Origin of the sequence: Mesorhizobium qingshengii (genome assembly GCF_027563465.1) — a bacterium.
Taxonomy (GTDB): domain Bacteria; phylum Pseudomonadota; class Alphaproteobacteria; order Rhizobiales; family Rhizobiaceae; genus Mesorhizobium; species Mesorhizobium qingshengii_A.
Window position 1 is genome coordinate 225642 of record NZ_JAPFQA010000004.1, and the last position, 56023, is coordinate 281664.

Annotated in this window: 58 protein-coding genes and 1 pseudogene (2 of these 59 only partly in view); 32 read left to right on the forward strand and 27 right to left on the reverse strand. The window is 61.6% G+C overall.

Annotated elements, in window-relative coordinates; all coding sequences use genetic code 11:
- Together OOJ09_RS12290 and OOJ09_RS12295 are read right to left on the reverse strand one after the other, a co-directional pair.
- Positions 1-560: the 5' portion of a YcjX family protein gene (locus OOJ09_RS12290; RefSeq protein WP_269905469.1), read on the reverse strand. 919 nt of this gene lie to the left of the window's left edge; 560 of the gene's 1479 nt are visible here — the first part of the coding sequence; the start codon lies at positions 558-560; its stop codon lies off the left edge, out of view.
- 76 nt (positions 561-636) lie between these two features.
- Entirely contained in the window at positions 637-1140 is a 504-nt protein-coding gene (locus OOJ09_RS12295) for a SixA phosphatase family protein (RefSeq protein WP_269905470.1), read from the reverse strand.
- 259 nt (positions 1141-1399) lie between these two features.
- Here OOJ09_RS12295 and dksA point away from each other — a divergent pair, with 259 nt between their 5' ends.
- Positions 1400-1816: an RNA polymerase-binding protein DksA gene (dksA, locus tag OOJ09_RS12300; RefSeq protein ID WP_010909647.1), complete on the forward strand. Its 417-nt coding sequence runs from the start codon at positions 1400-1402 to the stop codon at positions 1814-1816.
- Between the two features lie 175 nt (positions 1817-1991).
- Here dksA and OOJ09_RS12305 read toward each other — a convergent pair whose 3' ends face one another.
- Entirely contained in the window at positions 1992-2738 is a 747-nt protein-coding gene (locus OOJ09_RS12305) for a flagellar biosynthetic protein FliO (protein ID WP_269905471.1), read from the reverse strand.
- A gap of 228 nt (positions 2739-2966) precedes the next feature.
- Here OOJ09_RS12305 and cckA point away from each other — a divergent pair, with 228 nt between their 5' ends.
- Both cckA and OOJ09_RS12315 read left to right on the forward strand, forming a co-directional pair.
- Positions 2967-5540, forward strand: a complete 2574-nt coding sequence (gene cckA, locus OOJ09_RS12310; RefSeq protein WP_269905472.1) for a cell cycle histidine kinase CckA — start codon at positions 2967-2969, stop codon at positions 5538-5540.
- 86 nt (positions 5541-5626) lie between these two features.
- Positions 5627-6340, forward strand: coding sequence for a DeoD-type purine-nucleoside phosphorylase (locus OOJ09_RS12315; protein ID WP_269905473.1), 714 nt, complete (start codon positions 5627-5629; stop codon positions 6338-6340).
- A gap of 1 nt (position 6341) precedes the next feature.
- Here the strand turns inward: OOJ09_RS12315 and OOJ09_RS12320 are convergent, their stop codons facing one another.
- Positions 6342-6647 carry a ribbon-helix-helix domain-containing protein gene (locus OOJ09_RS12320; RefSeq protein WP_269905474.1) on the reverse strand — a complete coding sequence of 102 codons (306 nt, stop codon included), beginning with the start codon at positions 6645-6647 and terminating at the stop codon, positions 6342-6344.
- Positions 6648-6871: 224 nt separating this feature from the next.
- Here OOJ09_RS12320 and OOJ09_RS12325 point away from each other — a divergent pair, with 224 nt between their 5' ends.
- The 6 genes from OOJ09_RS12325 (at position 6872) to OOJ09_RS12350 (ending at position 13246) form a co-directional block, all read left to right on the forward strand.
- Positions 6872-7267: a VOC family protein gene (locus OOJ09_RS12325; protein WP_269905475.1), complete on the forward strand. Its 396-nt coding sequence runs from the start codon at positions 6872-6874 to the stop codon at positions 7265-7267.
- An 81-nt stretch (positions 7268-7348) separates the two neighbouring features.
- Positions 7349-7879: a gluconate 2-dehydrogenase subunit 3 family protein gene (locus OOJ09_RS12330; RefSeq protein WP_269905476.1), complete on the forward strand. Its 531-nt coding sequence runs from the start codon at positions 7349-7351 to the stop codon at positions 7877-7879.
- 48 nt (positions 7880-7927) lie between these two features.
- Positions 7928-9499 carry a GMC family oxidoreductase gene (locus OOJ09_RS12335; RefSeq protein WP_269905477.1) on the forward strand — a complete coding sequence of 524 codons (1572 nt, stop codon included), beginning with the start codon at positions 7928-7930 and terminating at the stop codon, positions 9497-9499.
- 384 nt (positions 9500-9883) lie between these two features.
- Positions 9884-11593, forward strand: a complete 1710-nt coding sequence (locus OOJ09_RS12340) for a sensor histidine kinase (RefSeq protein WP_269905478.1) — start codon at positions 9884-9886, stop codon at positions 11591-11593.
- Complete coding sequence (locus OOJ09_RS12345) at positions 11593-12228, forward strand: response regulator (RefSeq protein ID WP_269905479.1); 636 nt, start codon at positions 11593-11595, stop codon at positions 12226-12228. The genes OOJ09_RS12340 and OOJ09_RS12345 overlap by 1 nt, the downstream gene beginning before the upstream one ends.
- Positions 12221-13246 (forward strand): lysylphosphatidylglycerol synthase transmembrane domain-containing protein, encoded by a 1026-nt coding sequence (locus OOJ09_RS12350; RefSeq protein ID WP_269905480.1) that lies wholly within the window; start codon positions 12221-12223, stop codon positions 13244-13246. The genes OOJ09_RS12345 and OOJ09_RS12350 overlap by 8 nt, the downstream gene beginning before the upstream one ends.
- Positions 13247-13304: 58 nt before the next feature.
- Here the strand turns inward: OOJ09_RS12350 and OOJ09_RS12355 are convergent, their stop codons facing one another.
- From OOJ09_RS12355 to OOJ09_RS12385, 7 genes are all read right to left on the reverse strand, one after another.
- Positions 13305-14729 (reverse strand): GMC family oxidoreductase N-terminal domain-containing protein, encoded by a 1425-nt coding sequence (locus OOJ09_RS12355; RefSeq protein ID WP_269905481.1) that lies wholly within the window; start codon positions 14727-14729, stop codon positions 13305-13307.
- Between the two features lie 16 nt (positions 14730-14745).
- Positions 14746-15138, reverse strand: a complete 393-nt coding sequence (locus tag OOJ09_RS12360) for a hypothetical protein (RefSeq protein ID WP_269905482.1) — start codon at positions 15136-15138, stop codon at positions 14746-14748.
- The gene (locus OOJ09_RS12365; protein WP_269905483.1) at positions 15113-15847 is read right to left on the reverse strand and encodes an HAD family hydrolase; all 735 of its coding nucleotides are present in this window, start codon (positions 15845-15847) and stop codon (positions 15113-15115) included. The genes OOJ09_RS12360 and OOJ09_RS12365 overlap by 26 nt, the downstream gene beginning before the upstream one ends.
- Entirely contained in the window at positions 15844-16839 is a 996-nt protein-coding gene (locus tag OOJ09_RS12370) for a UbiA family prenyltransferase (protein ID WP_269905484.1), read from the reverse strand. Before OOJ09_RS12370 ends, OOJ09_RS12365 begins: the two co-directional genes overlap by 4 nt.
- Before the next feature lie 43 nt (positions 16840-16882).
- Positions 16883-18442, reverse strand: a complete 1560-nt coding sequence (locus tag OOJ09_RS12375) for an ArnT family glycosyltransferase (RefSeq protein WP_269905485.1) — start codon at positions 18440-18442, stop codon at positions 16883-16885.
- Between the two features lie 36 nt (positions 18443-18478).
- Positions 18479-19957 carry an aspartate aminotransferase family protein gene (locus tag OOJ09_RS12380; protein WP_269905650.1) on the reverse strand — a complete coding sequence of 493 codons (1479 nt, stop codon included), beginning with the start codon at positions 19955-19957 and terminating at the stop codon, positions 18479-18481.
- 212 nt (positions 19958-20169) lie between these two features.
- On the reverse strand, positions 20170-20568 hold the full coding sequence (locus OOJ09_RS12385) for a hypothetical protein (protein ID WP_269905486.1): 399 nt from the start codon (positions 20566-20568) through the stop codon (positions 20170-20172).
- 313 nt (positions 20569-20881) lie between these two features.
- On the opposite strand from OOJ09_RS12385, the gene urtA reads away from it, so the two are divergent.
- The 6 genes from urtA (at position 20882) to OOJ09_RS12415 (ending at position 27114) form a co-directional block, all read left to right on the forward strand.
- A complete protein-coding gene (urtA, locus tag OOJ09_RS12390; protein ID WP_269905487.1) occupies positions 20882-22192 on the forward strand; it encodes an urea ABC transporter substrate-binding protein in 1311 nt (436 codons plus the stop codon).
- Between the two features lie 125 nt (positions 22193-22317).
- Complete coding sequence (urtB, locus tag OOJ09_RS12395) at positions 22318-23934, forward strand: urea ABC transporter permease subunit UrtB (protein ID WP_269905488.1); 1617 nt, start codon at positions 22318-22320, stop codon at positions 23932-23934.
- Positions 23931-25160, forward strand: coding sequence for an urea ABC transporter permease subunit UrtC (gene urtC / locus OOJ09_RS12400; protein ID WP_269905489.1), 1230 nt, complete (start codon positions 23931-23933; stop codon positions 25158-25160). The genes urtB and urtC overlap by 4 nt, the downstream gene beginning before the upstream one ends.
- Before the next feature lie 5 nt (positions 25161-25165).
- Positions 25166-25912 (forward strand): urea ABC transporter ATP-binding protein UrtD, encoded by a 747-nt coding sequence (gene urtD / locus OOJ09_RS12405; protein WP_269905490.1) that lies wholly within the window; start codon positions 25166-25168, stop codon positions 25910-25912.
- A gap of 69 nt (positions 25913-25981) precedes the next feature.
- On the forward strand, positions 25982-26677 hold the full coding sequence (urtE, locus tag OOJ09_RS12410) for an urea ABC transporter ATP-binding subunit UrtE (RefSeq protein WP_269905491.1): 696 nt from the start codon (positions 25982-25984) through the stop codon (positions 26675-26677).
- A gap of 260 nt (positions 26678-26937) precedes the next feature.
- Entirely contained in the window at positions 26938-27114 is a 177-nt protein-coding gene (locus OOJ09_RS12415) for a hypothetical protein (protein ID WP_269905492.1), read from the forward strand.
- A 76-nt stretch (positions 27115-27190) separates the two neighbouring features.
- On the opposite strand, the gene OOJ09_RS12420 is transcribed toward OOJ09_RS12415, so the two are convergent.
- The 9 genes from OOJ09_RS12420 to OOJ09_RS12460 all read right to left on the reverse strand — a co-directional run bounded on the left by OOJ09_RS12420 (position 27191) and on the right by OOJ09_RS12460 (position 35978).
- On the reverse strand, positions 27191-28342 hold the full coding sequence (locus OOJ09_RS12420) for a GGDEF domain-containing protein (RefSeq protein ID WP_269905493.1): 1152 nt from the start codon (positions 28340-28342) through the stop codon (positions 27191-27193).
- Positions 28343-28542: 200 nt separating this feature from the next.
- Positions 28543-29346, reverse strand: a complete 804-nt coding sequence (locus tag OOJ09_RS12425; protein ID WP_269905494.1) for a DUF72 domain-containing protein — start codon at positions 29344-29346, stop codon at positions 28543-28545.
- Positions 29347-29417: 71 nt separating this feature from the next.
- Complete coding sequence (locus OOJ09_RS12430) at positions 29418-30014, reverse strand: hypothetical protein (RefSeq protein ID WP_269905495.1); 597 nt, start codon at positions 30012-30014, stop codon at positions 29418-29420.
- A 17-nt stretch (positions 30015-30031) separates the two neighbouring features.
- Complete coding sequence (locus OOJ09_RS12435; RefSeq protein WP_269905496.1) at positions 30032-30484, reverse strand: GNAT family N-acetyltransferase; 453 nt, start codon at positions 30482-30484, stop codon at positions 30032-30034.
- 37 nt (positions 30485-30521) lie between these two features.
- Positions 30522-33443 carry an excinuclease ABC subunit UvrA gene (gene uvrA / locus OOJ09_RS12440; RefSeq protein WP_269905497.1) on the reverse strand — a complete coding sequence of 974 codons (2922 nt, stop codon included), beginning with the start codon at positions 33441-33443 and terminating at the stop codon, positions 30522-30524.
- A gap of 695 nt (positions 33444-34138) precedes the next feature.
- Positions 34139-34435, reverse strand: a complete 297-nt coding sequence (locus OOJ09_RS12445; protein ID WP_269905498.1) for a hypothetical protein — start codon at positions 34433-34435, stop codon at positions 34139-34141.
- 100 nt (positions 34436-34535) lie between these two features.
- Complete coding sequence (locus OOJ09_RS12450) at positions 34536-35141, reverse strand: ATP-dependent Clp protease proteolytic subunit (protein WP_269905499.1); 606 nt, start codon at positions 35139-35141, stop codon at positions 34536-34538.
- A gap of 25 nt (positions 35142-35166) precedes the next feature.
- Positions 35167-35667 (reverse strand): SRPBCC family protein, encoded by a 501-nt coding sequence (locus tag OOJ09_RS12455; RefSeq protein ID WP_269905500.1) that lies wholly within the window; start codon positions 35665-35667, stop codon positions 35167-35169.
- A complete protein-coding gene (locus tag OOJ09_RS12460) occupies positions 35664-35978 on the reverse strand; it encodes an ArsR/SmtB family transcription factor (protein ID WP_269905501.1) in 315 nt (104 codons plus the stop codon). Before OOJ09_RS12460 ends, OOJ09_RS12455 begins: the two co-directional genes overlap by 4 nt.
- Positions 35979-36204: 226 nt before the next feature.
- Here OOJ09_RS12460 and OOJ09_RS12465 point away from each other — a divergent pair, with 226 nt between their 5' ends.
- The 3 genes and pseudogenes from OOJ09_RS12465 (at position 36205) to OOJ09_RS12475 (ending at position 37619) form a co-directional block, all read left to right on the forward strand.
- Positions 36205-36720: a single-stranded DNA-binding protein gene (locus tag OOJ09_RS12465; RefSeq protein WP_269905502.1), complete on the forward strand. Its 516-nt coding sequence runs from the start codon at positions 36205-36207 to the stop codon at positions 36718-36720.
- Between the two features lie 43 nt (positions 36721-36763).
- Positions 36764-37162, forward strand: coding sequence for a DUF2306 domain-containing protein (locus OOJ09_RS12470; RefSeq protein WP_269905503.1), 399 nt, complete (start codon positions 36764-36766; stop codon positions 37160-37162).
- 31 nt (positions 37163-37193) lie between these two features.
- Positions 37194-37619: pseudogene (locus OOJ09_RS12475) on the forward strand (OsmC family protein).
- 26 nt (positions 37620-37645) lie between these two features.
- Here the strand turns inward: OOJ09_RS12475 and OOJ09_RS12480 are convergent.
- From OOJ09_RS12480 to OOJ09_RS12490, 3 genes are all read right to left on the reverse strand, one after another.
- Positions 37646-38275, reverse strand: coding sequence for a MarC family protein (locus OOJ09_RS12480; protein WP_269905504.1), 630 nt, complete (start codon positions 38273-38275; stop codon positions 37646-37648).
- 102 nt (positions 38276-38377) lie between these two features.
- On the reverse strand, positions 38378-38755 hold the full coding sequence (locus OOJ09_RS12485; protein ID WP_269905651.1) for a VOC family protein: 378 nt from the start codon (positions 38753-38755) through the stop codon (positions 38378-38380).
- A 31-nt stretch (positions 38756-38786) separates the two neighbouring features.
- Positions 38787-39338 carry a hypothetical protein gene (locus OOJ09_RS12490; protein WP_269905505.1) on the reverse strand — a complete coding sequence of 184 codons (552 nt, stop codon included), beginning with the start codon at positions 39336-39338 and terminating at the stop codon, positions 38787-38789.
- Between the two features lie 85 nt (positions 39339-39423).
- Between OOJ09_RS12490 and OOJ09_RS12495 the strand changes: the two genes are divergently transcribed.
- Positions 39424-40323, forward strand: a complete 900-nt coding sequence (locus OOJ09_RS12495) for a helix-turn-helix transcriptional regulator (RefSeq protein WP_269905506.1) — start codon at positions 39424-39426, stop codon at positions 40321-40323.
- Here the strand turns inward: OOJ09_RS12495 and OOJ09_RS12500 are convergent.
- Both OOJ09_RS12500 and OOJ09_RS12505 read right to left on the reverse strand, forming a co-directional pair.
- Entirely contained in the window at positions 40287-40907 is a 621-nt protein-coding gene (locus OOJ09_RS12500) for a ParB-like protein (protein ID WP_269905507.1), read from the reverse strand. The genes OOJ09_RS12495 and OOJ09_RS12500 overlap by 37 nt on opposite strands.
- Before the next feature lie 23 nt (positions 40908-40930).
- A complete protein-coding gene (locus OOJ09_RS12505; protein WP_269905508.1) occupies positions 40931-42682 on the reverse strand; it encodes a SulP family inorganic anion transporter in 1752 nt (583 codons plus the stop codon).
- Between the two features lie 132 nt (positions 42683-42814).
- Between OOJ09_RS12505 and gyrA the strand changes: the two genes are divergently transcribed.
- On the forward strand, positions 42815-45619 hold the full coding sequence (gyrA, locus tag OOJ09_RS12510; protein WP_269905509.1) for a DNA gyrase subunit A: 2805 nt from the start codon (positions 42815-42817) through the stop codon (positions 45617-45619).
- Between the two features lie 68 nt (positions 45620-45687).
- On the opposite strand, the gene OOJ09_RS12515 is transcribed toward gyrA, so the two are convergent.
- Positions 45688-45840: a hypothetical protein gene (locus OOJ09_RS12515; protein ID WP_082525247.1), complete on the reverse strand. Its 153-nt coding sequence runs from the start codon at positions 45838-45840 to the stop codon at positions 45688-45690.
- Positions 45841-46034: 194 nt separating this feature from the next.
- Here OOJ09_RS12515 and coaD point away from each other — a divergent pair, with 194 nt between their 5' ends.
- From coaD to OOJ09_RS12555, 8 genes are all read left to right on the forward strand, one after another.
- Positions 46035-46535 (forward strand): pantetheine-phosphate adenylyltransferase, encoded by a 501-nt coding sequence (coaD, locus tag OOJ09_RS12520; protein WP_091574972.1) that lies wholly within the window; start codon positions 46035-46037, stop codon positions 46533-46535.
- Positions 46536-46645: 110 nt separating this feature from the next.
- The gene (locus OOJ09_RS12525; RefSeq protein WP_269905652.1) at positions 46646-47140 is read left to right on the forward strand and encodes a peptidylprolyl isomerase; all 495 of its coding nucleotides are present in this window, start codon (positions 46646-46648) and stop codon (positions 47138-47140) included.
- Between the two features lie 27 nt (positions 47141-47167).
- Entirely contained in the window at positions 47168-47680 is a 513-nt protein-coding gene (locus OOJ09_RS12530; RefSeq protein WP_269905510.1) for a peptidylprolyl isomerase, read from the forward strand.
- A gap of 12 nt (positions 47681-47692) precedes the next feature.
- Positions 47693-48142, forward strand: a complete 450-nt coding sequence (locus OOJ09_RS12535; RefSeq protein WP_269905511.1) for a DMT family transporter — start codon at positions 47693-47695, stop codon at positions 48140-48142.
- The gene (gene queA / locus OOJ09_RS12540; RefSeq protein ID WP_269905512.1) at positions 48142-49230 is read left to right on the forward strand and encodes a tRNA preQ1(34) S-adenosylmethionine ribosyltransferase-isomerase QueA; all 1089 of its coding nucleotides are present in this window, start codon (positions 48142-48144) and stop codon (positions 49228-49230) included. The genes OOJ09_RS12535 and queA overlap by 1 nt, the downstream gene beginning before the upstream one ends.
- Positions 49220-49489, forward strand: coding sequence for a hypothetical protein (locus tag OOJ09_RS12545; protein ID WP_269905513.1), 270 nt, complete (start codon positions 49220-49222; stop codon positions 49487-49489). The genes queA and OOJ09_RS12545 overlap by 11 nt, the downstream gene beginning before the upstream one ends.
- On the forward strand, positions 49482-50612 hold the full coding sequence (tgt, locus tag OOJ09_RS12550) for a tRNA guanosine(34) transglycosylase Tgt (RefSeq protein WP_269905514.1): 1131 nt from the start codon (positions 49482-49484) through the stop codon (positions 50610-50612). The genes OOJ09_RS12545 and tgt overlap by 8 nt, the downstream gene beginning before the upstream one ends.
- A 74-nt stretch (positions 50613-50686) precedes the next feature.
- Entirely contained in the window at positions 50687-51412 is a 726-nt protein-coding gene (locus OOJ09_RS12555; RefSeq protein ID WP_269905515.1) for an SDR family NAD(P)-dependent oxidoreductase, read from the forward strand.
- 11 nt (positions 51413-51423) lie between these two features.
- Here the strand turns inward: OOJ09_RS12555 and OOJ09_RS12560 are convergent, their stop codons facing one another.
- Positions 51424-51843 (reverse strand): DUF4864 domain-containing protein, encoded by a 420-nt coding sequence (locus OOJ09_RS12560; protein ID WP_269905516.1) that lies wholly within the window; start codon positions 51841-51843, stop codon positions 51424-51426.
- A 399-nt stretch (positions 51844-52242) separates the two neighbouring features.
- Here OOJ09_RS12560 and OOJ09_RS12565 point away from each other — a divergent pair, with 399 nt between their 5' ends.
- The 4 genes from OOJ09_RS12565 to OOJ09_RS12580 form a co-directional block, all read left to right on the forward strand.
- Positions 52243-52479 carry an Lrp/AsnC ligand binding domain-containing protein gene (locus OOJ09_RS12565; protein ID WP_091574954.1) on the forward strand — a complete coding sequence of 79 codons (237 nt, stop codon included), beginning with the start codon at positions 52243-52245 and terminating at the stop codon, positions 52477-52479.
- Positions 52480-52792: 313 nt separating this feature from the next.
- A complete protein-coding gene (locus tag OOJ09_RS12570) occupies positions 52793-54205 on the forward strand; it encodes a circularly permuted type 2 ATP-grasp protein (RefSeq protein WP_167364903.1) in 1413 nt (470 codons plus the stop codon).
- 21 nt (positions 54206-54226) lie between these two features.
- Complete coding sequence (locus OOJ09_RS12575; RefSeq protein ID WP_269905517.1) at positions 54227-55168, forward strand: alpha-E domain-containing protein; 942 nt, start codon at positions 54227-54229, stop codon at positions 55166-55168.
- An 85-nt stretch (positions 55169-55253) separates the two neighbouring features.
- Positions 55254-56023, forward strand: the 5' portion of a protein-coding gene (locus OOJ09_RS12580; RefSeq protein ID WP_269905518.1) for a transglutaminase family protein. Its footprint extends 25 nt past the window's final position; 770 of the gene's 795 nt are visible here — the first part of the coding sequence; its start codon is at positions 55254-55256; its stop codon lies off the right edge, out of view.

Genomic DNA, 56023 nt, shown 5'->3' on the forward strand with positions numbered 1-56023 from the left:
GGGTCGATTTCGGCTGATATCGCCCGCCAGGCCCGCGACAGGTCCTCGCGCACCGGCAGAGAGGCCAGTTCGAGCGCCTCGCGCGAAAAATCGGCGAAGGATTTGCCCAGCAGCGGCAGGTCGAGCAGCCATTCACCTGGATAGTCGACGATATCGACCGACAGTTTGCCGGAGGAGAACATGCGGCTCCAGCCGGAGGCCGATTCATATTCGATGGTCAGCCGCAGCTCCGAAATGGCGCGTGTGGAATCAGGCCAGGCGCGGTCGTTGACCAAGGCGGCGATATGGTCTTCGTACTGGAAGCGCGGTACGGCATCGTCCGGCTGCTGCTCAAGGAAAGCGCGGGCGATGCGCCCGGATTTCTGCCCCTCGAACAGCGGCAGGCGCCCACCATGGATCAGGTTGTGAACAAAGGCGGATATGAATACCGTCTTGCCGGCGCGTGACAATCCCGTCACGCCAAGGCGCAGCGATGGAGAAAAAAGCCCGGTGGCGCGGCCCGACAGCGTGTCGAGTGCAATTCTCGCCTCGTCGGTGAAGGTGGTCAGCGATGATGCCAAAGTATGATCTTTCGGGCTTCGGTCCGTCCGATATAGGCTCTGGAACCCGGCTTTGAAATGGCGCCGGAGATCGACATCAGAGATCGGCGGGTGTCAGGAACGCCTCGAGATAGCCGGTGCCCTGGGCGGCTTTCGCCAGATCGCCACCGAAGCGGACGACCGCCAGGCCCGAAGTCGGGAAACCGTGGTTCAGCGTCGCCCGGGCCATCTCGTCGCCGTCGCCCGAAACCGCCAAGGCGAGATCTTCCATCATCGGGTTGTGGCCGATGACCAGCAACGAGCTGGGACCGCCATTGCCTCGTATTGTGGACAGGTATCCGGCGGCGTCTTCACTGTAGAGTGTATCGAGGAACAAAACCTTGCCAGTGTCGGTCTGATTGGCCAGCCCCTCCAGCGTCTCGCGCGCTCGTTTGGCATTGGAGCAAAGGGTGAGGTCCGGAATATAACCTCTGGCCCGCATGGCTGCGCCCATTGCCTCGGCATCGGCGCGGCCGGATGCATCGAGCGGACGATCGAAATCGCGAACGCCAGGCAGTGCCCAGCCGGCCTTGGCATGTCTCAACAGATAAAGTCTGCTCACCGAACCCCCGTTGGTGTCGCGTAGCGAAGCCCAGGACGTTGTTGGATTAGCCATGAGAAAGGCCGGGCGCACAATGGCCCTTTCCCATCAAGCATAACGAATCACGTGTGAATTTGCTCGCATCGATCTCGGAAGGGACGCCGCTGATGTCCCGCTGCCTGACATTAACAATTGCGTGAGACGACGGCCGATTGCGCTTGTGCAGGCGTTTGGCGGCGAATATATAGGCCCGAAATTTGGGGCAGTTTGGGTGAGTCGAATGAACGACATCGTTACCGCCGATTACGTACCCTCCGAAGACGAGCCGTTCATGAACGAACGGCAGAAATCCTACTTCCGCCTGAAGCTCGTCACATGGAAGAATGACATATTGCGCGAAGCGCGCGAAACTCTCGAAATCCTGCAGCAGGAAAACGCCAACCACCCTGATCTCGCCGACCGCGCCTCTTCGGAAACCGACCGCGCAATCGAGCTCAGGGCCCGAGACCGTCAACGCAAGCTCATTGCAAAGATCGACTCCGCCTTGCAGCGCATCGACGAAGGCACCTATGGCTATTGCGAGGAGACCGGTGAGCCGATCGCGTTGAAGCGGCTCGATGCGCGTCCAATCGCGACGTTGTCGATCGAAGCGCAGGAGCGGCACGAGCGCCGCGAAAAAGTCTATCGCGACGACTGACGCATCGCCCAAAAAGGGCTGTGTCCAGGACAGTTCGCGGCGATGCCGATGTTGAAATGGCCGGCTTTCCGGCCATTCTCCTTGGCACGCCACGCATCCAGTGCAAAAGACCTAAAGCAAGCCCAAGGTCCCGACCAGTCCAATTCCCCCTGGCTGGCGGCGGCTCAGGATCTGATCATCTCTTCTGGCTGGCGAGTTCGCCCAGAAGCTTGGTCATTTCATCGTCGAGCGACGGCGGTGCCTTTGCCGCGGGTTTGCCCACCGGGCCGCCTGAACGGGGCTGGTCGAGCGACACTTCGAGCTCCCTCATCAACGTATCGTCGATGCTGTCCTGTGGCGGCGAAGGGGGCACGTGCCGAATGACATTGGCGTTCGCCGACCCATAGGCGGGCAACGGCGTGACATTGGTCGGCTGGTAGCTTTGCGTCACCAGTTTCGGGGCTGGCGCTGGGGCCGGCGCGGCCGGACGCGGACGGGCAGGCGCCGCCGTGGTCACCGGCTGCGGAGCGGGGGCCTGTCTTGGAGGCGGTGGAGCGGGTTGAGGCGCACGCGGCCTCGCCGCCGGGGCGGCGGTGGCCTGGACCGGCTGCAAGCCGCCATCTCCGGTCAGCGCTGGACGGCGCGGCGCCGAAAGCCGGATATCGCGTTCGACGACAACGTCGGTCGGGCCGCCAATCAGAATCAGATGTTCGATGTCATCCCGACGCACCAGCACCAGGCGGCGATGACTGTCGACGGCGGTCGCGTCCATGACGGCCAGCCGCGTCTTGCGGTTCCTGCCGCCGGCGACAAAGGTTCCGAAGGTCAGGTTGCGCACGAGCCTAATGATGACGAGAACGATGACCAGCAGAATAAGAGCTGCAAAAGTCCACAGCAGTGCCGCGGCATAACCGGGGCCCGCCACGCTATCCAGCCATTGCATTGGTTTCCCCTGATCGTCTTTGGACTTTGGAAGTGAGGCGACACTAGACCGTAGCGACTGGCCACCGCAAGTTGCCATTCATGCTCGTGAACAGCTTGAAAACTCCGAAGGCAAAAGGACATCATTTTTATCGGACATTTGCCACCCAGGCCTTTTCCCGACCAGGAGAATGTGATTCAACCCGCTAGGGGCGGGTGTCGGACACCGGAATTCACGAGCAGGGGGCACATGGCCAAGGAAGCGCGCGGCGATTTCTATCCGGTACCGATCGTCGACCAGAACACGCGACCGGGCGCGGTCACCCGGCTTATCATTTTCATCGTCGTTCTGACGGGGGCCGCCATCATCTTCGGCCTCTTCCGCGAGCGCCTCGGCGATCCTTTCCTGCTCGGCATGCTCGGCGTGCTGGCGATGATCGGTGTCGGCTTCCTCTTCGCCACGGCGATCGGCTTCGTGCAGGTCACGCCACGCTCGACAGGCGATGAACTGTCGAAGGCATTCGTTGATTCGATGTCGCAGGGCCTTCTGGTGACGGATACCAAGGGCCGTGTCGTCTACGCCAATCGATCCTATGCCGACATGACCGGAGCGTCGTCGGCGGCCGACCTCAAGACGGTCGAGGGCTTGCTCTCGGATGTTCCCGAAGCTTCGGTGACGATTTATCGCTTGGCGTCCGGCCTGCGCGACGGCCAACCGGGTGACGGCGAGTTTCGGCTCGCGCAGTCCATTCGGCCAGGCGCTGAGCCAGGCGCCCGCTGGTACCGGGCCCGCGCCCGCACCTTCAGCGTGCCGGGTCAGCGGCTGCCGATGCTGGCCTGGCAACTTGCCGACATTTCGCAGGAGCGGGCCGAGCAGGAGCGCTTCTTCCTCGACTTGCAGAAGGCGATCGATCACCTCGACCACGCGCCGGCCGGCTTCTTTTCGGCCGACCAGGATGGCCGTGTCACCTACATCAATGCCACGCTTGCCGAATGGCTGGGTATCGACCTTACCAGTTTCACGCCCGGCTCCGTCACCTTGCCAGAGATCGTGGCCGGCGATGGCATGGCACTGGTCCGCTCGGTCAAGGCTGATCCGGGCACCACGCGCAACGCAGTCCTCGATCTCGATCTGACAACAACGAAAGGCGAGGCGCTGCCGGTACGCTTCATGCATCGCGTTTCGGCCAGCCGCGAAGGCGTCAACGGCCCGACGCGCACGATCGTGCTCAATCGGACGCAGGGCGAGGATGCTTCCGCCGATCTTCGCGCCTCAGAGGTCCGCTTCACCCGTTTCTTCAATTCGACGCCAATGGCCATTGCAGCCGTCGACAAGAGCGGGCGCATCCTGCGCACCAACGCGCCGTTCCTGTCGCTGTTTTCCTCCGTCGTCGATGGGGACGCGGTCGATCGCCGCGTGCGGCTGGACACGGTGATCCACGAGCGCGACCGGCCGGCTTTTGCCTCCGCTTTCGAAAAAGCCCGGCAGCGACAGGCCGACATCGAGCCGATCGACACCTTGTTGCCCGGCAACGATGAACGGCACATCCGTTTCTACGTCAACGCGGTCGCCGACGGGACCGGCGGCGAGGGCGCCGAGGAGTCGGCCATCGTCTACGCCGTCGAGACCACTGAGCAGAAGGCACTCGAAGGGCAGATGGCGCAAAGCCAGAAGATGCAGGCGGTCGGCCAACTTGCCGGCGGCATCGCGCACGACTTCAACAATGTGCTGACCGCCATCATCATGGCCTCGGACCTGCTGTTGACCAACCACCGCCCGTCGGACCCATCCTTCCCCGACATCATGAACATCAAGCAGAACGCCAACCGGGCAGCCTCACTGGTGCGGCAACTGCTGGCGTTCTCGCGCAAGCAGACGCTGCGGCCCGAGGTGTTAAACCTGACCGACGTGCTCGCCGACCTCAGGATGTTGCTAGCCCGTCTTGTCGGCAATGACATCAAGCTGAAGGTCGACCATGGCCGCGACCTGTGGCCGGTCAAGGTCGATATCGGGCAGTTTGAACAGGTGGTGGTCAACCTTGCGGTCAACGCCCGCGACGCAATGCCGGCCGGCGGCGATCTTACCGTGCGCACCCGCAATGTGACGGCCGAGGAATGCAAGGCCTTTTCCTACCGCGAACTCACTCCGGCCGACTATGTCGTGGTCGAGGTCGAGGATAGCGGCAGCGGCATCGCGCCCGACGTGCTGAAGAAGATTTTCGAGCCCTTCTTCACCACCAAGGAGGTCGGCAAGGGCACCGGCCTTGGCCTGTCGATGGTCTATGGCATCATCAAGCAGACCGGCGGCTTCATCTTCTGCGATTCCGAGGTCGGCAAAGGGTCAACTTTCCGCATCTTCCTGCCGCGCCACATGGCGGAAGTGAAGAAGGCGGGCGAGCCCGGCGATGCGCCGGCGGTGCCGGCGAAGGTTGTCGATACGGCCAAGGATCTGTCAGGCTCCGCCACGGTGCTGCTCGTGGAGGATGAGGACGCCGTGCGCATGGGCGGCATGCGGGCGCTGGTGTCGCGCGGCTATACCGTGCACGAGGCATCCTCGGGCGTCGAGGCGCTGGAAGTGTTCGAGGCGCTGGGCGGCAAGGTCGACATCGTCGTGTCCGACGTGGTGATGCCGGAGATGGACGGGCCGACGCTGCTTGGTGAACTGCGCAAGCGCCAGCCGGATATCAAGTTCGTCTTCGTGTCAGGCTATGCCGAGGACGCCTTCGCCAGAAACCTGCCGGCAGACGCGCATTTCGGCTTCCTGCCGAAGCCGTTTTCGCTCAAGCAGCTGGCGACGATTGTCAAGGACGTGCTGGAATCCTAGCTGCTTCCGATGCTCTGCCCTTGCGTAATGCCGTGACAACGCCATGATTTCGGGTGAAACGGCAAGCGGGCTTGGGAGAGCAGCGGTTGACGCCACATATCGAGGCAGACAAGGGCGACTATGCCGGTACGGTGTTGCTGCCGGGCGACCCGCAACGCGCCGAGTGGATGGCGGAAACATTCCTGGAAGCGCCGCGCTGCATCAATCGCCGGCGGGGCGCCCTTGGCTTTACCGGATTGTTCCGCGGCAAACCGGTCAGCATTCAGGCGACGGGCATCGGCGTCTCGTCGTTTCTGATCTATGCGCATGAGCTGCTGGATTTTTATGGTGCCCGGACACTGATCCGCACCGGTACCTGCGGCGGCCTGACCGCCAGGACAAAACTGCGCAGCCTTGTCATCTCGCGATCAGCACGCGCGGAAAGCGCCCAGAGCGGCCAGGTTTTCGGCCTTTATGAAGCCGTTGCCGGACCGGATCCGGCGCTGCTTGCCCGCGCCCTGGCCAAGGCAGCCGAACTTGGCATTGACCATCACGCAGGCCTGACGGTTTGCAGCGATGTCTTCCATCATCCGGAAGGCCGCGTCCGCTTTGTCGAAGCGCAGGCGGCCGGCGCTCTGGCCGTGGATATGGAAACCGCCGCGCTTTATCGCATTGCCGCTTATTTCGGCGCCCGGGCGCTGTCGATCCTGACCGTGGTGGACAATATCGTCACCGGCGAACAAACCGACTATTCCGAGCGCCAAGCGCTCTTCACCGAGATGAGCCGGTTGGCGCTCGCTGTCGCCACAGAGGGACGCTAGTCTAGGCGGCTTGCCGCTTCGGCGCCATCTGCTCCTCCATGCCCGGCCGATGGCCGCGCAGATAGAGGGCGCAGGTGGTGCGCAGCATCGACGCGAAGTTTGGAATGGCGCCGTTGATCTCGATGGCTTCGTCATAGAGCTTCGAGATGAATTTCGGCGTCGTCAGACCCTGGCTGTCGGCGATTTCATCAAGCAGCGCCCAGAATGTCGCCTCGAGCTGAATACTGGTCGAATGCCCGTCAATGCGAATCGACCGGTTGATCTGGCGATAGCCTTCGGGGTCCTGGCCCGCAAATACCCTGCACATCCGACAAACCTCCCATGATTGTTGGTTTTGGGTGGACGGGCTGCACTTTGCCGAACAACTCGTCCCCAATGGTACTTTCAGGCAAAAATGCCCGTACGGCAATCGGACTTTCGTCCCTGATGGGCGAGCGGGGCATTTCACGAGTCTGGGCGTGGTAACCGGCTGCCACCATCTTTTGCCCGCGCCGCCCATAATCGCTTCCGTTCACCACGGCGGAGACTGATTTGGCAAAGGCGATCCACAGCATGATACGGGTTCTCGAGGAGGCCCGATCCGTCGACTTCTACAGACATGCCTTCGGGCTCGATGTCGCCGACAGGCTGGACTTCGAGACATTCACGCTCATTTATCTCAGCAACGCCGAGACAGGGTTCGAGGTCGAATTGACCGTGAACAAGGGGCGGCGGGAGCCCTATGTGCTTGGCGACGGCTACGGCCACCTCGCGGTCTCGGTCGTCGACCTCGACAGCGAACATGACCGTCTCGGCGCGCTTGGCCTCAACCCCAAGAAGATCGTCGAGTTCAACCGCGACGGCTCGCTGATCGCCCGCTTCTTCTTCATCGAGGATCCGGATGGCTACAAGATCGAGGTTCTGCAACGCGGAGGCCGCTTCAAATAGGAGACATCGCAGCCGCACCGGGAGATGCGGCGCCAGCAACGGCACCCTCAAGGGGTGCAAATAGCAAGCAGGGAGGAATACATGGTCACGATCTATGACGGGAAGCCTGGACTTTCACGTCGTGAGCTTCTCAAACGCGGTGGCATCGGCGCTTTGCTCGTCATTTCGGGCAGCGCCGTGATCAGCCCCGAACATGCCTGGGGGCTTGAGACATCGGCGCTCAAGCCCGAAACGATGGCGACGCTGATCCAGATGGCGCGCGACATCTATCCGCACGATCAGGTTCCCGACAAATATTACGCCATTGCCGTGAAAGGCCATGACGAGCAGGCCGGCAAGGACGCCGCCCACAAGGCGATGATCGAAGACGGCATCGCCGATCTCGACAAGAAGTCGGGTGAGGGCGGCTACCGGGCTCTTGGCTGGGAAGACCAGCGTGTCGCGGTTCTGAAGCAGATCGAGACGACGCCCTTCTTCCAGGCCATCCGTGGCGGTCTCGTCGTCGGCCTCTACAACCAGAAAGAGGTATGGCCGATCTTCGGCTACGAGGGCGAGTCCTATTCCAAGGGCGGCTATATCGCGCGCGGTTTCAACGACATCGAGTGGCTCTGAGCCCCTTCGTCGTGAGACCCCGCAAACAGGAAATCATGGGAGGAAACCATGGCAGCATCATTTGATCTCAAAAACGACGGTGTGGTCGTCATCATCGGCTCGGGCGCCGGCGGCGGCACGCTCGGCAATGAACTTGCCCAGAAGGGTATCGATGTCGTCATTCTGGAGGCCGGCGCGCGCCACGAATACGAGGACTTCGTCAATGACGAGTGGGATTCATTCACCCAACTCGCCTGGAAGGACAAACGCACCACGTCCGGCGACTGGCGCGTGGCCAAGGATTTCCCGAACCTGCCGGCCTGGATCGTCAAGTCGGTGGGCGGCTCGACCACGCACTGGGCCGGAGCTTCGCTGCGCTTCCAGGAGCATGAGTTCAAGACGCTATCGACCTATGGCAAACTGAAGGGCGCGAACCTGCTCGACTGGCCGATCACGCTGGCCGAGATGGAGCCCTACTACGCCAAGGCCGAGGCAAAGATGGGCGTGACCGGCACCAACGACTGGCCGAGACTGCCGGGCAACAACAACTTCAAGGTGCTGAAGGCGGGCGCCGACAAGCTCGGCTACAAGGAATGCCACACCGGCAACATGGCGATAAACTCGGTCCAGCGCGACGACCGCAATTCCTGCCAGCAGACAGGGTTCTGCTTCCAGGGCTGCAAATGGGGCGCCAAATGGTCGACGCTCTACACCGAGATCCCCAAAGGCGAGGCGACAGGGCACCTCGAGGTCAGGCCGAACGCAATGGTGATCAAGATCAACCATGACGCCTCGGGCAAGGTGACCGGGGTCGTCTATGCCGACAAGGACGGCAAGCTGCAGGAGCAGAAGGCCCGCATCGTCGCTGTCGCCGGCAATTCCATAGAGAGCCCGCGCCTGTTGCTGAATTCCGAATCAGCGAAGTTCCCGCACGGCCTCGCCAATTCGTCGGGTCAGGTGGGCAAGAACTACATGCGCCACACCACCGGCTCGGTCTATGCCATCTTCGAGAAACCCGTGCACATGTATCGCGGCACCACCATGGCTGGCATCATCCGCGACGAGGCGCGCCATGATCCGTCGCGCGGTTTCGTCGGCGGCTACGAGTTCGAGACGCTGTCGCTCGGGCTGCCGTTCATGGCGGCCTTCCTCGATCCGGGCGGCTGGGGCCGGTCGTTCACCACGGCGCTCGACCACTACGACCACATGGCCGGCCTGTGGATCGTCGGTGAGGACATGCCGCGCGCGGAGAACCGCATCACGCTGCATGCCGACATGAAGGACGAACATGGCATGCCGATCGCCGACGTGCATTTCGACGATCATCCCAACGACACCGCGATGCGCAACCACGCCTACAAGCAGGCCTCGGCGCTTTACGCCGCGGTCGGCGCCACGCGCACCTTCCCGACGCCGCCCTATCCGTCGACCCACAATCTCGGCACCAACCGGATGAGCGAGAAAGCGGCCGACGGCGTCGTCAACAAGCATGGCCAGGCGCACGACATCAAGAACCTGTTCGTGTCGGACGGCAGCCAATTCACCACGGGTGCCGCCGAAAACCCGACCCTGACGATCGTGTCGCTGGCGATCCGACAGGCCGACTACATCGCCGCGCAGATGTCGGCCAAGACGATCTGAGCCACCAGAACATCGACCCGCTCATCGGGTCGATGCCGAACCCCAGCGTCCTCCCGGACCGCTAAGCGGAACGCGCAACCCGCGTTCCGCTTTTTTGGTGACAAGGATACGCGCCGACTTGCGGCGGATGGGAATGGCTAAGGCCCCGATGTCACGTCCATTTGGTATCCTTGGCTTAGCCGGACTACCACGTTTTGGTACGGTGCAAGGACACCGTTGATACCTTAATTCTTTCTTGTCCAGCTCCTGCACCGGCGTGTTCATCCTGCTCGCGCCGGCGGCGACGCAATGGCTTGCGCGGCAGTCCCAACTCCGCTCGCACGCTTGTTGAGGGTCGCGTGGCTCCGCCGGCCGCGATGCACGGTGCTTCGACAAGGAGTTTGCATGACAAGCCTTGATTTTGGCCTTGTTACTCGGATGAGACGCGCCGGCTCTGACGCCCGTCCAATGAGGATTGGCAGATCGGTCAGAAACTTCCTGGTGACATCGGATCCCGAAGCGCTGATCAACATCTGCCGCCTGGTCACCGCGCTGTTCGCTGTCCTGGCAATCTATCTTGACCCCACCGACCCAGCGTCCTTTCTGGTTGAATCGCAAGTAATTCTTGGCCTCTACATGGTCCTTTCCTTGCTTCTCGTTGTATTTCCGTTGCGAAAGTCTCTCGATAGCCCGATTCACCTCCTCGTTCATCTCATCGATGCCGTAATACTGGGCTGTCTCGCTTTTTTTTCGGATGAACTCACAAGTCCGTTTTTTTCCTTCCTGCCTTTTATCTTGCTTTCCATGACCCTGCGCTGGGGACTGAGGGGGGCTGTTATGGGCGCTGCCGTTTTGCAAGTCGTTCTGGTCATTATTGGTGTGCCCGATCTGGCGAACGGCGGCCCGCCCGAACTCAACGTATTTATAATGCGTGCGACCTATTTCATGGTTGCGGCCGTTATGCTCGGCTATTTCGGCGCTTATCGTGAACACCACCGCCAGCGTCTGACGCAGCTTGCCCATTGGCCGTTCGATGCAATTACCGGCGATCGGCTGTCATGGCTGCGCGGCCTTTTCAACCACGCGGCCGGCGTGATGGGTGACCCTGGCCTGTTGGTCGTTTGGCGGGATCAGGAGGAAGATATCGGCAGCGTCGCCTATTGGCTGAAGGGCGATTTGCGGCTGACTGACGTTCGGGGAGCGGCTTTCTGGAGTCAACACGATCCAGAACCGCCAACGCCCGATCTCGACCGAGGCGGAATGGTGGCGGTCATCGACGCCGAAGTGGCTGGAATTTTCCGTGACCTGCCGGAACTGGCGGCGGAAGTTCGCACGCCCTTCAAATATATCTGCTCGGCGGCATTTTCCAGCGTGCGGTACCGCGGGCGGGTTTTCGTTATCGATCCGGCCTGTCATCCCGAGGAATGCGGTTCGCTCACTGAAATCATCGCTATGAGATTCAGATCGGAACTAGGACGTCTGGCGCTGATGCAGCAAACAACCGAGACGGCGCGCGCTGAAGAGCGCGTGCGGCTCGCGCGCGACCTGCATGACAGCATTCTGCAGGATCTCACTGCCGCCAGCTTGAAACTCAAGCTCATCGCCAAATCCGTTTCCAAGGAACCCAAGGCGAACGTGGTCGATGTGAATACGCTTGTTTTCAATTTGCAACAACGTATCCGGCGATATGTCGATGAACAGTGCGCCGTCCACCAACAATATGATGAGGCTCCGCTCTACCAGGCGCTGCCCGGTCTAATCGAGCTTCTGAGGCAGCAATGGGATTGCCGGATCGAGGCTACTCTTGATCCGCCGAACCTCGAAGTTCCAAAATCCATGCAGCATGAAATCATGCAGCTTGTCTCCGAGGCTACCGCCAACGCCGTCCGGCACGGAAAGGCGACGCAAGTGCGGATTGAACTTGTTCGTGCCGATCGCGGCGTTGAGCTCGAAATTTCCGACAACGGATCGGGAATGGCAGCTGATGTTGAACCGAAACGGCCGTTGTCGCTGTGCGCGCGGGTTACCGAGCTCAAGGGTAACTTGACGATACGCGCCGCATCGCCGGGACTTAGCCTGCGCATTGCATTGCCCCTGGGCCAGGCAGCGCGGTAATGTTTTCCGTTGTCCTCGCCGACGATCATCCTTTGCTGCTCCGCGGATTGCAGGGTCTGCTGAAAACCGCGTCGGATTTCAACGTGTTGGCGGCAACGGCGAGCGGGGCGCAGGCGTTGTCGCTCATTAGCGATCTCCGACCCGATCTGGCCGTGCTCGATGTTTCCATGCCGGATGTTGGTGGACTGGAGATCCAGCGAACCGTCTTTAAAGGGCGGCTACCGGTGAAGGTAATTTTCCTCACCGCGACTCTGACGGGCCGCCAGATCGCGGACGCAATATCGATGGGGGCGTGGGGCATCCTCTTGAAGGAATATGCCCCCGAAGCTCTCCTGGATTGCATGCGGCAGGTCGCAAGCGGAGAGAAGTGGCTGCCGCAGGAGCTCGTGGACCGGGCAACGAGCGCCGGGCCATCCGATAGCCCTCAAAAACTCGATCTGCTGACCGTGCGCGAAAGGGAGGTCGCGGTACAGATCTGCGGAGGACTGTCCAACCGGGCCATTGCACAGAAGCTGGGAACAACCGAAGGGACCATCGGCATTCATCTAAACAACATCTACCGCAAGCTGGATATCACCAATCGCACGACGCTCGCCGCGCTCCATCTCCAATACATGGCAAGCCCGAATGGCTGATCAAACGGAGTTCAATCAGGGCCGGACAGGCAGAATAATCAGGGTTGGACTTGGCTTGATTGTCGGGGCGACGTTTGTCGTCCTTGCCATGCGCAATGTCCACTTTCCAGAGGTTGGCGCCATACTGCGCCGTGCGACTGTCGCGCCGCTCGTCCTTGCCATCGTGGCCTTTGTCGCTGACTTTCTTCTGAGGGCTGTCCGGTTCTGGATGATGCTGCAATCGGCAACCGGTCGCCGCTTGCCGTTGCGATTGATGATCGGCCCCTTTATCGCCAGCTTTGGCATGAGCGATGTTCTTCCCCTGCGGGTAGGGGATGGTTTTCGTGTTTTATGGTTTAGCCGCCAGTTCGATATCCCGGCAGGAACAGTCATCGGCACGATGATCGTCGAGCGCATTCTCGATCTTGTCACCATCGTCCTGTTGGGCGCGATGTCACTGGCGCTGGTTGACCTCACTGCTCCACCCGCATTGGTGTGGAATTTCCAGCTTTTGCTCGCCATCGCGCTTACCGGCGGATTAGGGATGCTATTTGCCCCAGCGCTTTCTTACCGCTTGCTCGAAAAACTGTTCCGGAAAATAAACTTTGGTCCCATCATTATTCTGATCGCTGCGTTGCGAGCGGCATCGGAGGCTGTCGCGCAAATCAGTTCCTGGCGCCGGCTGAGCATGCTCAGCGTCATGTCATTTGCTTTGTGGCTTTTGGAAAGTGGCGTTTTTCTAGGTGTTTGGGTCAGCCTTGGCGGATCAACCGATGCCTTGTTGAAACCGTCTCTGGCCTTCGCCCTCAGCACGCTCGGCACACTGGTGCCCAGTCTCCCCGGGCATTTTGGTCCGTTTGAATTTTTTGGTCTTCAGGCCTTTACACTTGCGGGGGTGGATACCTCAATGGCAGCGGCCGTCGTGTTGCTGGCGCATCTTATTCTGTGGGCGCCGACAGCGCTCTTTGGAGTCGGCTGGCTGCTATCGGCGGCGACACAGAAACCGGACGCGTCCAGCAAAATCCAGAGCTCGGTCTGATCCGCATCGAGCAGGAACGGGTGTCCCAGTGAAGCCCGGCTCACCACTGCAATATCACTCAGTTAAATCGGCTTTCAACGGCGTGCGTCGCATTGCGATGGGCAATGGCCATGACGGTGCCCTGAGGATTGACGACAGTCGGCCCGCACAAGAGGGACGCGTCAGCGATGTAAAGGCCGTCCGCATCGCGCACGCGGCCGAATGAATCCGTCGCGCAAATGGCCTCGTTTCCTCCCATCGGACATGAGGAGAACACATGCACGGAGGTCACGCTGCCATCGCTTCCGGAAAACGTGGCGGGAAGATTGCGGACATCTTCCATGGAGCGGAGCACCGGATAGCCCTGGACGCTGGGATAGACGGCGACAGCGCCGGCTGAAAACAGTGCCTCGGCCAGTCGTTTCAGGCCATCGGCCAGTTTTCTAAGATCCGCCCCATTTTGCCAGACCCTCACCAACGGATCGCGAAAAAATGGCAGGTTGCGTACCGTCGCCTTTCCGCTTGCCGCCTGAACGTAATATATGCCCATGCGACGCCAATGCCGGTCGATCTCAGCGAAGTGGTTGGCATGATTTACCATTGCCAGGCCGAGCATCGGCCGTTTGCTGATGGAGCATCCCATACCGAAGGAAGGCTCGAATTCCCTGATCTGATGAACCGGATCGAGATCGCCCGGATTGTTCACATCCTCATCAAACTGCGCGACGACTTTCAGCATCGGATGGAAATACAGGGAGTTGCCAATATTTCGGGTCAAACCGGATCGGCGCAGAAGAGCTGGCGTCTGAACCGCGCCGCAGGCAACGAAAATCTGATCGGCGGAAATTTCTATCGGCCGTGGCGGGCCGTTTGCCGGCGTGTGCAGCGCTTTCACGTGCCATTTGCCACCTGAGCGCGTCAGTCGGTTCGCTCGTGTATCCGCGATCAGACGGCCGCCTGCTGCGAGAAATCGGGGAACGAAGGTTTCCGACATGGATTGTTTTCGACCAGATTTTTCCTCGCCGCCGTACCGGTACAAACGTGGCGCCTCGGTCGCTTGCCAGCCGAGACGGGCAGCCCCGTCACGCAGCCGTGTGGAGATGAGCGGTGCGTCACCATGCAGATACTCGATCCTCGCTGTGCTTTCGCAGGCAATGAAGTGGGGTATCAGCCGGTCGAGAGACAAATCATCGACCTTGAAGACGGCCCGCCATTGATCGAGGAGGTATTCCGGCGCGCGGTGATAGAGCCCACGATTGATCTCGCTGCCGCCCCCGACGCACCGACCTTCGACATAGGCAATTTTTGACGGGCCAACGGCTATGCAGATGCCGGCATTCCGATATTTGAGAAGCAGTTCCTCCTTTGAAAAAGGCGGAGCCGACTGAAGCGACAGATTTTGGCCTTCTTCGACCAGAAGTACTGACTTGCCTGCTTCCGCGCACAAGGTCGCGGTCACCGCGCCGCCGGGGCCAGACCCGATGACCACAATGTCGGCCGTCATTTGGCTGGTGACAGGCTCAGTTATGTTCGTGATGTGCCCCACATTCCACGTCCTGTTTGTAGAGGTCAGAATAGAGCCCAAAGAAGGTCAAGGTCCGGTAGAAGGAGATTAGCGCCGGCCGGATCTGCAGACGTGAATGTTGCCAACGCCTCAACTGATCCACGCGTTGGTCAGGGCTCAGTAGATGAAATGGCTTTCCAGCCACCGGATAAGACCAGGCATCGAATATGACGGTGAGGATACGGAAGGCCAGACGCAGGTAATCCGGCATGCTTGCATGCGCCGCCAGTACATAGGCCCCGATGGTTTCAACATCTGCGGGATTTTTTGGCGATGGCAGTTCCTGCCGGATCAAGGTGTCGACTATGGCCTGGACACATTTTTCAAAACTCGGAAGGGGTGAGTACACCGCTTTTCTCCAGCGACTGCACCACTGGCTGGAACAGTGCATCGTGATAAGACTGGAAAGTCCTGCATCGCGGGTCCCCGCGCGCGGATCTTATGATGGCGGGCATGCCGACACGGTTCGCTACCGCCCAATCGCGGTCAAAGCGGTCACCGACCATCAGCGAGCGGCTCGCATCCACACCGGTCGCACCGAGTATCTTGTGCAGCCCGGCGGGGTCGGGTTTCATCCTTCGCACGTCGCCGTCCGAGGCGCTGACCACAAAGTCCGCCTTGAGCGCCAGGGCCTTGAGCTTTTCGACGGCGGGATAGTCGGAATACACCGCAATCGTGCGACCTGAGCGGCGCAGAGCATGAAAAAGTCCTTCAACCCCAGAATAGCGGCAAGCGCCGATATGGGCGAGCGGGCGTCGCTCGATCCATTCCTGGACAACCTCGCGAACATAGACAACGGAACAACCGCATAGCCTCGCCGTGACTTCAAACTGGCGGTCCATGAAATCGGTCAGCATTTGCTCCGCCATCGCTTCCCTGCATTGCCGGAATGTGCGCAGAACATTCAAGGTCTTGAGGCTTCTCGCCCGCATGGCATCGTGCAGCAAATTCAGCGCCATGCGTGTTCTGAGACGCCGCTGGTCATAGAGGGTCCCGTCCAAGTCGAAGACCACGAGGTCGATATTGTTCCATACGATGGACTGGTTGGGTTGTTTCATTGCATGTCGACGGGTTTGAAGTTTGGCGCTGACAGATCGTAAAGCCACGGCAAATCGACGAACGACAAGATGAACAACGCCATCACCGCCAGGATCAGCGACGCCACCAGCCGGCGCGATCGGAACATTCTTTCAGGACGCTGCGCGATGGAGTTCTTCAACAAGGAAAGCCACAGATAGGACGCGAACAGGATCGCGATAAAGGGCAGAGCCAATATGTATTCGAGCCGGTATTTGGTCAGGAAAACGGCAATAAAGAATGCTGACATCATGGCGTAGAGAAAGCAGGAGACCGTCAGGTTCTCTGCCGTGTATGAACGGAACGATCGGCGGTAGCGCTGCAACAAATCCTTGTTCCCGCCGTTGGTGATGTCGCGGTATTCGGAAAGCCGCTTTGCCCCCATAAGGAAGGCGCCGGCAGCCCAATAACCTAAAAGCAGGCTGCTGGGTGGGAGTGCGGCGTGGTCAATCATCGTCCAGCCCAGCGTCAGTCTGATGGGATTGTTCACGGACTCCGAAATCACATCCAGATAAGGCAAGTCCTTCGATCGAATGGGCTTCACATTGTAGATCAGCCCCGAAATCAGAAAGACAACGGAGGCCAAGAAAAACGATGTTCCGACCGTAGCGGCGAGCAGAAGACCGACCGACGCAAGAAGGAGATACTCGAGATAAACCAGATGCGGCGACAGGGACCTCAGCACGGCGCTGCGGGCACGTTTGGTTGGATGAAAGGCGTCGAATTCTCGGTCGAGCCATTCATTCAGGACGTAGTTCGCCGAGGCGATGGCAATTGCGCTCAGGAACCCAATGACGATTGCCACCGCCGCACGATCCATGGGCGGCTCACGCAACGCATAGGCAATGACGATCCCCGGCAGGATGAAGACGTGCTTGGTCGCATGGTCGAAGCGGGCAATTGCCAGATATTCCTTAAGGCTTGCCGGGGGCGGAGAGATCGCGGCAGCCGGTTCACATCCATCCGCATACATGTGGTTGCCTCCGGTTTCCGGTGCCCGCAACACGACCTCGGTGTTACCTGGTCGTTTTGGGCATCGCATAGATACGACCGTCCGCTTCGGTTGCGACCGTAACGAGCGAAAGACGCTGTTTCAGTTCCGCTTCGCTGACGAGATAGAAACGCCAGTCGATGGCGTCGAAGATCGCAACATAGGAATGCTCTTTGGCCAGATCGTCGCGCAGCGTTTGCAGCTGTCTCTCGTACGGATTGGCTGGGTTGTCGCGGCCCGTTCGCAACTGTATGCGTTCCGGAAGGAAATGGGATTCTCGTCCCAGCACATAGGCGACGACGTCGGCACCATTGCTGTAGATCGATGCATCCGCCGGCAGTTGTCGCAGCGCCTGCATCGTCGGGGAGTTCACCCATTCGCGGCTGGCATAGCCTACCCCAAAACGATACGCCTCGGACGATCGCATGGCCGTGCGGACCACGTGGCCGCCTAACACCAGAACGGCGAAGCAGACAAGCCCGTAGTGGACCAGCTTCACAATCCCCCTGGCGTCGCCGATATGGGCTAGAACGATGGTGGTCATCAAAACGGTGGTCACGTACACCGGAAAGGCGTAGCGGCCAGTCAAGGACAGGTTCGCCTCGACCGAGGTCGAAAGAACCATGAAGCCCAGGTAGAAGAAGAAAAACAGCCCGAAAAGGGTGGGCAACAGAGCGTCGGCGACCTTGGCCTGCCGTGCGTGCCGACGCGGTTCACGCGCATGAAGGAAGGTCAGGTAGGCGGCGGCTGCTGCAAAAGCGCCAAGCAGGACAACGCGGGCTGCGAATGGCACCTTGTCAGGCAGCAACCATGCCGTCATCGCTCCAAGGCTTTTCAGCCACTCGCTGGCCCCCATATTGCCGTAGAACCAGAGCGCGCGACCAATGGAGCGGTCGGCGATGACCTCACTCATCACCACCCAGCAGAGGAAGATCGCCGTGCTCACCACCGCGAAAATAGTGGCGTCGACGAAACGGCGGGACAGTGTGTGCCGAGGATCGAGAAGAAGGCATACCGCAATCGCCGCGCCAAGCGGCGGCGCGGTAAAGCGCACCAGTGTCGTAAGACCGAGTAGCACCGCGCTTGCCTTCAGCCATGTCCTGTCTTCGGTCTCGAAATAGCGCAACAGCGCAAGCACGGTGACTAGGAGGAAGAACAGGAACGGCGGTTCCGACATCGCGAGCGAATGAAGCGTCACGAACTGAGGGGCAAGCGTGATGATCGCGGTCCCCGCGGCGGCGTAGACATATTTCCCGCTGGCGCGCACCAGCAGATGCCAGATCAGGATCGTGTTCGCACAGACGAAGAATAGACCGATTGCCTTTGCTCCGACTGGCAGGTCGACCCCGGTCGCGGAAACTCCCATCAGCAGCCATGCATAGAGCGGCGCATCGTAGGGCCGTTCGCTGATCCCCATATAACGCAAGCTATCGGGATAGATTCCGATGCCGTAGCGGGTGTTGATCAGGAACAGAACAAGGGAAGTCAGCGAAAAGAAAGCCACGCCAGCCCAATAGAGCCGGCTCGCCAGACCGACACCCGATGTCCAGCGGCTCTCGGTCGAATTGAGGATGTAACCATCCATGGTCTAGGCCCCCATCGCAGACTCTGCGTGCCGCCTTCAGGCGATGCCTCGAAAGACGCGCCTGATGTTCTTCGCCACGAAGCGAACGGTAGCGTCGCTCAATCCTCGGGAGAGAATGTCGTCCAGCGCCGCGATGAGCTTGTCGATTTGCTCTTCCCGCACCACAAAGGGCGGCATGAAATGCAGGATGTCCCGCGCGCCCGGCTGGAAATGCACCAGTATGTCGTGGCGGTCGTAAAGCTCGCGGACAAGGGCGCCGATCAACACTGTCTGATAGGTCTGGAACAGCGGATTTTTGTCGATGTCGACCAGCTTTTCCGCCAGATCCTGATGAAAGTTCAAACGGATCGCCTGAAACATTCCACGTCCGCGCACATCGAGAACGTGCTTGGGGTGTTTTGCCTTCAGCCGGTGAAGACCCTTGGACAGGTAGTCACCCATCCTCTCTGCGTTTTCGATTAGTCTTTCGTCTTGCAGGATATTCAGCGTCTCGATCGCGACGGCGCAGCTTTCGCCAAGCCCGCTGAAGCTGGAACTGTGAAGGTTGCAGTCCTGTTTGTTGCCGTAAGCCCGATCAAACAACAGTTGAGAGGTGACCATGGCAGCCACTTCCCGCTTGCCGCCGCCCAGGGTCTTGGCAAGCGTCACGATGTCGGGAACGGCTCCTTCATGCTGGAAAGCACAGAACCTGCCGCTTCGTCCCATGCCAACCTTTACTTCGTCGAAGATGGACAGGATATCGTTGTCCCGGCAATGCTGAACGAACTGCGTCAAATAGCCGGCGGGGGGGATTTCGCAGGAGGTACCCCGAATTGTCTCGACGATCGCGGCAATAATGGAATTGCCGCCGCTGCCATCCGTCTCTGACCTGATCGCCTCTCGCAGTGAATCGATGTCGCCATACCTGGCATAGATGACGTTTTCCTTTGGCACGCCCAAAAGGAAGCCGGATTGCACGTCTGTCGCGGTCGTCAGGGATAGCGCGCCATGGGTTTTGCCGTGAAACGCGCCCTGCATGCAGAGGAATTTTCTCTTGCCTTTGGGAGTCTGCACGCGTTCGCTCAGTTTCATCGCCGCCTCGTTCGCTTCGGCGCCCGAGACTGCGAGAAATGAGACGGCTAGTGGCGCGGGCAGGAATCGCGACAGGTTATACGCAAGAGCGCCCTGCAATTTGTGAGGCGCGATTTTGATGCAGTCGACGGTCTTGCGCTCATGACATTTGCGCTCCGCCTCTATAATGCGCGGATGGTTGTGACCGAGCCCAAGGACGCCGAGGCCGGCGGAAAAGTCGAGGAGCGTACGGCCGTCATTCAGCCAGATCTCGACGCCCTGCGCGCCCTTCATGTCCATATCCTTCAAGCCAAGGATATCGAAGAGCTGGAGCATGTATTTGTTCAGATGTTTTGAGTAAAGCTCATTGGCGGTTTTGCTGTCCAGGTCAAAACACTGCTCAAGGGACAGAAGTGACCTTTCATTGGCTTCTGAGCTTTTTAGCGACTCCGCAATGCGCATCATATTCAATTGCTGTACTCCCAAGTCCCAGCGATTGAATTAATTCTTAACACGAACGGCAACGCGCCGCTATTTAACGAATTATATATGTGAGGGCTTATAGGGCCCCCCGGTTCACCCAGTCCAAAATTTGTCGGGTAATCTGAACTTGTTGCTCTCGAGGGGCATGATGGACGGCCTGACAGCCGGGTTCCGCGCAGTTCCGGCCGTCCAGTTCAACGCTTCGTGCAGGTCGAGGCGGTGAAAGCACCGTTGGGTTGCCTCATGATGATGTCGAAGGAGGGCGTGGTCTCGCCGTCAAGCGTCGCCTGCGTCAGCGAGATCGAGTTGCCGCCGGTGGTGTAGCCACCCAACGGTCCCAGCCAGGAGATCACGCCGTTCGCATCCATCTGATAATTGTAAGCCTGCTGGGCGGTCCCAAAGGTGACCGGGCCGCTGTAGACGTTTCCCTTGATGGTGATGTCGCCGAGATCGAGGAACAGGCCGAGCAGGTAGACCTCGCAATGATAGGTGCCATCCGGCATCTTGCCATCGCTGAAGTCGGCTCGTGCGGCGCCGGTCGTTGTCGCCATAAGCAATATGCCGATGAAAATGCGTGAAATTCTGGATGTCATGACGTGCTCGCTCGAGCGGCGAGCTTGCCCTATTTTTGCGCTGTGCCGCAACATTTGTTGTCTGCGGTGCCGCGCTTGACGATCAAAATCTAGGCATCTGGTCAAATTGGGCGAAAATTAGGCAAAAGCCTTGTGCGTTGCGCAAATTTCCCTCAATCAATTTTTAACCGGCTCTCTTTGTTTTCGTAACTCTAATATAGTAAGCGATTGATAATATTGAATTATCATCCCTTTATCGACACCGCCTTGGCGATTGGCATGGGGGTTGCATCGTAGTGTTGCGGTGCAATCAACCAGCTTGGGAGTGTTTGGCATGAGGGGTAACTTCTCGACAATTACAAAAATGTTCTCGGCGAGCGTGGTCGCGGCAGGCCTGTTGATGTCCGTGCCCGCCAGGGCGGCGGACGACACGATCAAGGTCGGCATTCTCCACTCACTGTCGGGGACCATGGCGATTTCGGAGACGACGCTGAAGGACGCCATGCTGATGCTCATCGACGAACAGAACGCGAAGGGCGGCCTGCTCGGCAAGAAGCTCGAAGCCGTCGTCGTCGACCCTGCTTCCAACTGGCCGCTGTTCGCCGAGAAGGCGCGCGAGCTGATCTCCAAGGACAAGGTCGCGGCGGTGTTCGGCTGCTGGACCTCGGTGTCGCGCAAATCGGTGCTGCCGGTGTTCTCCGAGCTCGACAACATCCTGTTCTATCCCGTGCAGTATGAAGGCGAGGAAAGCGAGCGCAACGTGTTCTACACGGGTGCCGCGCCGAACCAGCAGGCAATCCCGGCGGTCGACTATCTGATGAGCGAGGATGGTGGCTCGGTGAAGCGCTGGGTCCTCGAAGGCACCGACTACGTCTATCCGCGCACCACCAACAAGATCCTCGAGGCCTATCTGAAGGCCAAGGGCGTCGCTGCGGAAGACATCATGGTCAACTACACGCCGTTCGGCTTCTCCGACTGGCAGACCGAAGTTTCGGCCATCAAGAAATTCGGCTCGGCCGGCAAGAAGACCGCCGTCGTCTCGACCGTCAACGGCGACGCCAACGTGCCGTTCTACAAGGAACTCGGCAACCAGGGCATCAAGGCCGAGGATATTCCGGTCATGGCCTTCTCGGTCGGCGAGGAAGAGCTTGCCGGTCTCGACACCGCGCCGCTGGTCGGCCATCTCGCCGCCTGGAACTATTTCGAGAGCGTCGACACGCCCGAGAACAAGAAGTTCATCGCCGACTGGCACAAGTTCATCAAGAACGACAAGCGCACCACCAACGACCCGATGGAAGCCCACTATATCGGCTTCAACATGTGGGTGAAGGCGGTCGAGAAGGCCGGCACCACCGATCCGGACAAGGTCATCGACGCCATGATCGGCGTTTCGGTGCCGAACCTGACCGGCGGCTACTCGACGATGATGCCGAACCACCACATCACCAAGCCGGTGCTGATCGGTGAAATCCAGGCCGACGGCCAGTTCGAGACGGTTTCGCGCACGCCGGGTCTGGTGATGGGCGACGAATGGTCCGACTACCTGCCTGACTCCAAGGACCTGATCTCCGATTGGCGCGCGCCACTGTCCTGCGGCAACTTCAATGTCGCCACCGGCAAGTGCGGCGGCAAGGGCACAAACTGATCCTCCCGGTCTGACCGGGTCGTGGTTCGCAACGCCACGGCCCGAGACCGCAAGCGCTCCGGGCGGGCTTCGTCCTCCAGCCCGCCCGGGCGCGAAATCAACCTTTCAGGAGCTGCCTGAAGCCAATGAACCTGTTCCGCGCGATTGGCCTGACACTGCTGGTCCTGCTGGCGACGCTGTCGTCATCGGGTGCAAGCGAAGCCGATCTGCGTGGCATCATCGCCAAATTCGCGACGGCCAAGGGCTTCTCGGAGACAGGGGCTGTCGTTCACGAACTGGCGGCCACAGGCGACCCGGCGGTGGAGCGGCCGCTTGCGGCACTTGCCGACGGAAATCTCTATATCCGCAAGGCCGATTCCCTTGTCTTCGTCGGCAAGGAGACCGGCGACGGCGTTGAGTTGCTCGACCCGCTAAGCGGCGAGAAGTCGGCCGACGCCGCCAAGGATGACATCACCAAGATCAAGGTCAACAACACGCTGCGCCGCGTCATCCGCGATGCGCTCGGCACGCTGACGCTTGGCGCCAAGGACCCGGCCGTGCGCATCGCCGCCGCCGACACCATGTTCAAGACGCCCGATGCCGCAAACATCGAGCCGCTCGACACCGCGATCGCCAATGAGACCTTGGCAAGCGTCAAGGCCCTGCTCGAACAGGCCCGCGCCGCCTCCGTGCTTGTCTCCGACCGGCCGGATGCCGACAAGCTCGCCGCAATCGCGCTGATCGGCGCACGGGGCGACCGCGACGCGGTTTCGCTGCTTACCTCGGTCGAGGCGAACGCCCCGGACGCGGTCAGGGAAGCGGCGACAGCGGCTATTCGCAACATCAATTCGACGCTGGCGTTCTGGGATGCCGGCCAGAACATCTGGTACGGCATTTCGCTGGGCTCGGTCTTGTTGCTCGCCGCGATCGGGCTTGCCATTACCTTCGGCGTCATGGGCGTCATCAACATGGCGCATGGCGAGATGGTCATGCTCGGCGCCTACACCACCTTTGTTGTCCAGCAGGTGATCCGCACATCCTTTCCCGGCCTGTTCGACTGGTCGCTGGTGATCGCGCTGCCGCTCGCCTTCCTCGTCGCCGCGCTCGTCGGGCTTGCCATCGAGCGCGGCGTCATCCGCTTCCTCTACGGGCGGCCGCTGGAGACCCTGCTGGCGACTTGGGGCGTCTCGCTGATCCTGCAGCAGGCCGTGCGCAGCATATTCGGGCCGACCAACCAGGAGGTTGGCAATCCGTCGTGGATGTCGGGCTCGTTCAATGTCGGACAACTCGCGATCACCTGGAACCGCCTGTGGATCCTGGTTTTCGCGCTCAGCGTCTTCGCGGTGCTGCTCTATGTGATGAAACGCACGCCCTGGGGGCTGCAGATGCGCGCCGTCACCGCCAACCGGCGCATGGCCGCTTCGATGGGGATCAGGACGCCATGGGTCGACGCGCTGACCTTCGCGCTCGGATCCGGCATTGCCGGGATTGCCGGTGTCGCGCTCAGCCAGATCGACAACGTCTCGCCCAATCTCGGCCGCGGCTACATCATCGACAGCTTCATGGTCGTCGTTTTCGGCGGGGTCGGCAATCTCTGGGGCACGCTGGTCGGCGCCTTCTCGCTCGGCATCGTCAACAAGTTCCTCGAGCCCTATGCCGGCGCGGTGCTCGGCAAGATCGTCGTGCTGGTCCTCATCATCCTGTTCATCCAGAAGCGCCCGCGCGGCCTGTTCGCGCTCAAGGGCAGGGCGGTGGAAGCATGATCAGCGGACGCTTCTTCGCCGCGGGCGCGGACCGCCGCATCGCCATTACCATCTTCATCCTGCTGGCGGTGGCCATCATCGTGCCGCTGCTTAATCTCGTCGTATCGCCGACGAGCGCCTTCTATGTCCCGTCCTATATCGTGGCGCTGACCGGCAAATATCTCTGCTATGCGCTGCTTGCCTTGGCGCTCGACCTCGTCTGGGGCTATTGCGGCATTCTCTCGCTGGGCCACGGCGCCTTCTTCGCGCTCGGCGGCTATGCGATGGGCATGTATCTCATGCGCCAGATCGGTTCGCGCGGCGTCTATGGCAACCCCATCCTGCCGGACTTCATGGTGTTCCTGAACTACAAGGAATTGCCGTGGTTCTGGACCGGCTTCGACCATTTCTGGTTCGCTGGCCTCATGGTGCTGGCCGTGCCCGGCCTGCTCGCCTTCGTCTTCGGCTGGTTTGCCTTCCGCAGCCGTGTCACTGGCGTCTATCTCTCGATCATCACGCAGGCGATGACCTATGCGCTGCTGCTCGCCTTTTTTCGCAACGACATGGGTTTCGGTGGCAATAACGGCCTGACCGACTTCAAGGATATTCTAGGGTTCAATGTGCAGGCCGACGCGACGCGCTCGGCGCTGTTCGCCGCCAGCGCGGTGACGCTCGCCCTCGCTGTCTTCGTCACCTGGGCAATCGTCGGCTCCAAATATGGCAAGCTGCTGATGGCCGTGCGTGACGCCGAGAGCCGCACGCGCTTCCTCGGCTGGCGGGCCGAGAACGTCAAACTGTTCGCTTTCACTGTCTCGGCCGTCATGGCCGGCACAGCCGGCGCGCTCTACGTGCCGCAGGTAGGCATCATCAACCCCGGCGAATTCGATCCGTCCAATTCGATCGAGGTGGTGATCTGGGCAGCCGTCGGCGGTCGTGGCACCATTGTCGGACCAATCATCGGCGCTCTGCTCGTCAATGCCGGCAAATCCTGGTTCACCGGTGTGCTGCCGGAATTCTGGCTGTTCGCGCTGGGCGGCCTGTTCGTCGCCGTCACGCTGCTCTTGCCCAAGGGCATCATCGGCATGTGGGATTCCTGGCGCGGTAACGCCAGGGCGTTGCGGGCGGCTTCTGCCGCGCAAGAAGCCGGCACGTATGTCGACCCGGCGCCGCCGAAGATCATTCGGGCACCAGCAAGAACGCCGGGTGAATGGTCTTCGTCCAACCCCGAACCCCAGCCGGCGGAGTAAGGGACATGTCGAAGAGCAGCACCATCCTCTACCTCGACGGCGTCTCGGTCTCGTTCGACGGTTTTCGCGCCATCAACAATCTGTCGCTGGTGCTCGGCAAGGGTGAGATGCGCGCCATCATCGGCCCCAACGGCGCCGGCAAGACGACGATGATGGACATCGTCACCGGCAAGACGCGGCCCGACGAGGGAGAGGTGTTCTTCGACGGACAGGTCGACCTGACCAAGCACGACGAGGCCGAGATCGCCATGATGGGCATCGGCCGCAAATTCCAGAAGCCGACCGTCTTCGAAAGCCACACGATCGAGGAGAACCTGATGCTGGCGCTGAAGGGGCCGCGCTCGATCTTTCCGGCGCTGTTCCACCGGCGCTCGGCTGCGGAGGCGCGGCAGATCGACGACATCCTCGGCATCATCCGGCTTGGCGACAAGCGCGACGAACTGGCGGCCAATCTCAGTCACGGCCAAAAGCAGTGGCTGGAGATCGGCATGCTCTTGGCGCAGGACCCGAAGCTGCTTCTGGTCGACGAGCCGGTTGCCGGCATGACCGATGCCGAGACCGAGGAAACCGCACGGCTGCTCAAGGACATTGCGCGCGACCATTCGGTCATCGTCGTCGAACACGACATGCATTTCGTGCGCGAGCTCGGCGTCAAGGTCACCTGCCTGCACGAGGGCTCGGTACTGTCCGAGGGCACGCTTGATTTCGTTTCGGCCGACGAGCGCGTCGTCGAAGTCTATCTGGGGAGATGAGCATGGTGTGGCGGGTTCAGTTCCATCGCTTCGATCTGTCCTTCCTGAGGTTCTGGAGAAGGCGCTGACATGCTCGAAGTTTCTGATGCCACGCTTCATTACGGCGCCGCCCAGGCGCTGCGTGGCGTGTCGCTGAAGGCGGGCGCCGGCAAGATCACCTGCGTGCTCGGCCGCAACGGCGTCGGCAAGACCAGTTTGATGAGATCGATCGTTGGCCACCATCGGCTGACGAGCGGAAGCGTTGCCTTCGAGGGGAAGGCGCTCGACCGGAGCGCGGCGTATGACCGCGCCCGGTCGGGCATCGCATTCGTACCGCAGGGCAGGGAGATCTTTCCGCTGCTGACGGTGCGGGAAAACCTCGAATCAGGCTTCGCGCCGCTGAAACGGGCCGACCGCAATGTGCCCGCCCATGTCTTCGAGCTGTTTCCGGTCCTGAAGCAGATGCAGGGTCGCCGTGGCGGTGACCTTTCCGGCGGCCAGCAGCAGCAGCTTGCTATTGGCAGGGCATTGGTGATGCGGCCGAAACTGCTGGTGCTCGACGAGCCGACGGAAGGCATCCAGCCTTCGATCATCAAGGATATCGGCCGTGCCATCCGCTATTTGCGCGACCAGGCCGGCATTGCCGTGCTCCTGGTCGAACAGTATCTCGATTTCTGCCGCGAACTCGCCGACGAGGTGAACATCATGGACCGGGGGCTGATTGTCCACACTGGTCCGGCGGAAGATCTCGACAGGGCGGACGTTCGCAAGTTCCTGACGGTGTAGTCCGTCTGGTCGTCACCCGCGCCGTGGTGCCCAATCTTTCTTCAAAGACACCTGCGCAACCCTGGCACGTCGACCATGGCGTGTTAGTCTTTGATTGGCCTTGGTGAGTCGGCCGCTTTCCGTATCAGTCTGGTTGGTTGCAGATCAGGGGAAGGCGCAGGCTTCAGCCGGCAAGTTCCACGCAAGCAAGGCTTCCTAACTTCCCTCCTGCGATCTGTTTGTCGTTCAACGCGTTTGGGCACACAGGCCAAGGGACAGCCATGGAACGCTATGTCGAAGATTACCAGAAACGGCGGCTTACGGAGCGCGTCGACATCATCACCGCCATCAACATATTGAGGTCCCAAGGGTACGAATACGACGAGCTGATCGAGGAAATCACCAAGGTCTTCTATGTCGACCTCGATGCCTTCAATGAAATCGTGATGGCGGCGTAAAGCTGCCTTCTCCTCTCAGGATCGTCTTGCTGAAACAGGCAAGGCGGCCATCGCGGTCGACATGTCAGGATCGCAGTTAGCCCGCGCGGCGGAATGCCGAGGCGGTGACTTGGTTGCGGCCGCCGCGCTTGGCGGCGTAGAGCGCCTTGTCGGCGGCGCTGAGCACCTTGTCGAAGCTGAGACCTTCCTTGGTGCCGAAAGCAAATCCAGCGCTGACCGTGCATGTCAGGGGCCCCGCCTCGGTTTCGATGCGGTACGCGGCGAAAGCTGCCCGTATCGTCTCCGCGGTGGCCTCCACCGTTTCGGGCAAGGTCCGTTTCAACACCAGCGCGAATTCCTCGCCGCCCATGCGTGCGGCGACGTCGGTCGGTCGAAGATTGCCGGCGAGTTCGCCGGCAAATACCTTCAGGACTTCATCGCCCGCGGCGTGGCCAAATTCATCGTTGATGGCCTTGAAGCTGTCGAGATCGAACACGACCACGGCGGTGAATGCGCCGACTGGTGCATTGCCATGCAGATCGAACAAGGCGCGGCGGTTAAGCAGGCCGGTCAAGGGATCGGTCAGCGCATTGCGGCGGTGATGTCTGGCCAGGCGTCCCTGATTGAGCGCCAGCGACAAGGCGCCAATGCCGGTCATGCTGGCGATGACGACGATGAGGCTCAGATCCTCGGCCCAGTTGCTTGGTGCATGTCCAAGGATCAGCCTGCCATCCCATGCCAGTGCCGCAGCACACAGCACGAAGGATGTGGCCGTTGCCGAATAGAGCACGGCGGCACCGATCGCCAGGGCAGGGGCCTCGGCGCGCCCCTTCCAGTATTCGGCCGCCGTCGCGAACAAAAGCAGCGCGGCGAACATGTTTTCGAACATGAAGCCGAGACCGTCATAGCCTAGAGCCATGGGCGGTAGCGTCAGCGCAAGCGAAATGCCGCTACCCATCAGGATACCTGGCATGGGTGAGCCGCCGCTTCTGAACTGATGGGCGGCGCCAAGCATCATCGAGAAGCCGACAAGCAGCAAGGTGAAGGTGGCCAACCCGAGGACACGTCCGGGCGTGGCAATGTAGGCGTCATAGGTGAAGACGTCGCCGACCACCAGCAGTGCGCTGATCGCCCATGTCAGCAGGAACTTGTCCGTACGAGCGGTCAGCCACGTGCCGAACAACGTCAGGCTCAGGCAGGCAGCCGAAAAACCAACTGCCAGCAGAAGTGAGTTGTAGTCGAGCGACATGCCCCTCGTTCCTTGCCCGCGGCGGTCCCGGATATGCGACTTGGCCAAGCTGGATTCATGCAGCAAGGAGGTATCGATAAGGTTACGATGAGGGCGAAGATGCGCGATTCCGCTGCGTCAAGGGATCTGAAGCAAAGTGGAAACCGGTTTTGGGATCCGAGGCTCAGGACAAGAAGCTGAAGGGCAGCCGTCCCCGCCCTCTAGCTCACGCGTTTCATCAGCGCCATCGCCCCGAATGGCGCGCGCACCTTGCCCTCGGTGATGAAGTAGACGAACACGTCGCGTGGCTGCACGGGCGCCTCGGTGGCGGGATCCGCGCGCGCCAGGTCGGCTGGCACCTTGCCTTCCGCCCAGGTCCTTGCGCGTGCCGCCCACTCATCGAGACCTTTCGGCGTGTAGCAGTCCGGATTGTCATCGCTGCCGGTCTGCAGCCGGGCATAGATGAAATCGGCGGTGACGTCGGCGATCGCAGGATATTTGGCATGGTCGGCATAGACGATCGCGACCTTGTATTTGCGAGCGAGCGCAACGAATTCCGGCACGATGAAGCTGTCGTTGCGGACCTCGACCGCATGGCGCAGCGCAACACCGTCCTGCTTTGCCGGAAGCAGTTTCAGAAAGGCTTCGAAATCATCGGGATCGAATTTCTTGGTCGGCGCGAACTGCCACAGGATCGGTCCGAGCTTTTCGCCGAGTGCGGCAACGCCCGAGCCAAGGAAACGCATCATCGATTCGCCGGCCTCGCCGAGCACGCGGCGGTTGGTGACGAAGCGGTTGCCCTTCAGCGCATAGACGAACCCGTCGGGCGCCTCGCTTGCCCATTTGACGAAGGTCGGCTCCTTGAAGCTCGAATAATAGGTGCCGTTGACCTCGATGCTCGGCACTTGCCGGCTGGCATAGTGCAGTTGCTTCGCCTTGGACAGTTTGTCGGGATAGAAGGACGTGTCCCAGGGCTCGAAGGTCCAGCCGCCCATACCCGAACGGATTGTTCCCGATTTGCCCATGGACTTCTCCTCCAACATGTTTTCGCTAGGTATTGCGTTGGTCAAATTCGATCCGCAAACGGCTATTTCGATCAGGCGGGCGGCCGCCAATCCGCTGGAAAGATTGTCGGGGTTCCCGAGGGGTAAAGGCCTTTCCGCAGCCGCATAACGCGAAACTGATTTCCGTCCTCGACGATATCGTAGAGAGCCTTGATCGGCTGATAGCGTGCGCGGCGATAGTCATGCAACATGACGATCGTATCGGCGTGACATAGCAGTGTCGCCATGAACGCGCATTCCATCCGGCGCCGGCCGTCAATGAAGATGAAGTCGAATTTGCGCTTCAGGCTGAACGGCCAGGTCGAATAGTTGAGTTCCGGATCGCGGTCGCCGAGCATGGGGCCCCGGAGGTCGAGGCAGATCGGATGGAAACCGCTCCACCGCGGCAGCTGAGGCAGGAGTTGATCGAGGAAGGACTGATTGTCGTCGATCGAAAACAGATTGTCGATGGCGAGCTGATGCCTCAACTCAAGCATCGCCAGCGTTGTGTGGCCCGCGCCCCATTCCAGATAGGCTCGCGTGCCGGGTTTTACATGCTGCAGCAGGATGCGCTGGAATTCGGACAAATAGTCGGCGCCGTAAGCATGCGACGAGCGGACCACACCACCCAAGGTCAGTTTGTTTTCCATAGAGCTTCCGGCCTGCATCACATCGCCTTCGCCATGTCGACGAGCATCCATCCCGGCCGGTAGGGATTGGGCCGGCGACCGGTCTCGTGGAAACCATAGGCCAGATAAAGCGCGATGTTCCGCTCCATCCTGGCATTGGTGTAGAGGCGTACCTCCGGCAAGCCCCACAGGCGGGTCTGTTCATCCGCGTGCTTGAGCGGCGCGATGCCGAAGCCCTTGCCCTGAAATTCTGGCGCGACAGCCACGGAGAAGATCATGGCGTGATCGTCATGCCGCTCGAGCGTCAGCAGTCCAGCCAACTCGCCGCCACTCTCCAAGAGCCAGACCTCGCCGCCTGCGATGCGTGGCGCATAATCCTCGGTGACCGGGATCGGCGGTGCGCCAAACAGCGCGGAATAGGGGGCATAGGCCGCCGTGGTTAGCGAGACGACAGTTTGGAGATCACAGGCAAGGGCTTTTCTGAGGGTCATTCAAAAGCTCTCCAGCAGGCTCCAAGCGATCCGGCCATCACTCCGCCGCTTCGCGTTTGCCTCCGGGGCGCCGCTCCAGGAGCTCCTTGAGGAACTGGCCGGTGTAGCTGCGCTTCTCGCGCACGATTGCTTCCGGCGTGCCGGACGCCACCAGTTCGCCGCCGCCATCGCCACCTTCGGGACCGAGGTCCAGCACCCAGTCGGCGGTCTTGATGACTTCGAGATTGTGCTCGATGACCACCACCGTGTTGCCCTGGTCGACCAGTTCGTGCAGCACTTCCAGGAGCTTGGCGACGTCGTGGAAATGCAGGCCGGTGGTCGGCTCGTCGAGGATGTAGAGCGTCTTGCCGGTCGCCTTGCGCGACAGTTCCTTGGCGAGCTTGATGCGCTGCGCCTCGCCGCCCGACAGCGTCGTCGCCTGCTGGCCGATATGGATATAGCCAAGGCCAACCTGCTTCAGCGTGTCGAGCTTGTCGCGCACGCCGGGCACGGCGGCGAAGAAATCGACGCCTTCCTCGACCGTCATGTCGAGCACGTCGGCGATCGACTTGCCCTTGAACAGCACGTCGAGCGTCTCGCGGTTGTAGCGCTTGCCGTGGCAGACGTCGCAGGTGACGTAGACGTCGGGCAGGAAGTGCATCTCGATCTTGATGACGCCGTCGCCCTGGCAGGCCTCGCAGCGGCCGCCCTTGACGTTGAACGAGAAACGGCCGGGTTGATAACCGCGCGCCTTGGCTTCGGGAAGGCCGGCGAACCAGTCACGGATAGGCGTGAAGGCGCCGGTATAGGTGGCCGGGTTGGAGCGCGGCGTCCGCCCGATTGGCGACTGGTCGATGTCGATGACCTTGTCGAGGAATTCGAGACCCTCGATGCGGTCGTGCTCGGCGGGATGTTCGCGCGAGCCCATGATACGGCGCGACGCGGCCTTGAACAGCGTCTCGATCAGGAAGGTCGACTTGCCGCCGCCCGACACGCCGGTCACGGCGGTGAAGGTGCCGAGCGGGATTTCCGCGGTGACGTTCTTCAGATTGTTGCCGCGCGCGCCGACGATCTTCAGCCGCCGGTTCTTCTTGGCCTCGCGCCGCACGCCAGGCGTCGCCACTTCCAATGCGCCCGACAGATATTTGCCGGTGATCGAATTGGGGTTGGCCATGACCTGCTGTGGCGTACCCTGCGCGATGATCTCGCCGCCATGGATGCCGGCGGCCGGACCCATGTCGACGACATAGTCGGCATGCAGGATGGCGTCCTCGTCATGCTCGACGACGATCACGGTGTTGCCGATGTCGCGCAGGTGCTTCAGCGTGTCGAGCAGGCGGGCATTGTCGCGCTGGTGCAGGCCGATCGACGGCTCGTCCAGAACATAGAGCACGCCGGTGAGGCCGGAGCCGATCTGCGAGGCCAGGCGGATACGCTGGCTCTCACCGCCCGACAGCGTGCCGGAATTGCGCGACAGTGTCAGATAATCGAGCCCGACATCGTTGAGGAAGCGCAGCCGCTCGCGGATCTCCTTGAGGACGCGCACCGCGATCTCGTTCTGCTTGTCGTTGAGCGACGCCGGCAGGTCCGTGAACCACTGGTCGGCCTTGCGGATGGAAAGCTCGGTGACTTCGCCGATATGCTTGCCAGCGATTTTCACGGCCAGCGACTCGGGCTTCAACCGATAGCCCTTGCACACCGGGCAAGGGGTGGCCGACATGAAGCGCTCGATTTCCTCCCGCATCCAGGCGGATTCGGTCTCCTTCCAGCGCCGCTCGAGATTGGGAATGACGCCCTCGAAAGTCTTGGTCGTCTTGTAGGAACGCAACCCGTCATCATACTGGAAAGTGATTTCGCGCTCGCCGGTGCCGCGCAGGATGGCTTCCTGAGCTTCAACCGTCAGGTCCTTGAACTTGTCGCCGAGCTTGAAGCCATAGGCCTTGCCCAGCGCTTCCAGCGTCTGCGCGTAGTAGGGCGAGGTCGACTTCGCCCACGGGCTGACGGCGCCGTCGCGCAGCGATACGTTCTCGTCGGGCACGACGAGGTTGGGATCGATGGCGCGCTGGCTGCCGAGGCCATCGCAGGTCGGGCAGGCGCCGAACGGGTTGTTGAAGGAGAACAGGCGCGGCTCGATTTCCGGAATGGTGAAGCCGGAGACCGGGCAAGCGAATTTTTCCGAAAACAGGATGCGCTCATGCGTCTCGTTCTTGGACTTGTTGACCGAATCCTCGCCGGTCTGGCTGGCGTCGAGCGGCCTGTCGGCGAATTCGGCCACCGCCAGCCCGTCGGCCAGCTTCAGCGCCGTCTCGATGGAGTCGGCAAGCCGGGTGGCGAGATCGCCGCGCACGACGATGCGGTCGACGACGACGTCGAGGTCGTGCTTGTACTTCTTGTCCAGCGCCGGCACGTCGGCGATCTCATAGAAAACGCCGTCGACCTTGACGCGCTGAAAGCCCTTCTTCTGCAGCTCCAGCAATTCCTTGCGGTACTCGCCCTTACGGCCGCGCACCATCGGCGCCAGGATGAACAGGCGCGTGCCTTCCTCGACGGCCAGCACGCGGTCGACCATTTGGCTGACCGTCTGGCTTTCGATCGGCAGGCCGGTAGCCGGCGAATAAGGGACACCGACGCGCGCGAAGAGCAGGCGCATATAGTCGTAGATCTCGGTGACGGTGCCGACCGTCGAACGTGGGTTCTTCGAGGTGGTCTTCTGCTCGATTGAGATGGCGGGCGACAGGCCATCGATCTGATCGACGTCCGGCTTCTGCATCATTTCGAGGAATTGCCGCGCGTAGGCCGAAAGGCTTTCGACATAGCGGCGCTGGCCTTCGGCGTAGATGGTGTCGAAGGCAAGTGACGATTTGCCGGACCCTGACAGGCCGGTCATGACAATCAGGCTGTCACGCGGCAGGTCAAGATCGACATTCTTCAAATTGTGTTCGCGCGCCCCGCGAATGGAAAGGTATTTATGGTCGGCCATCGCCGGTCGCCGCCTCAAATCTGGAATTCGTGGGATTGGCGGGTGTTTCCCGGCCATCCCCTATGTAGGTTTTTTTGCCGCCACGTCGAGAGACGCCACAACTCTCGATCAGAAGCGTTTAACCGTCTTTCGCGCAAAGGGGCAAGCAGAAAGAACAAAGGTCGAACATGCTCCTGACAAAAGCTGGAATATCCACCATTGCTTCAGGAGGCCTGGCGATCACATTTTTCATAATCGGCTATTGAACGGTTGACGTCCCCGACTCAGGGGAGCAGACTCCAATGGTCAACGAAGCCGGCCGTCTTTCGATGGCCTCGCCGCCCAGAGGCGGCTTGCGAGACGCCGCAGGCATTTGCGATTGGCGCTTCGGGACGACAACGTCGCAATGGACAAGGAGCGGAGCATGACGCCACCGGACAGTCCCTTGAGGCTCCACGTGTCGCTGGAGCCGCGGCAGGCATAAGTGCCAGGGCCAGGCGTTTGCGCCGCCCGACAAACCGTGACCTGCCATATCCCACAAAAATCAGAGACTGCTAGTCGGATCGTCGGCTGAATACCGCGAAGCATCCGAAATCAAACGCCGGCAGTACACTCCCGGCAAAATATGGATTTTAGATCCAGAAAAGCCCCGTCCGTTGCTCAAAGCACGGCGGGGCTGTTTTTTTGTGCGCGACGGTATTTTGGCACGCGCAACGTCAGTGACGCGGCAGTCCGATTGCACCAGCACCCATATCGACAGTGATGCTGCCGGAAATCCTGACATCCGTATCGCCGATCTTGAACTGGCCATTCCCATTGCTGGGGAGCGCATCGTCGGGTTCGGGCTCGGGGGCCGGCTTGGCGATGCGATAATCGCTTGTCACGCCGGGCAGCGCGCCCTGCTGTGGATTTGGCGAGCTGTCTCCGGCAACGGCAGTGCCGCAGGTGATGGCAGCGGCGGCGACGCCAGCAATCAGCCGGTTCAAACCAGTATGTGAAACCTTGAGGAGCATTGGCCAACCATAGTGCCGCGACCGGGGCGAAGCCAGAGCGGCGGCGGCAAAAATCGCCGGCGGCCGATCGACCTCTGTTCAGCGCGGCGGCTGCGTGCCTTCACGCGGCCTGCTTGCGCGTATCGAAAACATGGTCGACGATGCCCCAGGCTTGGGCCTCGCGGGCCGTCATGAAGTGATCGCGATCGAGTGTGCGTTCGACCTCCTCATAGGTGCGGCCGCAATGCTGCGCATAGAGTTCGGCCATGTGCCGCTTTGTCTGGCCGATGCGCTCGGCATGGCGCTGGATGTCGGAGGCCTGGCCCTGGAATCCGCCCAGCGGCTGATGCAGCAGGATGGTGGCGTTCGGCAGGGAGATCCGGCGTCCGGCCGTGCCGGCCATCAGCAGGAACGAGGCCATCGAAGCGGCAAAGCCCATGCACACGGTCGACACCGGGCAACTGATGTATTGCATCGTGTCGTAGATGGCGAAACCGCTGGTCACCACGCCGCCGGGCGAGTTGATGTAGAGTGAAATCTCCTTGTCGGGATTGTCCGATTCCAGCGACAGCAGTTGCGCGCAGACCAGCGCCGAGACGTCGTCGTTGATCTCTCCGTTAATGAAGACGATGCGCTCGCGCAGCAACCGCGAGAAGATGTCGAAGGCGCGTTCGCCGCGGCTCGATTGCTCGATCACCATCGGCACCAGATTGGCAAGGCCGCTCATCACTTCTCTCCGTTGGTTTCGTTGTTCAGGCCGCGCGCAGCAACAGCAAGGGCGTGTTCGCGGCGATGGGCTGTCCGGCTCCGCGCAATCCCAGTGAAAGCCGGCAGCCGGCGCCCGCCATGGTGAACGCGGGCATTGCCGTTCGGGCAAAACCGTCATGGACAATGCGCAGGTGCGTGCCGCCCGAGATGGTGCGGGCGAGTGTAAAAGTGACGGTGCTGTCGAGCGGGTCCTGCCGCGCGGCATCGCCTTGCTGCGGCCGCTCGCGCCAGGAATAACGCAAAAGTCGTTCGGGCTCGGCGTCGAGAATTTCGCATTCGATCGGCGCGCCCGGTCCGGCGAAGGCAAAACGATTGCCGATCTCCGGCCTGATGTCGTTCGGCATCATCCAGGCGGCGAGCAGGTCCGGCATGGTCAGCGCCCGCCACACCTTTTCCGGCGGCTCGGCAAGGTCATATTCGAACTCGAGTGCATCGGGAGCGGCTTCGCCCTGGCTCTCGTTGGTCATTGATCCGGTGTCCTTCATTGATCCATGTCCTTCAAAACCGCCTTCAGCCTATCGATGCGCTCCGGCCAGAAGATCCGGTAGCGTTCGATCCAGGAGAGCAGGGGAGCAAGCCCTTGCGGATCGGCACGATAGTAGGCGTTGCGGCCGGCCCGCCGCTCGACCACCAGGCCAGCGCCGCGCAACACCGCCAGATGCTGAGACACCGCCGGCTGCGACACCGTCATGCCGCTGCGCAGTTCCGACACGCTCATCTCGCTGGTGGCGAGGCGCTCGTAGACGGCGCGGCGCGTCGGGTCGGCCAAGGCCCGGAAAATCTCTGCTTCGATCATGGCAAAAGCATAAGTCGATACTTATCGATTTGGCAAGTGCTGTTTTGAAACCCATATACGGGCCTCGGGCATTGCTGCCATTCCTTGACAATCAGCGGCGATGCATATAGGAACGAAAAGGGAACAAAAACCTTGTGGGAAAAGGCAGCCACGGCAGGCGGGGATCGTCCGGAGCCTGTAAGGTGCGCCAACAAAAAATAGTTTCGGATGAGCGCGGAGAAATAAGATGGCGGGTAGCGTCAACAAAGTCATTCTGGTCGGCAATCTCGGCGCGGACCCTGAAGTCCGCCGGCTGAATTCCGGCGAGCCGGTCGTCAACATCCGCATTGCGACGTCGGAAAGCTGGCGTGACAAGAATTCCGGCGAGCGCAAGGAAAAGACCGAGTGGCACAACGTCGTCATCTTCAATGACCAGCTCGCCAAGGTGGCCGAGCAATATCTGAAGAAGGGCATGAAGGTCTATGTCGAGGGCCAGTTGCAGACGCGCAAATGGCAGGACCAGACCGGCAACGACAAGTACACGACGGAAGTCGTGCTGCAGAAATTCCGTGGCGAGCTGCAGATGCTCGACGCGCGTGGGCAGGGTGAAGGTGGCCAGGTCGGCGGCTATTCCGGTGGCGGCAGCAGCCGTGGTTCCGATTTCGGCCAGTCCAGCCCGAGCGAGAGCTTCAATCGTGGCGGCGGCGCTCCCAAGGGTGGCGGCGGTTCGTCGCGCGAACTGGACGACGAAATTCCGTTCTGAGACCAACTGACGGCTGACGAGAAGCAGATACAGGAGAGGGGCGATGTCGCTGCAACCGCTGCTTGCCGCGCCCTCTCCAATTCCTTGGCATGCGTTCGCCGCCTTTGCCGCATTGGCGATAGGGGCCTCGCAGCTGGCGCTGCCGAAAGGAACGCCGCGTCATCGCATCGCTGGCTATGTCTGGGCGGCGCTGATGCTGGTCATTGCCATCAGCAGTTTCTGGATCCAGCAGATCCGCCTGATCGGCCGCTTCAGCCCGATCCATCTGCTGTCGATCCTCGTGCTGGTCACCGTTCCCCTGGCGGTGTGGCACGCGCACACCCATCGCGTCGAAAAGCATCGGGGCGCCATGATCAAGCTCTATGTTTTCGCTCTGATCGGTGCCGGCATCTTCACGCTGCTGCCCGGCCGCATCATGCACGCGGTCGTGTTCGGTCAATGATCCCCGCGATACAGTCGGAAGGAAGAGTTCAGTGAAAGCACGTGTCAAATGGGTCGAGGAGCGCACCTTCGTCGGTGAATCCGGCAGCGGTCACAAACTGGTGCTGGGCACCGCGCTCTGACCGGAAGGCAAGACGCCGGGCCCGAGCCCGATGGAGCTGGTGCTGATCGGCACCGGTGGCTGTTCGGCCTATGACGTGGTGCATATCCTCGAAAAGGGGCGCGAGGCGGTCGAGGACTGCGTCGTCGAGCTCGACGCCGACCGGGCCGAAACCGAGCCCAGGGTTTTCACACGCATCCACATGCATTTCGTCGTCAAGGGCCGGGCGCTGTCCAGCGACAAGGTCAAACGAGCAATCGACCTGTCGATCGAAAAATACTGTTCGGCCTCCGCGATGCTGGCCAAGACCGCCACGATCACCCATGATTTCGAAGTGATCGATACGACGGCGAAGTAGGGGCCGGCCTCAGGGTTGGTTTCGCACTACCCTGCCATCAACGCCTTGACGCCGTCGGCAACGAACTGCACGGCAAGCGCCGCCAGGATGACACCGAGCAATCGCGTCAGGATCGAACGGCCGGTGTGGCCGAGGATGCGGTCGATGCGCTCCGACAGCACGAACACCAGATAGGTGATGGCGAGGCAGACGAAGATGATGCCGACCAGCGCCGCCTGCGCGGCAAAACCCTGAAACGAGCCCGAAAGCAGCACGGTCGCCGAAATGGCGCCGGGGCCGGCGATCAGCGGGATCGCCAGCGGGAAAGCGGCGATGTTGTGGATCATGTCCTTGGTGATGGCCACGTCGCCGATCTTCTCCTTGCGGTCCTGCCGGCGCTCGAACACCATTTCGAAGGCGATGAAGAACAGCAGGAAGCCGCCGGCGACGCGGAAGGCCGGCAGCGTGATGCCGAACACGGACAGGATCGAGGCGCCTGCGACCGCGAACAGCGCCATCACCAGGAAGCCGATGACCGAGGCGCGGACGGAAACCTGCTGGCGCTCCTCGCGGTTCATGCCGCGCGTCACGGCGAGGAACAGCGGCGCCAGCCCGGGCGGATCGATGGTCACGAGAATGGTGACGAAGGCGTTGAACAGGCTGTCGAAATTCGGCATCTCTGACCCCTCCCACCGGGCAGAGCCCGCACCATGGTATTGGTAGAGCAAAGCCCGGTCGGTGGGAACTGTCGGAGCGACGATACTGGAGACGTGACTGGTTCAGCCGGCGGCGCCGCAATAGGCCTCGAGGCGGTAGCCGTCCGGATCGATGACAAAGGCGGCATAGTAGTTTTCACCGTAGTCAGCGCGCAGGCCCGGCGTCCCATTGTCGCTGCCACCTTCGCGCAGTGCACCGGCATGAAAGGCATCGACGCCGCCTCGCGTTGGCGCGGCGAAGCAGAAATGCAGGCCGGACTTTTCGTCAGCCGGTACCGGCCGCGGCACCTCGTTGACCCACAGCGCGACGCTCTGTGCGCCATAGCCGAGCGAGCCCGGGGATTGGCTGAGACAGCTGTAGCCAAGCGGCTTCAGCGCGGCGTCGTAAAAACGCTTGGATGTTGCCGCGTCGCGGACACCGATCGAGATGTGATCGAACATATTTTTCTCATTCATTCAATGTCTTGTGGCATCAGGTTGTTGTCACTCGGCGCGCCAGGAACTCGACCTCCAGCCGCCATGTCGCGCCGTTGTCGTGTGAGCGTTCGCCAAGCCAGCGGAAGCTGCTGTCGGTGATGCGGGAAAAACTCCAGCGCACCGAAGAGCCGGTGCCGTCGGCGCCCACCTGCACGATCGTGTCGCCCTCGGCACGGCCGAGCTGGCGGCTAAAATACTGGTTGCGCGGATCGCTCCAGAAAATGTGCCAGGCGTCGGCGCCAGGATCGTAAACCCGCAGCGTCGTGCCATAAAAAGTCCATTTGCCAAGGGAAGGCGAGGGGCCAGCGTCGCGCGCGGGCAGGATCCACACATCCTGGATCGCGCGGCCTTCCAGCACCCAGCCGAAATGCACCTCGCCGCGCCCGCTCAGCACGGTCCCGTCCTCGAGATGGCGCGAGGCCTCGAACGTCCAGGCGCCGACGAAGCGGCCATAAAGGGCCAGTTGTTGGGCAAGCCCTTCTGCTGGTCCGGCGCTGTGCAAGGCCTGTGCAAAGGAAGATTGGGCAAAGGAGGATTGGTCGAACATGGCTACGGCCTCTTCTTGTCAGGAGACCGGGAAGGGTAGGCGGTCACGGGGTTCTGGGCTTGGGAAAAATTGCTATAGTTCGGCCATGACAGCGACCACGCGCGCACTCGCATCCGGACCCGGCTGGCAGGTGTCGGACGTGGTGTGCACGGCTGGCGCCGGCGACCGGCCGTTCGAGGAAACACACCGGGATTTCTGCGTCGCCGTGGTCACCAGCGGCACGTTCCGTTATCGCGCGCAACAAGGCACGGCGATGCTGGCGCCCGGTTCCCTTCTGCTTGGCAATCCCGGCACGTGCTACGAGTGCGGGCACGAGCACGGCAGCGGTGACCGTTGCCTCTCGTTCCATTTCGGACCGGCCTACATGGAACGGATCGTCGCCGAAGTGCCGGGCGCCGGGAAACTGGCCTTCGAGGCGGCACGCCTGCCGCCTTTGCCGGCCTTCGCGCCGCTGCTGGCCACGGCGGAAGCCGCGCGAGACATGGCCGACAACGACGCCTTCGAGGAACTCTCCCTACGCATCGCAGGTGCTTCAGTGACGGCTGCCACCGACGCCACGCCTGCCAGGCGCGCGCCGAGCCGCCGTGATCAGAAACGGGTTGCCGAAGCGGTGCGGCGGATCGAACTGGATGCGGACGGGCCGGTCTCGCTTTCGGCGCTTGCCGAGGAGACGGCAACCAGCCCCTATCATTTCCTGCGGATTTTCCGTCAGGTCGCCGGGATGACGCCCTACCAATTCCTGCTGCGGACACGGCTGCACCGCGCTGCGGTGCGGCTGCGTATGGCGAACGAGACAGTCTCGGCGATCGCCTTCGCGGCCGGCTTCAACGATCTGTCGACTTTCAACCGTCGTTTTCGGCGCGTCATGGGTGAGACGCCCGGCGACTATCGCACCCGCCGGCCCGGCGGCGCCTTGCCGGCCACATCGGCAGTCGCGGCCTTGCGAGGTCAGTCCGACGTCGGGCCGCACCAGCCTGGCAGGTAGTCGGCGTCCTTGTCCTTGGCCAGCGTCAGTGCCTCCTTCATCGCCTTGTCGAAGTTTTTCGCCACGACGTCCGGGTCGATGCGCCGGCGCAGGAAATCCGCCCACAGGAATTCGCTAAACGGGGTCGTGTCCTTGGCGAAGCCGCCTTGCCGGCGCAGCTCACCCGCCATGCTTCGGTAGGGATCGTCGACCAGTTCAGCCATGGTTTTCGGAATGGCGCCGTAGTCGCGCCGCCGACCGGTTTCGTCGAACGGGTGCATCCAGCCGCGATTGTCGAGCACAACGAAAAAGGCGTCCTTGTCGAGCGCCGACAGGTCGCTGGTCACCGTGACGAAAACATCCTTGATGCCTTCCTCGAGCAGCGCGCGGGCGAGGTGGTGATGATCGGTGACGTAGTTGCGTTTCTTTGGCCCCAGCACGACGGGGACCATGTGCCTGCCGAGAAACGTACCGGTCTTCCTGGCGCTCTGCGTGCGGATCATCTGGCGTTTCAAGGCCACTTCCCGCATGCCGACGGTGATCTGCGTCGGCCGCAGGTCCTTGACGGCGACGGGGTTCAGCAGAGGCTCTCTTTGGATGATCATGTCCGGCTCTCCTGTTTCGGCGACTAACGGCCGGATTGCAGCGCCTTCACGGCGGCGTCGACGCTGTGGAATATCCGTTGCGGGCCGACGAGGTCGATGATGCCAAACCGCGCCAGCGCCGCCTGGGCGCGCAGGGACTCCATCCTGGCAATGGCGAAGACCGCGCCCGCCTTGCGGCAATGCGTTATGGTTTCGATCAGTGCCTGGGCGGCGGTATAGTCGATTTCGACGATGCTGCTGGCCTCCAGCACGACGAGTTTCACGCGTCCATTGCCGGCGTCGACCAGATCACAGAAGCCGCGTTTGAAGCGATCGGCATTGACGAAGGACAGAGGTGCCTGAAACGCGGCGACCAGCACGCCTGGCAGCCGTTCGCCGGCGTTTCCGACGGTCGGCGGCCACCAGACCGACGTGCCGGGAACCTGCTCCAGTTCGATGGGCTGCGTTCGCGTCGCGCTCCACACACCATGCAGCAGCGAAAGGCCGATGCCGATCGCCACACCGATCTGTATGGGCAGCACGACGATAGCCGCCATGGTAATCAGGATCAGGAGGAATTCGAGCGGCGCCTGCCGGTAGACATTGGCGAACACCTGCCAGCGCAGGATACGCCGAGCCACGAACAGCAGCACGCCCGCCAGGGCCGCCTGCGGGATGTTGGCCAGCAAGCCGCCACCGAACGCGCCGAGCGCCAGCACGATTGCGGCGGCGAAGAGGCCTGCCAGTTGCGAATGGCCGCCGGTATGGGCGGCGATGGCCGTGCGCGGCGGGCTGGCATTGACCGGAAAGCCGGCAAACAGTCCCGACGCAATGCTGCCGGCGCCAACGCCGACAAAATCGCGGTTGACGTCCGGGGCTTCGCCCTGTTGCGAGACGAAAGAGCGGGCGGTGGCCGCCGTCTGCACCATGACGACGATGGCAATCAGCAGTGCCAGTGGAACCAGCGCCCGGATGTCGCCGAGGCGGACCAGCGGCAGGCCGGCACGCGGCAGGCCGTTCGGCAAGGCGCCAAGCACGGCGACGCCGCGATCCGCGAGACCGAAGGCGACGACGGCCAGCGTCGCCAGCACGAGGCCGATCAGCGCGCCGGGGATACGAGCGCTGATACGCTCGGCGAGGAAGACGATGGCGAACACGCCAAGCCCCAGCGCCAGGCTGTAGGGGTTGGTGAGATGAAGGTTGGCGGCGATCTCACCGACGCGCCGCAAGGTATCGCTGCTTTCGGCGGGCAAGCCAAGCAGTCCCGGCAGTTGCGAGATGATGATGTGGATGGCTATGCCGGCCAGAAAGCCGGTCGTGACCGGCACCGACAAGAGGTCGGCGATCCAGCCGAGGCGCAACGCCCCGCACAGCACGACGACCAACCCGACCATCACCGCCAGTGTCGCGGCAAGCGCCAGATATTGGGGCGAGCCGGTGGCGGCAAGCAAGGCAAGACCGCCCGCGAACAGCGGCGTTATGGTCGAATCCGCGCCGGCCGAAAGGTAGCGACTGGCGCCGAAGACGGCAAAGGCCAGCGATCCGGCGACGAAGACGAAAAAGCCGATCTCGGGTGCGAAGCCGCCCAGACGGGCGGTGGCCATCTGCTCGGGAATGGCAATCGCGGCCAATGTGAAACCCGCGACGAGATCACCATTGAGATATTTCGGTGCCCACCCATTCAGCGAGCGGAACGGCAGCCACGAGGTCCAGTTCGTCACGCTTGTGGTCCTCGCTCGGGAAACACGCTCCACCCTGGCCTTTGCTCCGGTGTTCGCAAAAAGCACCTCGGCCATATCGTCGCAATCAGTGGTATCCTTTTGAAATTACCACCAAAAATGACACTGGAAAAGTGCTGCGGACATTGGAGTTTCGGGCTTGCTTCCTATATAAGCGTCAAGTGATTCCTGATTAGATTGTGATCCGATTTGACCGACCAGAAGACACCGCGCGGCGCCGACGGCGGCCCCACCGGCATTGAGCCGATATCCATCGTCGAGGAGATGCAGCGCTCCTATCTCGATTACGCCATGAGCGTGATCGTCAGCCGCGCGCTGCCCGACGTGCGCGACGGCCTGAAGCCGGTGCATCGCCGCATACTCTTCGCCTCGCATGAGAGCGGTTACCACTGGAACCGCAAATATGTGAAGTCGGCCCGCCCGGTCGCCGACGTGATGGGTAAATACCATCCGCATGGCGACGCCTCCATCTATGACGCCTTGGTGCGCATGGCGCAGGACTGGTCGCTGCGCGTGCCGCTGATCGACGGGCAGGGCAATTTCGGCTCGATCGACGGCGATCCGCCGGCGGCGATGCGCTACACCGAATCGCGACTGACCAAGGTCGCGCATGAGTTGCTCGAGGACATCGACAAGGAAACCGTCGATTTCCAGGACACCTATGATGCCTCCGGCAGCGAACCGAAAGTGCTGCCGGCACGGTTCCCCAATCTGCTGGTCAATGGCTCCGGCGGCATCGCCGTCGGCATGGCGACAAACATCCCGCCGCACAATCTCGGCGAAGTCTGCAACGGCGCGATCGCCATCATCGACAATCCGGCGATCGACCTGCCGGCGCTGATGGAGATCATCCCGGGACCGGATTTCCCGACCGGCGGTATCGTGCTTGGCCGTTCCGGCATCTACAGCGCCTATGCGACCGGCCGTGGCTCGATCGTCATGCGTGGCAAGGTCAACATCGAACAGCGCGGCAATGACCGCGAGTCGATCATCATCACCGAGGTTCCCTACCAGGTGAACAAGTCGTCGATGATCGAGAAGATGGCCGAGCTGGTGCGCGACAAGCGCATCGAGGGCATTTCCGACATTCGCGACGAGAGCGACCGTCAGGGCTACCGCGTCGTCATCGAGCTGAAGCGCGACGCCGTCGCCGACGTCATTCTCAACCAGCTTTACCGCTTCACGCCGCTGCAGACGTCTTTCGGCGCCAATATGGTGGCGCTGAACGGCGGCAAGCCGGAACTGATGACGCTGACCGACATGCTGAAGGCCTTTGTGGCCTTCCGCGAGGAGGTGATCACCCGGCGCACCAAATTCCTGCTGCGCAAGGCGCGTGACCGTGCCCATGTGCTGGTCGGTCTGGCGATCGCCGTCGCCAATATCGACGAGGTCATCAAACTGATCCGCACCGCGCCCGATCCGCAGACGGCGCGCGAGCAGTTGATGGAGCGGCGCTGGCCGTCCGGCGATGTTGAATCGCTGATCCTTTTGATCGACGATCCGCGCCATCGTATCAATGAGGACGGCACCTACAATCTGTCCGAGGAGCAGGCGCGCGCCATCCTCGAGTTGCGCCTGCAGCGCCTGACCGCGCTCGGCCGTGACGAAATCGCCGACGAGTTGAACACGATCGGCGCCGAAATCATCGACTATCTCGACATCCTGTCGTCTCGGGCCCGCGTCCAGCAGATCGTCAAGGACGAGCTTGCCGCAGTGCGCGACGAGTTCGGCACGCCACGCCGCACCGAACTCACCGACGGCGGCGCGGACATGGAAGACGAGGACCTGATCCAGCGCGAGGACATGGTCGTGACGGTGAGCCATTCCGGCTACATCAAGCGTGTTCCGTTGTCGCTCTACCGGGCGCAGCGCCGCGGCGGCAAGGGCCGCTCCGGCATGTCGACCAAGGAAGAGGATTTCGTCACCCGGCTGTTCGTCGCCAACACGCACACGCCGGTGCTGTTCTTCTCCTCGCGCGGCATCGTCTACAAGGAGAAGGTCTGGCGGCTGCCGATCGGCAACCCGCAGTCGCGCGGCAAGGCGTTGATCAACATGCTGCCGCTGGAACAAGGCGAGCGCATCACCACCATCATGCCGTTGCCCGAGGACGAGACGAGCTGGGGCGAGCTCGACGTGATGTTCGCCACCACGCGCGGTACCGTGCGCCGCAACAAGCTCTCCGACTTCGTCCAGGTCAACCGCAACGGCAAGATCGCCATGAAGCTGGAGGAGGAGGGCGACGAGATTCTCGGCGTCGAGACCTGCACCGACAATGATGACGTGCTTCTGACCGCCAGCTCCGGCCAGTGCATACGCTTTTCGGTCGGCGACGTGCGCGTTTTCCAGAGCCGCAACTCGGTCGGTGTGCGTGGCATCGCCATGGCCGAGACCGACAGGGTGATTTCCATGGCGGTGATCGAGAATGTCGATGCGCCACCGGCGGAACGCGCTGCCTATCTCAAGCGAGCGGCGGCCGAACGGCGGCTTGCCGCCGGCATCGCCGCCGGCGAAGAGGAAGAGATCGCGCTGACCAACGAAGAGGTCGGCGAGGAGACGGAGCTTTCCGATGAACGCTACGAGTTCCTGAAGGCACACGAGCAGTACGTGCTGACGGTGACCGAATATGGCTACGGCAAGCGCTCCTCGTCCTATGACTTCCGGCTGACCGGGCGCGGCGGCAAGGGCATCCGTGCCACCGACGTTTCGAAGACGGCCGAGATTGGCAGGCTGGTGGCGACCTTCCCGGTCGGCAACGACGATCAGATCATGCTTGTGTCGGACGGCGGCACCGTGATCCGGGTGCCGGTCAACGGCATCCGTTTCGCCAGCCGCGCCACCAAGGGCGTGACCATCTTCAACACGGCAGAAGGTGAAAAGGTGGTTTCGGTCGAACGGATATCGGAACCGCAATCGGACGAGGAGACCGAAGAGAGTGTCGAGGGCGGTGCCGTGACAGATCCGGTGGCGGACACAGGCCCGGATGGCGCGGCGTAAGTCCGGCGGCGGGTTTTGACATAGCAACGCCGGCCCTTCGGCCGGCGCGGTAGCAAGTTCCGCCGATATTAGTAGTGACGGTACGGCTTGCGGGGGCCGAAGCCTTCGAAGCGCTTGGTGTTGGCCTTGACGCGGACGCGTTGAGCCTCCTGATGCAGCCCGAATACGGTGGCGATCAGCATGGCGACTGTCATTGCGGTGGCGAGCATGTAGATCAGCATGTGCGTGTTCTCCTGCGCCTTATAACGGATAGATGGGATTTTGGTTTCATCTTATTAGGGTGCAACCTAGTGAACGCTGCGTGAAGGCTTCGTGATCAGCGTGTTCATCTGTCGTTCACGCGCCGGAAAAGGTTCACGGCCGGCACACCAATCAGATTTGCCTTTGCGAGAGAGGCTCGCTAGAAGCACCAGCCATGATCGAACGCATCGCCCTCTATGCCGGCTCCTTCGACCCGTTGACCAACGGCCATCTCGACGTGCTGAAGGCGTCGCTGGCCGTGGCCGACATCGTTTATGCGGCGATCGGCATCCATCCCGGCAAGACACCGCTGTTTTCCTTCGAGGAACGGGTGAGGCTGATCGAGACGGCTGCCAATGCGGAATTCGGCCACGATGGCGCCCGCATCAAGGTTGTCGCCTTCGACGGGCTGGTCATCGATGCCGCCAGGAAACAGGGCGCCTCGATCATGATCCGCGGCCTGCGCGACGGCACCGACCTCGACTATGAGATGCAGATGGCCGGCATGAACGAGACCATGGCGCCTGAGCTGCAGACGGTTTTTCTGCCCGCCAGTCCCTCCGTGCGCACCATTACCGCCACACTTGTCCGCCAGATTGCTTCGATGGGAGGCGATATCCGCCCCTTCGTGCCGGCGGCGGTTGCCGGTGCGCTCACCGCCAAATTCGCAAAATAAGTTCCTCGGAGAAGATCATGCAGCTGAAGAAGCTCGCCTCGTTCCTCATTGTGCTGGCCGGTCTGGTGACCGCATCGGTTTCGGCTTTCGCCGCAGATCCGGAAAACACCATGATCATCACGCTGAAGGACGGCGACGTCACCATTGCGCTGAGGCCCGACCTCGCGCCCAAGCATGTCGCCCAGATCAAGAAGCTGGTGCGCCAGGGCGCCTATGACGATGTCGCCTTCCACCGCGTCATCGACGGCTTCATGGCACAGACCGGCGACGTCAAGTTCGGCAACATGAAGAAAGGCTTCAGCGCGGAGGCCGTCGGCACCGGCGGCTCCGATCTGCCCGACCTGCCGGCCGAATTCTCGCAAACCGAGCACTATAAGCGCGGCGTGGTCGGCATGGCCCGCTCGCAGGACCCCAACTCCGCCAATTCGCAGTTCTTCATCATGTTCGCGCCAGCGCCGCCGCTCGATGGCCAGTACACCATCGTCGGCAATGTCGTCAGCGGCATGGAACTGGTGGACCATATCAAGAAGGGCGACGAAGCGGACAACGGTACGGTCACCGATCCCGACCGGATGATCAAAGTGCGCATCGCCGCCGACAAATAAATCTGTTTTCTCAAAAGGATATCTGACATGGCCGAAATCAAGGACCGCGAGAACGCGCTCATCATGGAAACGACCAAGGGCAAGGTCGTCATTGAACTTTTCCCCGACCTGGCACCCGGCCACGTTGCCCGCATCAAGGAACTGGCCCGCGAAGGCGCCTATGACGGCGTGGTCTTCCACCGCGTCATCGAGGGCTTCATGGCGCAGACCGGCGACGTCAAGTTCGGCAATTCCAGCAAGCCCACATTTGCCCCGTCCCAGGCTGGCATGGGCGGCTCCGAGAAGCCGGACCTGAAGGCCGAATTCTCCAACGCCAACCATGGCCGCGGCACCTGCTCGATGGCCCGTTCGCAGAACCCGAACTCGGCCAACTCGCAGTTCTTCATCTGCTTCGACGATGCCGCATTCCTCAACCGCCAGTACACGGTCTGGGGCCAGGTCATCGAAGGCATGGATAATGTCGACAAGATCAAGCGCGGCGAGCCGGTGCAGGATCCCGACAAGATCGTGTCGCTGAAGGTCGCGGCAGACGTCAAGTAAGGCGAAACGACAATGATGGGCGTCGTCTGGTCGCTTCTCGGCATCCTGTCCGGCGCCTTCATCGCCATTCAGGCGCCGATCAACTCGCAGTTGGCGCGCGGCCTGGGGCTCCCGGTCGCGGCGGCGGCCTTTTCGTTCCTGTCGGGCGCGGTCGTGCTCGGCATCATTTCCGTCCTGGTGGTGAAGCTGCAAGGCATTTCGCTCGACTGGAAGGCGCCGGCACCATGGCTGTTCGTGGCCGGCGGCATGCTCGGCGGCTTCTATGTCACGCTGTCGACGATCCTGACGCCGCGCATCGGTGCCGCTGCCCTGATGGCGTTTCTCGTGGCCGGCCAGTTGCTGGCCGGCATGCTCATCGACCGTGTCGGCTTCCTGGGCGTCGCGGTGCGTGAGATCTCGCTCGGCCGCGTCGCTGGCGCGGTGCTGCTGCTGGCCGGAGCGCTGCTCGTCCGGCTCTACTGATGCGCGTTGATCTCTTTGACTTTGATCTGCCGGAGGAGCGCATCGCGCTGCGCCCGGCAGAGCCGCGCGATCGCGCCAGGATGCTGGTGGTCAAGCCCGGCGAGGGGCTCGATGACCGGACGGTTGGCGATTTGCCTTCCTTGCTCCGCACCGGCGACGTGCTGGTTTTCAACGACACCAAGGTTATTCCGGCTCAACTCAAAGGCTTCAGACGGCGCGGCGAAGCGGTGGCGCAAGTCGAAGCCACGCTGCACATGCGCATGGCTCCGGATCGCTGGCTGGCCTTCATGCGGCCGGGCAAGCGCATTGCCGCCGGCGACCGCATCCATTTCGGCCATGACGGCAATTCCTGTTTCCTCGGCCAGCTCGATGCCACGGTGATCGAGAAAGGCGAGGGCGGCGAGGCACTGCTTGGCTTCGATCTGTCGGGGCCCTTCCTGGACGAAGCACTGCATGCGGTCGGCCACATTCCGCTGCCGCCGTATATCGCCTCGAAGCGCGACGACGACGAGCGTGACCGAGCTGACTACCAGACCATCTACGCCAGGGAAGAAGGCGCCGTTGCGGCGCCCACGGCGGGCCTGCATTTCACGCCGGAGCTTTTTGCGGCTCTTGATGCCAGGGGTGTCGAACGCCGCTTCGTCACTCTTCATGTCGGTGCCGGCACGTTCCTGCCGGTGAAGGCAGACGACACCGCCGACCACAAGATGCATGCCGAGATCGGTTCGGTCAGCGAGGCCACCGCCGACGCGCTGAACGCGGCCAAGGCGAGGGGCGGGCGCATCGTCGCCGTCGGCACGACCTCGCTGCGCCTGCTGGAGAGTGCCGCGCGTGAGGACGGCACTCTGGCTGCCTGGTCCGGCCCGACCGACATCTTCATCACGCCCGGCTACCGCTTTCGCACCGCCGATATGCTGATGACCAATTTCCATCTGCCGCGCTCGACGCTGTTCATGCTGGTTTCGGCCTTCAGCGGCCTCGACACGATGCGCGCGGCCTATGCGCATGCCATCGAGAACCGCTACAGATTCTATTCCTATGGCGACGCAAGCCTGCTTTATCGAGCGGAGACGAGCGATGGACGATGATCTCGACGGCCTGGACCGCGACGCACTGATCGTGGAAATCAGGAAATTGCGCGCCGGCATTCGCCAGCATCGTGATGCCACCGGGCATGACCTCTGTTGGCATCATCCCGACCTGTGGAACCTTTTGCCAGAAAAGATCGAGCCGGCGATCGCCGTGCCGCCGTGGCCAAAATTCATGCGGGGCTGCATCCGCTACCGCCAGTCGCTCGACGAACAGGCTGCGGGCGCGCCGCTACATGACAAGGAATTCAATGGCTAAGCCGTTCACCTTCAAGGTTCTGGCGACCGACGGCAAGGCGCGGCGCGGTGTGATCGACATGCCGCGCGGCGAGATCCGCACGCCGGCCTTCATGCCGGTCGGCACCGGCGGCACGGTCAAGGCGATGTACATGGACCAGGTCCGTGGCGTTGGCGCCGACATCATCCTCGGCAACACCTACCATCTCATGCTGCGGCCCGGCGCGGAGCGTGTGGCGCGGCTCGGCGGCTTGCATGAATTCGCCCGCTGGCCGCATCCCATCCTGACCGACAGCGGCGGCTTCCAGGTGATGTCGCTGTCGAAACTGCGAAAGCTGACCGAGAAGGGCGTCACCTTCCGCTCGCATATCGACGGCGCGGCCTACGAGATGTCGCCGGAGCGCTCGATCGAGATCCAGGGGCTGCTCGATTCCGATATCCAGATGCAACTCGACGAATGCACGGCGCTGCCGGCCGAGATGAAGGAGATCGAGCGCGCGATGGAGCTATCGCTGCGCTGGGCCGAGCGCTGCAAGACGGCCTTTGGCGACCAGCCGGACAAGGCAATGTTCGGCATCGTGCAAGGCGGCGACAACGCGGCCCTCAGGCTGCGGTCGGCGCAGGCGCTTAGCGCGATGGAGTTGAAGGGCTATGCCGTTGGTGGCCTGGCCGTCGGCGAGCCGCAAGCAGTGATGCTCGAGATGCTCGACATCACCTGTCCGGAACTGCCGGCGGACAAGCCACGCTATCTGATGGGCGTCGGCACGCCGGACGACATCCTGAAATCGGTGGCGCGCGGCATCGACATGTTCGATTGCGTTATGCCGACACGGGCCGGCCGCCATGGCCTGGCCTACACCAGGCGCGGCAAGGTCAATCTGCGCAACGCCCGCCATGCCGACGATCCGCGCCCGCTCGACGAGGAAAGCGACTGCCCCGCCGCCCGGGATTACTCACGCGCCTATCTGCACCATCTGGTGCGCTCGCAAGAGGCGCTCGGCGCCATGCTTTTGACCTGGAACAATCTTTCCTATTATCAAAAGCTCATGCAGGACATCCGCGTCGCGATCGAAGCCGGCGGCTTCGAGACGCGCACGGCGGAGATTTCCGAAGGCTGGGCGAGGGGCGATATTCCTGCCCTTTGAATGAAGCATGCGTCTGCTTGACAAGGATTGACGGGTCGACTGTCCGGACGCAGAGTCCGGTCGGGGGTCAAGCCATGACCGTGACGTACGACTTTGGCGGCAAGACCGCGATCGTGACTGGCGGATCAAGGGGGATCGGCAAAGCCATTGCCGTACAGTTGATGCTGTCCGGTGCCGATGTCTGGATATGGGATGCAGATCCCTTGCCTCTCGATGGCGCTCATTGCCAGACTGTCGACGTGACCAAGGCACACCAGATAAAGGACGCCTTGGCTGCGGTCACAGCCGAAGACAGGCGGATCGATATCGTCATCAACAATGCAGGCTACCTTGGCAGCTATCGCGGGTTCGATGCCTTCGATCCGACCGAGTGGCAACGGATCGTCGGCGTCAACCTGATGGGCGTTTTCGAAGTCACGCACCAGGTTCTGCCGATCATGCGCAAGGCCAGGAGTGGTCGTATCGTCAATATGGGTTCACTGGCTGGCAAGGAAGGACTGCCGAACCTCGCAGCCTATTCCGCGGCAAGCGCAGGTGTCATTGCCTTCACGAAAGCATTGTCGCGCGAGGTCAGTGACACCGATATCCGCGTCAATTGCGTCGCGCCGGGGCCGATCGATACCGAGCTCATCAGGCGCCTTGGCAACGATGTCGTCAACGACATGATCAACGCCAGTCCGCTCAGGCGCCTCGGCTCCGCGGATGAAGTCGCGGCATTGGTGCTTTGGCTATGCTCCGATGCCAGCTCGTTCAACACTGGGGCGGTGTTCGACATGTCGGGCGGCAGAGCGCGCTATTGAGCCTTCTCTGCTCAGGTGCTGAGCGAATTCGACGCGCGCAGGCTGCAGCCAGTGATCTGGAACGTACCGTCGGGCTGTTGCTGCAGTGTGTAGACTGCCTCGTAGTCCTTGCCGTCCGGCCCAACGATCAGCACCTGCTGGACGATCGAACCCGGGCTCGTCTCCTCGACCTTGCCGAAGGAGTAGGTCTGTGGCTTGCGCACCGGCGGGTAGCCGTTGGTCACCATGTTCATGAAGGTGTCGACGGTCGGGAAGATCTGCTTCACGTTGGGCGCCGCGAAACTGTAGGCGGTGGCGCCGTCATTGGCGATGAACGCTTTCAACTGGCCGTCGATGGCTGCTTGCGCCGCCTTGACCTCTGTATCGCCGGCAAACGCCGACGAGGCCAGGATGAGCGGAACGAACGCGAATGCGAAAAACATGCGGCGCATGGCCTGTCTCCGTTGCCCTCGAAAAGCCGCCTCCAGAAAAACTGTTCCAGGAGGCATCCTAACATACGCTTGGCGACGGTTCACGGTTTCAGCGGGATCGAATATTCGTCCAGCCTCGGCGTATTTCCTGTGGTTGAGCTTCCATCAAGGCGGGTCGCTCGTCGTGGTCCGGGGCGGGAGCGTGCAAGCCATGGGACGAATGATGTTCACACAGCCCGTCGACCGGCGCCCTTTTTGCTGAAGGGTGCTGCCAGCCTTGCCGTCTTGGCCGCTTTGCCGGCCTGGGCGGAGAATTCTCCGACGGTCAGCGCTGGCCGAGTACGGATTCCAGCGCTTGAAAGCCCGCCTCCAGTCTGCCAGAAGGGCCGCTTGGACTTGGAAGTTTAGCGGGACGAAGCCATGAAGGCGTTTTTCGTGCAGATCAAATGCGAGCTGGGCAAATCCTATGAGGTTGCCAGCGCGCTCGCCGATGCCGAGATCGCCTCGGAAATCTACTCCACCGCCGGCAACTACGATCTGCTCGCCAAATTCTATGTCGACGATGAGGAAGACGTCGGGCATTTCGTCAACGAGAAGGTGCAGGTTCTCCCCGGCATCAAGGACACGTTCACCGTCGTCACGTTCCGCGCCTTCTAGAGCCTGTTCGATCCCGATGGAATCGGGATGGCTCTATCTGTCTGTTCGAGCATGATCTCTGGATAAACGGGAACCGTTTGTCCGAGAAAACCGGATTCCACTTTTTGCTGACGCGGTCCTTCGGTTCGGGATCATGCTCTGACCGCTGAGCGCACTTGCCCTGGCACGAGGCAAAGCCTGACCAAGGTCGTATTTCAGCTGCCTCAATTTTAGGCAGCCCCGACATACTGATCGCCCGCATCCCCCAAATCACCGATTGCGCTTGATTTTCTGCGGCGACGCCAGTGAAATGGCGTCACAGGGGAGTATGCGATTGGCAGCGTTCGACGAAATGCTTCCGGAAGTCTCCGGATTGAGAAGACCATATTCGGCTTATGATCGCTGGCTGAAGGAGCAGGATCCAGCCAGGCTTACCGAGAAGATGCAGGACGCAGAACGCGTCTTCCGCAAGACCGGCATCACCTTCGCCGTCTATGGCGAGCAGGAAGCATCCGAACGGCTGATCCCGTTCGATATCGTTCCACGCATCATTTCAGGCAATGAATGGAGACGCCTCACGCAGGGCATCGAGCAGCGCGTGCAGGCGCTGAATGCTTTCCTCGACGATATCTACCATCGCCAGGAAATCCTGCGCGCCGGGCGCGTCCCCACGGAGTTGATCGCCAGGAACGAGGCTTTTCTGCCGGAAATGATTGGCGTGCGGCCGCCGGCCGGCGTCTACACCCACATTATCGGCGTCGACATCGTCCGCATCAGCGAGGACGAATTCTACGTGCTGGAGGACAACGCACGCACACCGTCGGGCGTCTCCTACATGCTGGAAAACCGTGAGACGATGATGCAGCTGTTCCCCGAGTTGTTCCAGAAGATCAAGGTGCGGCCGGTGGAGAACTACCCGCAGCTTCTGCGCCAATCGCTGGCGGCGGTGCGCCCGCAAGGCACCAAGGGAGCGCCTACCATCGCCGTGCTGACGCCCGGCAGCTACAATTCCGCCTATTTCGAACACGCCTTCCTTGCCGACCAGATGGGCGTTCAATTGGTCGAGGGCCAGGATTTGCGCGTCGTCGACGGCCATGTCGCGATGCGCACCACCGAAGGCTACAAGCAGATCGACGTGCTCTATCGTCGCGTCGATGATTCTTTCCTCGATCCGCTGACCTTCCGGCCGGATTCGGCGCTTGGCGTTCCCGGCATCATGGATGTCTACCGGGCCGGCAACATCACCATTGCCAACGCACCGGGAACCGGCATCGCCGACGACAAGGCGATCTATTCCTACATGCCCGAGATCGTCGAGTTCTATACCGGCCGCAAGGCGATCCTCGGCAACATCCCGACCTGGCGCTGTTCCGAGCCCGACAGTCTGAAATACGTGCTCGAGCACATCCACGAACTGGTGATCAAGGAAGTGCATGGCTCCGGCGGCTACGGCATGCTGGTCGGCCCGGCGGCGACCAAGAAGGAGTGCGAGGCTTTTGCCAAGAAACTCCAGGCAAAACCCTCGAACTACATCGCCCAGCCGACACTGGCGCTGTCGACCTGCCCGATCCTGACCGACAAGGGGCTGGCGCCGCGCCATGTCGATCTCAGGCCTTACGTGCTGGTCTCCGACCGCATCCAGATCGTGCCCGGCGGGCTGACGCGCGTCGCGCTCAAGGAAGGCTCGCTGGTTGTCAATTCCTCGCAGGGCGGCGGCACCAAGGACACATGGGTGCTGGATGACTGATTTTCATTTGAAGGTTTTTGGATGCTTTTAGGCCGGACCGCCAACGGGCTTTACTGGATGAACCGCTATATCGAGCGGGCCGAGAATATGGCGCGCCTGGTTGACGCCGGATTGCGCATGGCGCTGACCCGCACGCAGAGCGCCTCGGAAGAGTGGAGTTCGGTGCTGCTCAGCGCCGGTTCGGACGTCACCTTCAGCCAGAAATATTCTGACTATACCGCCGCCAATGTCGCCGACTTCCTGCTGCGCGATACGTCGAACCCATCGAGCACGATGGCGGCGATCGAGACAGCCCGCAACAATGCCCGCATGGTGCGCACCGCGCTGACGCGCGAAACCTGGGAAAGCATCAACGAAGCCTGGATGGCGCTGAAACGGATGCTGGCCAAGCCTATCGACGAGCGTGACCTGCCCAGCGTGCTCGACGCTATCAAGCGCGAGACGGCGCTGATCCGCGGCTCGTTCTACGGCACCATGCTGCGCAACGAGATTTTCGACTTCTCGCAGCTCGGCACCTATGTCGAGCGCGCAGACAACACAGCACGCATTCTCGACGTGAAATACTATGTGCTGTTGCCGTCGATCTCCTGGGTCGGCTCGACGCTCGACAACTACCAGTGGGAATCGATCCTGCGCTCGGTGTCGGCGCACCGCTCCTACCGCTGGGTCTATGACGCCGACTACAAGCCAACCAACATTGCTGACTACCTGATCCTCAATGTCCGCATGCCGCGTTCTCTGACCTTCTGCTATCGCTTCCTGTGCGAACACCTGAAGTTCCTCGGCGACGACTACGGCGAACGTCACGCCTGCCACGCGACGGCCGAGAAGACGCAGACGATGCTGAGAGCCGGGTCGATCAAGGACATATTCGACGCCGGCCTGCATGAATTCCTGGCCGCCTTCATTCGCGACAACACCAAGCTCGGCAACGAGATCGCGCAGGATTACCGGTTCAATTGAGCGTGATCCCGAACCAAAGGACCGCGTCAGCGAAAAGTCGGAACCGGTTTTCGGACGAGATCATGCTCACAAACGGAAAAAAAGCATGCGGCTGAAGATCACCCACAGGACCGAGTACCGCTATGACGCGCCGGTGCAATATCTGTTGCAGCGGCTGCGGCTGCTTCCGGTCAGCGGATCGACGCAGACCGTTCTGTCCTGGGTTCTGGTCATCGAAGGCGCGCGCGAAGAGGTTCGTTTTGTCGACCATTTCGGCAACGATACACGGCTGTTGAGCGTCGAGGGCGAGCGTGACTTCATCACGGTGGAGGCAGCCGGCGAAGTGGTGACGCGCGACACCGCAGGCGTCTCCGGACCACATCAGGGCTTTACGCCGCTCTGGCTTTACAGCCATGAAACGCCGTTGACGGCGGTCGGCAGCGGCATTCGCGGACTCGCCGCATCGGTCGACAAGGGGACCGATATCGAAAGGCTGCACAGGCTGATGGCGATCATCGGTGAACGCGTCGCTTACACGCCGGGCAGCACAACCGCGACGACCCCGGCAGAGGAAGCCTTGGCGCTCAAGAGCGGTGTCTGCCAGGATCACACCCATATCTTTGCCGCCGCCGCGCGCGTCATGGGCTTTCCGGTCCGTTACGTCAGCGGTTATCTGATGCTGGACGCGACGGTTGAGCAGGCGGCAAGTCATGCCTGGGCCGAGGCGCATGTCGCGGGACTTGGCTGGGTTGCTTTCGATGCCGCCAACGGCATCTCTCCAGACGAACGCTATGTAAAGGTGGCAACCGGTCGGGACTACCGCGACGCCACACCGGTGTCGGGGATTCGACTGGGACAGGCGGAAGAACAGCTTGC

Coding starts and splice junctions, on each gene's coding strand:
- dksA (WP_010909647.1), top strand. CDS start 1,400: ATGAACGACATCGTTACCGCCGATTACGTACCCTCCGAAGACGAGCCG.
- OOJ09_RS12305 (WP_269905471.1), bottom strand. CDS start 2,738: ATGCAATGGCTGGATAGCGTGGCGGGCCCCGGTTATGCCGCGGCACTG.
- cckA (WP_269905472.1), top strand. CDS start 2,967: ATGGCCAAGGAAGCGCGCGGCGATTTCTATCCGGTACCGATCGTCGAC.
- OOJ09_RS12320 (WP_269905474.1), bottom strand. CDS start 6,647: ATGTGCAGGGTATTTGCGGGCCAGGACCCCGAAGGCTATCGCCAGATC.
- OOJ09_RS12330 (WP_269905476.1), top strand. CDS start 7,349: ATGGTCACGATCTATGACGGGAAGCCTGGACTTTCACGTCGTGAGCTT.
- OOJ09_RS12335 (WP_269905477.1), top strand. CDS start 7,928: ATGGCAGCATCATTTGATCTCAAAAACGACGGTGTGGTCGTCATCATC.
- OOJ09_RS12340 (WP_269905478.1), top strand. CDS start 9,884: ATGACAAGCCTTGATTTTGGCCTTGTTACTCGGATGAGACGCGCCGGC.
- OOJ09_RS12345 (WP_269905479.1), top strand. CDS start 11,593: ATGTTTTCCGTTGTCCTCGCCGACGATCATCCTTTGCTGCTCCGCGGA.
- OOJ09_RS12350 (WP_269905480.1), top strand. CDS start 12,221: ATGGCTGATCAAACGGAGTTCAATCAGGGCCGGACAGGCAGAATAATC.
- OOJ09_RS12355 (WP_269905481.1), bottom strand. CDS start 14,729: ATGACGGCCGACATTGTGGTCATCGGGTCTGGCCCCGGCGGCGCGGTG.
- OOJ09_RS12365 (WP_269905483.1), bottom strand. CDS start 15,847: ATGAAACAACCCAACCAGTCCATCGTATGGAACAATATCGACCTCGTG.
- OOJ09_RS12370 (WP_269905484.1), bottom strand. CDS start 16,839: ATGTATGCGGATGGATGTGAACCGGCTGCCGCGATCTCTCCGCCCCCG.
- OOJ09_RS12375 (WP_269905485.1), bottom strand. CDS start 18,442: ATGGATGGTTACATCCTCAATTCGACCGAGAGCCGCTGGACATCGGGT.
- OOJ09_RS12380 (WP_269905650.1), bottom strand. CDS start 19,957: ATGATGCGCATTGCGGAGTCGCTAAAAAGCTCAGAAGCCAATGAAAGG.
- OOJ09_RS12385 (WP_269905486.1), bottom strand. CDS start 20,568: ATGACATCCAGAATTTCACGCATTTTCATCGGCATATTGCTTATGGCG.
- urtA (WP_269905487.1), top strand. CDS start 20,882: ATGAGGGGTAACTTCTCGACAATTACAAAAATGTTCTCGGCGAGCGTG.
- urtB (WP_269905488.1), top strand. CDS start 22,318: ATGAACCTGTTCCGCGCGATTGGCCTGACACTGCTGGTCCTGCTGGCG.
- urtC (WP_269905489.1), top strand. CDS start 23,931: ATGATCAGCGGACGCTTCTTCGCCGCGGGCGCGGACCGCCGCATCGCC.
- urtD (WP_269905490.1), top strand. CDS start 25,166: ATGTCGAAGAGCAGCACCATCCTCTACCTCGACGGCGTCTCGGTCTCG.
- urtE (WP_269905491.1), top strand. CDS start 25,982: ATGCTCGAAGTTTCTGATGCCACGCTTCATTACGGCGCCGCCCAGGCG.
- OOJ09_RS12415 (WP_269905492.1), top strand. CDS start 26,938: ATGGAACGCTATGTCGAAGATTACCAGAAACGGCGGCTTACGGAGCGC.
- OOJ09_RS12420 (WP_269905493.1), bottom strand. CDS start 28,342: ATGTCGCTCGACTACAACTCACTTCTGCTGGCAGTTGGTTTTTCGGCT.
- OOJ09_RS12425 (WP_269905494.1), bottom strand. CDS start 29,346: ATGGGCAAATCGGGAACAATCCGTTCGGGTATGGGCGGCTGGACCTTC.
- OOJ09_RS12430 (WP_269905495.1), bottom strand. CDS start 30,014: ATGGAAAACAAACTGACCTTGGGTGGTGTGGTCCGCTCGTCGCATGCT.
- OOJ09_RS12435 (WP_269905496.1), bottom strand. CDS start 30,484: ATGACCCTCAGAAAAGCCCTTGCCTGTGATCTCCAAACTGTCGTCTCG.
- uvrA (WP_269905497.1), bottom strand. CDS start 33,443: ATGGCCGACCATAAATACCTTTCCATTCGCGGGGCGCGCGAACACAAT.
- OOJ09_RS12445 (WP_269905498.1), bottom strand. CDS start 34,435: ATGCTCCTCAAGGTTTCACATACTGGTTTGAACCGGCTGATTGCTGGC.
- OOJ09_RS12450 (WP_269905499.1), bottom strand. CDS start 35,141: ATGAGCGGCCTTGCCAATCTGGTGCCGATGGTGATCGAGCAATCGAGC.
- OOJ09_RS12455 (WP_269905500.1), bottom strand. CDS start 35,667: ATGAAGGACACCGGATCAATGACCAACGAGAGCCAGGGCGAAGCCGCT.
- OOJ09_RS12460 (WP_269905501.1), bottom strand. CDS start 35,978: ATGATCGAAGCAGAGATTTTCCGGGCCTTGGCCGACCCGACGCGCCGC.
- OOJ09_RS12465 (WP_269905502.1), top strand. CDS start 36,205: ATGGCGGGTAGCGTCAACAAAGTCATTCTGGTCGGCAATCTCGGCGCG.
- OOJ09_RS12470 (WP_269905503.1), top strand. CDS start 36,764: ATGTCGCTGCAACCGCTGCTTGCCGCGCCCTCTCCAATTCCTTGGCAT.
- OOJ09_RS12480 (WP_269905504.1), bottom strand. CDS start 38,275: ATGCCGAATTTCGACAGCCTGTTCAACGCCTTCGTCACCATTCTCGTG.
- OOJ09_RS12485 (WP_269905651.1), bottom strand. CDS start 38,755: ATGTTCGATCACATCTCGATCGGTGTCCGCGACGCGGCAACATCCAAG.
- OOJ09_RS12490 (WP_269905505.1), bottom strand. CDS start 39,338: ATGTTCGACCAATCCTCCTTTGCCCAATCTTCCTTTGCACAGGCCTTG.
- OOJ09_RS12495 (WP_269905506.1), top strand. CDS start 39,424: ATGACAGCGACCACGCGCGCACTCGCATCCGGACCCGGCTGGCAGGTG.
- OOJ09_RS12500 (WP_269905507.1), bottom strand. CDS start 40,907: ATGATCATCCAAAGAGAGCCTCTGCTGAACCCCGTCGCCGTCAAGGAC.
- OOJ09_RS12505 (WP_269905508.1), bottom strand. CDS start 42,682: ATGGCCGAGGTGCTTTTTGCGAACACCGGAGCAAAGGCCAGGGTGGAG.
- OOJ09_RS12515 (WP_082525247.1), bottom strand. CDS start 45,840: ATGCTGATCTACATGCTCGCCACCGCAATGACAGTCGCCATGCTGATC.
- coaD (WP_091574972.1), top strand. CDS start 46,035: ATGATCGAACGCATCGCCCTCTATGCCGGCTCCTTCGACCCGTTGACC.
- OOJ09_RS12525 (WP_269905652.1), top strand. CDS start 46,646: ATGATCATCACGCTGAAGGACGGCGACGTCACCATTGCGCTGAGGCCC.
- OOJ09_RS12530 (WP_269905510.1), top strand. CDS start 47,168: ATGGCCGAAATCAAGGACCGCGAGAACGCGCTCATCATGGAAACGACC.
- OOJ09_RS12535 (WP_269905511.1), top strand. CDS start 47,693: ATGATGGGCGTCGTCTGGTCGCTTCTCGGCATCCTGTCCGGCGCCTTC.
- queA (WP_269905512.1), top strand. CDS start 48,142: ATGCGCGTTGATCTCTTTGACTTTGATCTGCCGGAGGAGCGCATCGCG.
- OOJ09_RS12545 (WP_269905513.1), top strand. CDS start 49,220: ATGGACGATGATCTCGACGGCCTGGACCGCGACGCACTGATCGTGGAA.
- tgt (WP_269905514.1), top strand. CDS start 49,482: ATGGCTAAGCCGTTCACCTTCAAGGTTCTGGCGACCGACGGCAAGGCG.
- OOJ09_RS12555 (WP_269905515.1), top strand. CDS start 50,687: ATGACCGTGACGTACGACTTTGGCGGCAAGACCGCGATCGTGACTGGC.
- OOJ09_RS12560 (WP_269905516.1), bottom strand. CDS start 51,843: ATGCGCCGCATGTTTTTCGCATTCGCGTTCGTTCCGCTCATCCTGGCC.
- OOJ09_RS12565 (WP_091574954.1), top strand. CDS start 52,243: ATGAAGGCGTTTTTCGTGCAGATCAAATGCGAGCTGGGCAAATCCTAT.
- OOJ09_RS12575 (WP_269905517.1), top strand. CDS start 54,227: ATGCTTTTAGGCCGGACCGCCAACGGGCTTTACTGGATGAACCGCTAT.